At 73.2% G+C, this 56805-nt stretch carries 55 protein-coding genes and 3 pseudogenes (1 of these 58 only partly in view); 23 read left to right on the top strand and 35 right to left on the bottom strand.

Annotation, left to right across the window (positions count from 1 at the left end; genetic code table 11):
* Positions 1-533, bottom strand: the 5' portion of a protein-coding gene (locus tag HF526_RS09060; protein WP_169380897.1) for a threo-3-hydroxy-L-aspartate ammonia-lyase. 442 nt of this gene lie to the left of the window's left edge; the window shows 533 of its 975 coding nt (coding positions 1-533); its start codon is at positions 531-533; its stop codon lies beyond the left edge, outside the window.
* 59 nt (positions 534-592) lie between these two features.
* Here HF526_RS09060 and nthA point away from each other — a divergent pair, with 59 nt between their 5' ends.
* Complete coding sequence (gene nthA, locus HF526_RS09055; RefSeq protein ID WP_338051374.1) at positions 593-1186, top strand: nitrile hydratase subunit alpha; 594 nt, start codon at positions 593-595, stop codon at positions 1184-1186.
* Positions 1183-1857, top strand: a complete 675-nt coding sequence (nthB, locus tag HF526_RS09050) for a nitrile hydratase subunit beta (RefSeq protein ID WP_169380896.1) — start codon at positions 1183-1185, stop codon at positions 1855-1857. The genes nthA and nthB overlap by 4 nt, the downstream gene beginning before the upstream one ends.
* Positions 1858-1988: 131 nt before the next feature.
* Here nthB and HF526_RS09045 read toward each other — a convergent pair whose 3' ends face one another.
* The 8 genes from HF526_RS09045 to HF526_RS09010 are packed head-to-tail and all read right to left on the bottom strand — an operon-like array spanning position 1989 to position 9873.
* Complete coding sequence (locus tag HF526_RS09045; protein WP_169380895.1) at positions 1989-3173, bottom strand: MFS transporter; 1185 nt, start codon at positions 3171-3173, stop codon at positions 1989-1991.
* A complete protein-coding gene (locus HF526_RS09040) occupies positions 3170-4135 on the bottom strand; it encodes a PDR/VanB family oxidoreductase (protein WP_420821604.1) in 966 nt (321 codons plus the stop codon). The genes HF526_RS09045 and HF526_RS09040 overlap by 4 nt, the downstream gene beginning before the upstream one ends.
* 1 nt (position 4136) lies before the next feature.
* Positions 4137-4565 carry a hypothetical protein gene (locus HF526_RS09035; protein WP_169380894.1) on the bottom strand — a complete coding sequence of 143 codons (429 nt, stop codon included), beginning with the start codon at positions 4563-4565 and terminating at the stop codon, positions 4137-4139.
* Positions 4562-5671, bottom strand: a complete 1110-nt coding sequence (locus tag HF526_RS09030; protein WP_169380893.1) for an alcohol dehydrogenase catalytic domain-containing protein — start codon at positions 5669-5671, stop codon at positions 4562-4564. The genes HF526_RS09035 and HF526_RS09030 overlap by 4 nt, the downstream gene beginning before the upstream one ends.
* The gene (locus HF526_RS09025; RefSeq protein ID WP_169380892.1) at positions 5668-6531 is read right to left on the bottom strand and encodes an ATP-binding cassette domain-containing protein; all 864 of its coding nucleotides are present in this window, start codon (positions 6529-6531) and stop codon (positions 5668-5670) included. The genes HF526_RS09030 and HF526_RS09025 overlap by 4 nt, the downstream gene beginning before the upstream one ends.
* 44 nt (positions 6532-6575) lie before the next feature.
* The gene (locus tag HF526_RS09020; RefSeq protein WP_211176975.1) at positions 6576-7418 is read right to left on the bottom strand and encodes an ABC transporter permease; all 843 of its coding nucleotides are present in this window, start codon (positions 7416-7418) and stop codon (positions 6576-6578) included.
* 30 nt (positions 7419-7448) lie between these two features.
* Positions 7449-8534 carry an ABC transporter substrate-binding protein gene (locus tag HF526_RS09015; RefSeq protein WP_169380891.1) on the bottom strand — a complete coding sequence of 362 codons (1086 nt, stop codon included), beginning with the start codon at positions 8532-8534 and terminating at the stop codon, positions 7449-7451.
* A 52-nt stretch (positions 8535-8586) separates the two neighbouring features.
* Positions 8587-9873, bottom strand: coding sequence for a Rieske 2Fe-2S domain-containing protein (locus HF526_RS09010; protein ID WP_169380890.1), 1287 nt, complete (start codon positions 9871-9873; stop codon positions 8587-8589).
* 105 nt (positions 9874-9978) lie between these two features.
* Between HF526_RS09010 and HF526_RS09005 the strand changes: the two genes are divergently transcribed.
* Positions 9979-10752, top strand: coding sequence for an IclR family transcriptional regulator (locus tag HF526_RS09005; protein ID WP_169380889.1), 774 nt, complete (start codon positions 9979-9981; stop codon positions 10750-10752).
* A gap of 17 nt (positions 10753-10769) precedes the next feature.
* Here HF526_RS09005 and HF526_RS09000 read toward each other — a convergent pair whose 3' ends face one another.
* Positions 10770-11414, bottom strand: coding sequence for a class I SAM-dependent methyltransferase (locus HF526_RS09000; RefSeq protein WP_169380888.1), 645 nt, complete (start codon positions 11412-11414; stop codon positions 10770-10772).
* Between the two features lie 96 nt (positions 11415-11510).
* Here HF526_RS09000 and panE point away from each other — a divergent pair, with 96 nt between their 5' ends.
* Positions 11511-12431: a 2-dehydropantoate 2-reductase gene (panE, locus tag HF526_RS08995; protein WP_169380887.1), complete on the top strand. Its 921-nt coding sequence runs from the start codon at positions 11511-11513 to the stop codon at positions 12429-12431.
* A 158-nt stretch (positions 12432-12589) separates the two neighbouring features.
* Here the strand turns inward: panE and HF526_RS08990 are convergent, their stop codons facing one another.
* The 3 genes from HF526_RS08990 to HF526_RS36855 are packed head-to-tail and all read right to left on the bottom strand — an operon-like array spanning position 12590 to position 15794.
* Positions 12590-12970, bottom strand: coding sequence for an anti-sigma factor antagonist (locus HF526_RS08990; RefSeq protein WP_169380886.1), 381 nt, complete (start codon positions 12968-12970; stop codon positions 12590-12592).
* Complete coding sequence (locus tag HF526_RS08985; protein WP_211176974.1) at positions 12967-14040, bottom strand: cobalamin B12-binding domain-containing protein; 1074 nt, start codon at positions 14038-14040, stop codon at positions 12967-12969. The genes HF526_RS08990 and HF526_RS08985 overlap by 4 nt, the downstream gene beginning before the upstream one ends.
* The gene (locus HF526_RS36855; RefSeq protein WP_169380885.1) at positions 14037-15794 is read right to left on the bottom strand and encodes a SpoIIE family protein phosphatase; all 1758 of its coding nucleotides are present in this window, start codon (positions 15792-15794) and stop codon (positions 14037-14039) included. Before HF526_RS36855 ends, HF526_RS08985 begins: the two co-directional genes overlap by 4 nt.
* 172 nt (positions 15795-15966) lie before the next feature.
* Here HF526_RS36855 and HF526_RS08975 point away from each other — a divergent pair, with 172 nt between their 5' ends.
* On the top strand, positions 15967-16797 hold the full coding sequence (locus HF526_RS08975) for a TIGR03619 family F420-dependent LLM class oxidoreductase (protein ID WP_169380884.1): 831 nt from the start codon (positions 15967-15969) through the stop codon (positions 16795-16797).
* Here the strand turns inward: HF526_RS08975 and HF526_RS08970 are convergent.
* Genes HF526_RS08970 through HF526_RS08960 form a run of 3 tightly spaced genes read right to left on the bottom strand, consistent with a single transcriptional unit; the run spans position 16788 to position 18879 of the window.
* Positions 16788-17435: a TetR family transcriptional regulator gene (locus HF526_RS08970; RefSeq protein WP_169380883.1), complete on the bottom strand. Its 648-nt coding sequence runs from the start codon at positions 17433-17435 to the stop codon at positions 16788-16790. The genes HF526_RS08975 and HF526_RS08970 overlap by 10 nt on opposite strands.
* Before the next feature lie 37 nt (positions 17436-17472).
* Positions 17473-17670: a (4Fe-4S)-binding protein gene (locus HF526_RS08965; RefSeq protein WP_169380882.1), complete on the bottom strand. Its 198-nt coding sequence runs from the start codon at positions 17668-17670 to the stop codon at positions 17473-17475.
* A gap of 18 nt (positions 17671-17688) precedes the next feature.
* Positions 17689-18879 carry a cytochrome P450 gene (locus HF526_RS08960; protein WP_338051373.1) on the bottom strand — a complete coding sequence of 397 codons (1191 nt, stop codon included), beginning with the start codon at positions 18877-18879 and terminating at the stop codon, positions 17689-17691.
* Between the two features lie 127 nt (positions 18880-19006).
* Here HF526_RS08960 and HF526_RS08955 point away from each other — a divergent pair, with 127 nt between their 5' ends.
* Complete coding sequence (locus tag HF526_RS08955) at positions 19007-19510, top strand: hypothetical protein (RefSeq protein WP_169380881.1); 504 nt, start codon at positions 19007-19009, stop codon at positions 19508-19510.
* 172 nt (positions 19511-19682) lie between these two features.
* Here HF526_RS08955 and ppk2 read toward each other — a convergent pair whose 3' ends face one another.
* The gene (gene ppk2, locus HF526_RS08950; protein WP_420821603.1) at positions 19683-20729 is read right to left on the bottom strand and encodes a polyphosphate kinase 2; all 1047 of its coding nucleotides are present in this window, start codon (positions 20727-20729) and stop codon (positions 19683-19685) included.
* A gap of 86 nt (positions 20730-20815) precedes the next feature.
* Complete coding sequence (locus HF526_RS08945; RefSeq protein WP_169380880.1) at positions 20816-21562, bottom strand: hypothetical protein; 747 nt, start codon at positions 21560-21562, stop codon at positions 20816-20818.
* 137 nt (positions 21563-21699) lie between these two features.
* Here HF526_RS08945 and HF526_RS08940 point away from each other — a divergent pair, with 137 nt between their 5' ends.
* Positions 21700-22662, top strand: coding sequence for a DUF72 domain-containing protein (locus HF526_RS08940; protein ID WP_211176972.1), 963 nt, complete (start codon positions 21700-21702; stop codon positions 22660-22662).
* Here HF526_RS08940 and HF526_RS08935 read toward each other — a convergent pair whose 3' ends face one another.
* Positions 22663-24672 carry a fatty acid desaturase gene (locus HF526_RS08935; RefSeq protein WP_420821605.1) on the bottom strand — a complete coding sequence of 670 codons (2010 nt, stop codon included), beginning with the start codon at positions 24670-24672 and terminating at the stop codon, positions 22663-22665.
* A gap of 166 nt (positions 24673-24838) precedes the next feature.
* Here HF526_RS08935 and HF526_RS08930 point away from each other — a divergent pair, with 166 nt between their 5' ends.
* Positions 24839-25456 carry a TetR family transcriptional regulator gene (locus tag HF526_RS08930; protein WP_169380879.1) on the top strand — a complete coding sequence of 206 codons (618 nt, stop codon included), beginning with the start codon at positions 24839-24841 and terminating at the stop codon, positions 25454-25456.
* Here the strand turns inward: HF526_RS08930 and HF526_RS08925 are convergent.
* Entirely contained in the window at positions 25450-26304 is an 855-nt protein-coding gene (locus tag HF526_RS08925; protein WP_169380878.1) for a DMT family transporter, read from the bottom strand. The genes HF526_RS08930 and HF526_RS08925 overlap by 7 nt on opposite strands.
* A gap of 131 nt (positions 26305-26435) precedes the next feature.
* On the opposite strand from HF526_RS08925, the gene HF526_RS08920 reads away from it, so the two are divergent.
* Positions 26436-26612 (top strand): hypothetical protein, encoded by a 177-nt coding sequence (locus HF526_RS08920; RefSeq protein WP_169380877.1) that lies wholly within the window; start codon positions 26436-26438, stop codon positions 26610-26612.
* A 3-nt stretch (positions 26613-26615) separates the two neighbouring features.
* Here HF526_RS08920 and HF526_RS08915 read toward each other — a convergent pair whose 3' ends face one another.
* Positions 26616-27704 carry a DNA topoisomerase IB gene (locus HF526_RS08915; RefSeq protein ID WP_169380876.1) on the bottom strand — a complete coding sequence of 363 codons (1089 nt, stop codon included), beginning with the start codon at positions 27702-27704 and terminating at the stop codon, positions 26616-26618.
* 87 nt (positions 27705-27791) lie between these two features.
* On the opposite strand from HF526_RS08915, the gene HF526_RS08910 reads away from it, so the two are divergent.
* From HF526_RS08910 to HF526_RS08890, 5 genes and pseudogenes are all read left to right on the top strand, one after another.
* The gene (locus tag HF526_RS08910) at positions 27792-28739 is read left to right on the top strand and encodes an RluA family pseudouridine synthase (protein WP_169380875.1); all 948 of its coding nucleotides are present in this window, start codon (positions 27792-27794) and stop codon (positions 28737-28739) included.
* 20 nt (positions 28740-28759) lie between these two features.
* Positions 28760-29131, top strand: a pseudogene (locus HF526_RS08905) (SAM hydrolase/SAM-dependent halogenase family protein); the annotation flags it as partial.
* A 211-nt stretch (positions 29132-29342) separates the two neighbouring features.
* On the top strand, positions 29343-29867 hold the full coding sequence (locus HF526_RS08900) for a mycothiol transferase (protein WP_169380873.1): 525 nt from the start codon (positions 29343-29345) through the stop codon (positions 29865-29867).
* Between the two features lie 282 nt (positions 29868-30149).
* On the top strand, positions 30150-32144 hold the full coding sequence (locus HF526_RS08895) for a primary-amine oxidase (protein WP_169380872.1): 1995 nt from the start codon (positions 30150-30152) through the stop codon (positions 32142-32144).
* Positions 32141-33559, top strand: a complete 1419-nt coding sequence (locus HF526_RS08890) for an APC family permease (RefSeq protein WP_169380871.1) — start codon at positions 32141-32143, stop codon at positions 33557-33559. The genes HF526_RS08895 and HF526_RS08890 overlap by 4 nt, the downstream gene beginning before the upstream one ends.
* A 59-nt stretch (positions 33560-33618) precedes the next feature.
* On the opposite strand, the gene HF526_RS08885 is transcribed toward HF526_RS08890, so the two are convergent.
* The 6 genes from HF526_RS08885 to HF526_RS08860 form a co-directional block, all read right to left on the bottom strand.
* Positions 33619-33954, bottom strand: coding sequence for a hypothetical protein (locus HF526_RS08885; protein WP_211176971.1), 336 nt, complete (start codon positions 33952-33954; stop codon positions 33619-33621).
* A 65-nt stretch (positions 33955-34019) separates the two neighbouring features.
* The gene (locus tag HF526_RS08880) at positions 34020-34370 is read right to left on the bottom strand and encodes a transglycosylase family protein (protein ID WP_169380870.1); all 351 of its coding nucleotides are present in this window, start codon (positions 34368-34370) and stop codon (positions 34020-34022) included.
* A gap of 529 nt (positions 34371-34899) precedes the next feature.
* Positions 34900-35082, bottom strand: coding sequence for a hypothetical protein (locus HF526_RS08875; protein ID WP_169380869.1), 183 nt, complete (start codon positions 35080-35082; stop codon positions 34900-34902).
* Between the two features lie 188 nt (positions 35083-35270).
* Positions 35271-35954, bottom strand: coding sequence for an SDR family NAD(P)-dependent oxidoreductase (locus tag HF526_RS08870; RefSeq protein WP_169380868.1), 684 nt, complete (start codon positions 35952-35954; stop codon positions 35271-35273).
* 30 nt (positions 35955-35984) lie between these two features.
* The gene (locus HF526_RS08865; RefSeq protein ID WP_169380867.1) at positions 35985-37358 is read right to left on the bottom strand and encodes a glutamine synthetase family protein; all 1374 of its coding nucleotides are present in this window, start codon (positions 37356-37358) and stop codon (positions 35985-35987) included.
* A complete protein-coding gene (locus tag HF526_RS08860) occupies positions 37355-38500 on the bottom strand; it encodes an amidohydrolase family protein (protein WP_169380866.1) in 1146 nt (381 codons plus the stop codon). Before HF526_RS08860 ends, HF526_RS08865 begins: the two co-directional genes overlap by 4 nt.
* Before the next feature lie 164 nt (positions 38501-38664).
* Between HF526_RS08860 and HF526_RS08855 the strand changes: the two genes are divergently transcribed.
* Both HF526_RS08855 and HF526_RS37350 read left to right on the top strand, forming a co-directional pair.
* Positions 38665-39000 (top strand): hypothetical protein, encoded by a 336-nt coding sequence (locus HF526_RS08855; RefSeq protein ID WP_169380865.1) that lies wholly within the window; start codon positions 38665-38667, stop codon positions 38998-39000.
* Between the two features lie 36 nt (positions 39001-39036).
* Positions 39037-39282: pseudogene (locus tag HF526_RS37350) on the top strand (N,N-dimethylformamidase beta subunit family domain-containing protein); the annotation flags it as partial.
* Positions 39283-39360: 78 nt separating this feature from the next.
* Here HF526_RS37350 and HF526_RS08850 read toward each other — a convergent pair.
* On the bottom strand, positions 39361-40584 hold the full coding sequence (locus tag HF526_RS08850; protein WP_169380864.1) for a glycosyltransferase family 4 protein: 1224 nt from the start codon (positions 40582-40584) through the stop codon (positions 39361-39363).
* Between the two features lie 125 nt (positions 40585-40709).
* Between HF526_RS08850 and HF526_RS08845 the strand changes: the two genes are divergently transcribed.
* The gene (locus tag HF526_RS08845) at positions 40710-41825 is read left to right on the top strand and encodes a glycosyltransferase family 4 protein (RefSeq protein WP_211176970.1); all 1116 of its coding nucleotides are present in this window, start codon (positions 40710-40712) and stop codon (positions 41823-41825) included.
* Between the two features lie 50 nt (positions 41826-41875).
* Here HF526_RS08845 and HF526_RS08840 read toward each other — a convergent pair whose 3' ends face one another.
* Genes HF526_RS08840 through HF526_RS08825 form a run of 4 tightly spaced genes read right to left on the bottom strand, consistent with a single transcriptional unit; the run spans position 41876 to position 46701 of the window.
* Complete coding sequence (locus HF526_RS08840) at positions 41876-43354, bottom strand: glycosyltransferase (protein ID WP_169380863.1); 1479 nt, start codon at positions 43352-43354, stop codon at positions 41876-41878.
* A 3-nt stretch (positions 43355-43357) separates the two neighbouring features.
* Positions 43358-44551 (bottom strand): glycosyltransferase family 4 protein, encoded by a 1194-nt coding sequence (locus tag HF526_RS08835; protein ID WP_169380862.1) that lies wholly within the window; start codon positions 44549-44551, stop codon positions 43358-43360.
* Entirely contained in the window at positions 44551-45732 is a 1182-nt protein-coding gene (locus tag HF526_RS08830; RefSeq protein WP_169380861.1) for a Wzt carbohydrate-binding domain-containing protein, read from the bottom strand. Before HF526_RS08830 ends, HF526_RS08835 begins: the two co-directional genes overlap by 1 nt.
* A 6-nt stretch (positions 45733-45738) precedes the next feature.
* Positions 45739-46701 carry an ABC transporter permease gene (locus HF526_RS08825; protein WP_211176969.1) on the bottom strand — a complete coding sequence of 321 codons (963 nt, stop codon included), beginning with the start codon at positions 46699-46701 and terminating at the stop codon, positions 45739-45741.
* Between the two features lie 188 nt (positions 46702-46889).
* Here HF526_RS08825 and HF526_RS08820 point away from each other — a divergent pair, with 188 nt between their 5' ends.
* From HF526_RS08820 to HF526_RS08805, 4 genes are all read left to right on the top strand, one after another.
* The gene (locus HF526_RS08820; RefSeq protein ID WP_169380860.1) at positions 46890-47870 is read left to right on the top strand and encodes a class I SAM-dependent methyltransferase; all 981 of its coding nucleotides are present in this window, start codon (positions 46890-46892) and stop codon (positions 47868-47870) included.
* 103 nt (positions 47871-47973) lie between these two features.
* The gene (locus tag HF526_RS08815; RefSeq protein WP_211176968.1) at positions 47974-48987 is read left to right on the top strand and encodes a glycosyltransferase family 4 protein; all 1014 of its coding nucleotides are present in this window, start codon (positions 47974-47976) and stop codon (positions 48985-48987) included.
* The gene (locus HF526_RS08810; protein ID WP_169380859.1) at positions 48984-49838 is read left to right on the top strand and encodes a hypothetical protein; all 855 of its coding nucleotides are present in this window, start codon (positions 48984-48986) and stop codon (positions 49836-49838) included. The genes HF526_RS08815 and HF526_RS08810 overlap by 4 nt, the downstream gene beginning before the upstream one ends.
* Positions 49835-51175: a methyltransferase domain-containing protein gene (locus HF526_RS08805; protein WP_169380858.1), complete on the top strand. Its 1341-nt coding sequence runs from the start codon at positions 49835-49837 to the stop codon at positions 51173-51175. Before HF526_RS08810 ends, HF526_RS08805 begins: the two co-directional genes overlap by 4 nt.
* On the opposite strand, the gene HF526_RS08800 is transcribed toward HF526_RS08805, so the two are convergent.
* Positions 51154-52827, bottom strand: coding sequence for a hypothetical protein (locus HF526_RS08800; RefSeq protein ID WP_169380857.1), 1674 nt, complete (start codon positions 52825-52827; stop codon positions 51154-51156). The two genes, HF526_RS08805 and HF526_RS08800, sit on opposite strands and share 22 nt — an antisense overlap.
* A 1-nt stretch (position 52828) precedes the next feature.
* On the bottom strand, positions 52829-54100 hold the full coding sequence (locus HF526_RS08795; protein ID WP_169380856.1) for an acyltransferase family protein: 1272 nt from the start codon (positions 54098-54100) through the stop codon (positions 52829-52831).
* Positions 54101-54200: 100 nt separating this feature from the next.
* On the opposite strand from HF526_RS08795, the gene HF526_RS08790 reads away from it, so the two are divergent.
* Entirely contained in the window at positions 54201-55292 is a 1092-nt protein-coding gene (locus HF526_RS08790) for a glycosyltransferase family 4 protein (RefSeq protein ID WP_169380855.1), read from the top strand.
* A gap of 259 nt (positions 55293-55551) precedes the next feature.
* Positions 55552-55932: a DUF2267 domain-containing protein gene (locus HF526_RS08785; protein WP_169380854.1), complete on the top strand. Its 381-nt coding sequence runs from the start codon at positions 55552-55554 to the stop codon at positions 55930-55932.
* 13 nt (positions 55933-55945) lie between these two features.
* On the opposite strand, the pseudogene HF526_RS08780 reads toward HF526_RS08785, so the two are convergent.
* Positions 55946-56805 (bottom strand): annotated as a pseudogene (locus tag HF526_RS08780) (NAD-glutamate dehydrogenase domain-containing protein); the annotation flags it as partial.

Here is a 56805-nt window from a genome sequence, read left to right as displayed (position 1 = left end):
GCCACCAGGGCGTCGAGCGTCCCGACCTCCTCGATCAGCTCGAGGCCGGCGGTGCCCTGCCCGGCGATCACGTGCGGATGGTCGTAGGGCGGGATGATCGCGAGCCCGCGCTCCGCGGCGATCCGCTGCCCGATAGCGACCCGGTCGCCGGTGTAGCGGTCGTAGCTGACGATCTCGGCACCGTAGCCGCCGGTCGCCGCGAGCTTGATCGGTGGCGCGTCGCCGGGCATGACGATGACCGCCCGGCTGCCGAGTTCGCGCGCCGCCAACGCGACGGCCTGGGCGTGGTTGCCCGACGAGTAGGTGACCACGCCGCGCCGCACCTGCTCGGGCGCCAACCGCGAGATCGCGTTGTAGGCACCGCGGAACTTGAACGCACCGATCCGCTGCAGGTTCTCGCACTTGAGGAAGACCTCGGCCCCGACCAGGGCGTCGATCGTTCGCGAGTGCACGACCGGCGTCCGGTGCGCCACGCCGCGGATCCGCGCGGCGGCGTCCTCGACGTCGTGGATCGTGACGGCGGTGTCGACCATCGGCGCGAGCCTCCGTTCTCCGGTGCGATCGAGATGTCGCACCGGTAGCCTCCACCATCGTGCAAGGCGACGTTGAGGTCCCCGGTCCGGACATCACGCACCGCGTGGCGGCGCTCGAGTCGATCCTCGTCGAGAAGGGCTATGTCGATCCGGCGGCGCTCGACGTCATCATCCGGACCTACGAGTCGGAGGTCGGGCCGCGCAACGGCGCGCAGGTCGTCGCGAAGTCCTGGGTGGACCCGGACTACCGCGCCTGGCTGCTCACCGACGCCACCGCGGCGATCGCCTCGCTCGGGTTCACCGGGCGGCAGGGCGAGCACATGGTCGCGGTCGAGAACACCACGGCCACGCACAACCTCGTGGTCTGCACCCTGTGCTCGTGCTACCCGTGGTCGGTCCTCGGACTGCCGCCGGTCTGGTACAAGTCGCCGGCCTACCGCTCGCGCGCCGTGATCGACCCGCGCGGCGTGCTCGCCGACTTCGGCGTCACCCTCGATCCGTCCACCCGGATCCGGGTGTGGGACTCCACCGCCGAGATCCGCTACCTCGTCGTGCCGATGCGTCCCGCGGGCACCGAGGATCTCTCCGAGGCCGAGCTCGCCGAACTGGTCACCCGCGACTCGATGATCGGCGCCGGATTGGCGGGCCGATGAACGGCGCACAGGACCTCGGCGGGGCGATGGGGTTCGGCCCGGTCGAGCCCGAGCCCGAGGACGTCCGGTTCCACGCCGACTGGGAGAAGCGGGTGCTCGCGCTGACCCTCGCCGCCGGCGCGACGGGCACCTGGTCGATCGACGCGAGCCGGTACGCGCGGGAGAGCCTGCACCCGGCCGACTACCTCGGCTCGACCTACTACGAGATCTGGACGAAGGGGCTGGAGCGCCTCCTCGTCGACCACGGCCTGGTCTCCGCCGAGGAACTGGCCGCCGGGCGCTCGCTCGGCCCGGGCCGGCCGGTGCGTCGGGTGCTCGGCGCGGCCGACACCCCGGCGCTGCTGGCCGCGGGCACGCCCTACGACCGGCCCGCGGCCGCGCCGGCCCGGTTCGCGGTCGGCGACCCGGTGCGCACCCGCAACGAGCACCCGACGGGGCACACCCGGCTGCCCCGCTACGCCCGGGACAAGCACGGCGTGATCGAGGCGGTCCGCGGCGTGTTCGTCCTGCCCGACACCAATGCCCACGGCGCGGGTGAGCACCCCCAGTGGCTCTACACGATCCGGTTCGACGCGCACGAGCTCTGGGGCCGCGGCGCCGACCCGACCCTCACCGTCTCCATCGACGCGTGGGAGAGCTACCTCGAAGCGGCGAGTGCCGCACCACGGTAGTTCGATCTTGGGCAGACCACCGTGACGTGACGCTCGGCGGGCGTCGCTCAGGCCGTCGGCGCACCGGGGAGAGCTGCCAGCCGGATGCCAGGCCCTCGACGGTGACCACGTCGGGCCCGTCGGCCGACAGCTCACGGTGTGGACCGGGCCACCCGGGCCCAGACCGCCACGACGAGCGCCGCGGCCAGGTACACGGCGGCCACCACCGCCCAGGCGGGTGCGAAGTGGACGCTGCCGTCCACCGCCTGCCCGAACACCGCCGGCCCCGTCGCGAACCCCGCGTAGAGGCCGAAGGCGAGCACGGCCGATGCCCCACCCACGGCACCCCCGCGGGCCCGTCGCACCACGGCGAGCATGACGACCGCGTTCGACCCGAGCGCCGTCGCCCCGTGCACCAGCGCCGCCGGCCACACCAGCCAGGCGAGCCCGAGTCGCTCCGCGGCGACCAGCAGCAACGCTCCCCCGGCTGCGGCACTCGCGAGGCCGATCAGCAGCGGGCGCTGGCCGTCGGACCCGCCGGCGACCCGCGACCAGCCGATACGGGCCACGACGCCCGCCCCGCCCGCGACCGCCGCGGTCGCCCCGGCGACGGCCACGCCGATCCCGAGCGAGTCGTGCGCGAACAACGGCAGGTAGACGTTGGTCGCCTGCAGCGCGGACGCAGTGAGCACGGTGTAGCCGAGCAACCACCACACGTCCGCGGGTATCCGCGCCCGGCCGCCCCGCGACGCCCCGGTGGCGGAGACGACGCGTCCGGGCACGGCGCGGCGGACCAGCAACAGCCCCGACGTCGCGACGACGGCGGTGCACGCGGTCGCGGTCCGCCACCCGGCGAGCGCGGCGAGGCCGGGGAGCGCGGCGCCGGCCGCGAGCTGTCCGAGCTGAACCCCCGACTGCTTGACCCCGACGAGCAGGCCCAGCCGCTCGGGCGGGACGTGCGCCGACACCAGCCGGTTGGTCACCGGGTTGGACAACGACTGCGCCGCGCCCGACACGACCACGGCCGCCAGCAGCCACCCCAGACCGGACGCGACGGTCACCAGCCCGAGCGCCACACCCCCGCCGACGAGCACGAACGCCGTGACCAGCCGCTCCGGCACCCGGTCGGCGAGCGAACCACCGAGCACCGCGCAGACCGCCGCGACGAGGAACGCGGCCCCGGCCAACGCCCCCAGCGACGCCCGCGAGAGCCCGAGGTCGTGCACCAGCAACGGCGACAGCGCGGTGATCGCGTAGAGCGCCAGCGGACCGGCGCCCATGGTCAGGACCAGCAGCGTGGCGAAACCCCGTGGCGGCGCCTCGGTAGGGGCGCTCACAGGTCGAGCACGAGGCGCGGGCTGCGGGAGCGGCCGACGCAGATCATCATCGTCTCGCCGCGGCCCCGCTCGGCGGCGCTGAGGATCGTGTCGTGGTGCTCCGGCTCGCCGTCGAGCACCCGGACCTCGCAGGTGCCGCAGAAGCCGTCCTCGCAGGAGGACAGCACGTCGGCGCCCGCCGCCCGGACGACGTCGAGCAGTGTCCGGTCCGGGGGCACCGCGAGCACCGTGCCGGACCTGCGCAGCTCGACCTCGAACGCGCCCCCGGCCGCCACCGCGGGCGCGGCCGTGGCGGCGAACCGCTCGGTGTGCAGGTCCAGCTCGCCGCAGGCCTGCTCGGCGGCGCGCAGCAGCCCCTCCGGCCCGCAGCAGTAGACCGCCGTGCCGGGGGCGGCGGCCGCGGTGAGCCCGGCGACGTCGAGCAGACCGCACTCGTCCTGCGGCACGATGTGCACGCCGTCCGGGTGCAGGCGGCGCAACCGGTCCACGAACGGCATCGACGCCCGGTCACGGCCGCCGTACCAGAGCTCGCAGGGCCGCCCGCGGCGGCGGATCTCGACCAGCATGGGCAGCAGTGGGGTGATCCCGATGCCGCCGGCGAGCAGCAGGTAGGCGGGAGCGTCGACGAGCTCGAACCGGTTGCGCGGGCCACGTACGCCCAGCGTGGTGCCGACGAGCGCGGTCGCATGCACCTCGGCGGAGCCGCCGCGCCCGGCCGGCTCCCGGCGGACCGCGACCAGATAGCAGGACCGGTCGGCAGGGTCGCCGCACAGCGAGTACTGGCGCACCAGCCCCGACGCCAGCACCAGGTCGACGTGCGCGCCGGGCGACCACTGCGGCAACGCGGCGCCGCCCGGGTCGACCAGCCGCAGCGCCAGCACGCCGTCGGCCTCCCAGCTCGCGCGCTGGACCAGCAGCGTCCGGGTGCCCGCTGGGGCCTCGGCGGTGAGCACTGCGGTCACCTCACGCCCCCTGCGCGCTGGGCCGGGGCGCCGAGCCGCCCCGCACCACGTCGAGGAACGACGCTGCGAGCCGCACGCTGCGCACCACCACGAGCATGTCGACGGCCTCGCGCAGCGAGGTCATCCCCGGGCCGGTCAGCGGCCCGTGCCCGTCATCCACCACGACGGCGGCGACGAGACAGCCGGCGAGGCGGGCGACGGTGCCGATCCGGTCGACGTACGCCGCGTCGACCTCGGTGAGATCGGCGGCGAGCAGTACCACGACGTCGGCCCCGGCTGCGGTCGCCTCCAGCCCGTGGCCGTTGCCGCCGGCCCCCTGGTAGGTCGCCACGCCCTCCAGTCCGAGCTCCGCAGATCCCCGCGCCACACCCGAGCCGGACGCACCGAGCGGGGCCAGCACCACCCGGGCCTCGTAGGACCTCCTGGTCACAGCGTCTCCTCTCCGTCCGGCCACGGCCGGACCACGACGTGCGGGGTGTCCGGCCCCTGCCCCGCCGCGAGCCGGTCGAGCATCTCCCCGACTCCGTCGAGCCCGACGTGCGCGGTCGGGACCGCGGCCAGCCCCGCACCGCCGGACCCGAGCACCGCGACCGCCTGAGCGACGCGCTCGGGAGCCCGGCCGCGCACGGCCCGGACGGTGAGCACCCGGCGCACCAGGTCGGCCGCGTCCAGCTCGAACGCGGCGGGGGACTTGATGCCGCCGATCACCAGCCGCCCACCCGGGCGCAGCAGCGCGAGGCCGGTGGCCACGCTGGCCGCGTCGCCGCCGGCCAGGTCGAACACCACGTCGGCGAGCCCGTCACCGGTGAGCCCGCGCAGCGTCGCGGCCTCCTGCCCGGTCTCGGCCGTGGCCGCGCCGAGGTCACGCGCGATCCGCAGCCGGGCCCGGTCGGAGGCCAGCCCGCAGGCCAGCACCGTCGCCGCGCCGCCGTGCCGGGCGGCGGCCACCGCGGCGAGGCCGTGATAGCCCGGCCCGAGCACCACGACGTCCTCCCCCGGCTGCAGCGCCCCGGCGCCGAGCGTCCAGTCCAGCGCGTTGGCCAGCGGCAGCGCCCATACCGCGAGCGCGGTCGACAGTCCCGCGGGCAGCCGGTGCAGGACCGCGTTGGCCGGCAGATGCAGGTACTGGGCGTTGCCGCCCCACAACGACGGCGCCTCGGCGACGCCGACGGTGCCGAGCCGGCGCCCGCCGCGCCACAGGTCGGTGTCCGGGCACAGCCGGTAGCGCCCGGCCCGGCACTGCGCGCAGTGCCCGCACGGCAGGTACTCCTCCAGCACCACGTGGTCGCCGGGGTGGACCCCCCAGCGCCGGGCGGCCCGGTCGCCGAGCGCGACGACCTCACCGACCGCGTGGTGGCCGAGCACGCACGCCTCGGGCACGCCCTTGGCGTACAGCGCGACGTCGGTGCCGCAGATGCCGGACGCCTCCACCCGCAGCCAGCCGGTGTCCGCGTCGCACGGCGGGATCGCGAACTCCCGCAACTCCGTGCGCCGCGACGGCAGCGCGACGCTGGCCAGGCCGGTCGCCGGGGTCACCGGCGCCACCCGCGGCGGTGCCCGGCCACGGCCGCCTCCTTGCTCGCCCGCTGGCTCGCGGTGACCTCGTCGCGCAGGTGCTGCCAGATGTCGTAGACGATCTCGCCGTACTCCGGGCGCTGGCGCAGCTCGAGCACGCTGCGGGGCCGCTCGAACGGCACGTCGACGAACGCCTTCGCCCGGCCCGGCCGCGCGGTCATGACCATGATCCGGTCCCCCAGTGATACGGCCTCGTCGACGCTGTGGGTGATGAAGACGACGGTCTTGCGGGTCTCCTCCCAGATCCGCAGCAGCTCCTCCTGCAGCAGCGTCTTGTTCTGCTCGTCGAGTGCGGAGAACGGCTCGTCCATCAGCAGCACGTCCGGATCGTTGGCGAAGGCCCGCGCGATGGACACCCGCTGGCGCATGCCGCCGGAGAGCTGGTGCGGGTAGGCGTCGGCGAACTGCGTGAGGCCGGTCTTGTCGAGGAAGTGGTCCACGACGTCGCGGATCTCGCCCGCCGGCCGGTTGCGCATCCGCAGCCCGTAGGACGCGTTCTCGCGCACCGTCATCCACGGGAAGATCGAGTCGCCCTGGAAGATCATCGAGTTGGCCGGGCGATCACCGCTCGCCCCGGACAGCGTGACCTCGCCCTCGGTGGGCTGTTCCAGTCCGGCCAGGATCCGCAGCAGGGTCGTCTTCCCGCAGCCGCTGGGGCCGACGATCATGAAGAACTGTCCGGGCTCGATCGCCAGGTCGACCGAGTCGAGCGCGACGACCTCGCGGTTGTTCACCGCGAAGCGCTTCGACACGCCCACGAGTCCGATCTTGGGCCGGGCCGGCGCGGCAGGTGCGGCGGCTGCGGGCAGGGTGGTGGGCACGGCCGGGTCCTTCCGGTCCTGGGACAGGGCGGGGCTCGCGGCGCTCACGACGACCGCTGCCAGGGCATGAGCAGGCGCCCGAGGGCGCCCAGCAGGGCGGACAGGCCGAACCCGATCAACGCGACCACCAGCAGGCCGACGTACATCGTCTCGACCGAGTAGAGCTGCCAGGCGTTCCAGATCATGAAGCCCAGGCCGGTCTGCGCGCCCACCATCTCGGCGATCGCGATGAGGATCAGGCCGAGGCCGGCTCCGAGCTCGATGCCGGTCATGATGCTCGGCATCGCGCCGGGCACGGCCACGGTGCGGAACACCTGCCACCGACCCGCCCCGAAGTTGCGGGCGACGTCGTAGTGCATCGACGACACCTGCACCACGCCGGCCATGGTGTTGATGACGACCGGGTAGAAGACGCCGATCGCCACCATCACGATCTTCGACATCTCCCCCAGCCCGAAGATCAGCAGGATCAGCGGCAGCAGCGCGCTCTTCGGGATCGGGTAGGTGCCCGACACCAGCGGGCTGATCGCCGCCCGGACCGACCGGTTCAGCCCCATCACGACACCGAGGACGATGGCCGGCACCAGCCCCAGCCAGAAGCCGAGGAAGAGCCGCTGCAAGCTGGCGCCGACGTGGATCCACAGCTCCCCCGACGCCATCAGCGCAACCATCCGGTCGAACACGCTCGACGGGGCGGGGAAGAAACGGGCGTCGATCAGGCCGGTGCGGGCGAGCACCTCCCACAGCGCCAGCAACACGATCGGGGTCAGCACCGCGATGGTGCGGTCCCGCCCGCGTGCCGTCCAGCGCCGCCGGGGGGTCCGCTTCACCGGGGACATGGTCGCGGTCGCCGTGGTGCCCGCGTCGGTGGCGAGTGTCGGGGACATCCGAGCTCCTCTTTCGTGCGATCGGGCCGGTCAGGAACCGCCGGTGGCGGCGGCCGGGCCGAGCTTCCGGACCGCCTTCTGGGCGAATGAGCCGTCCACGAGGGCATCGACGGAGGTCTCGGCCTCGAGCACGCCCTGCTGGCGGAAGAACTCGTAGTCGGTCTTCAGGCTCGCGACGTTCACGTGACCGTCCGGGTCCGCGTAGTTCGGGGTCGACCGGCGGTAGAGCTCGGGATCGATCTTGATGGCCTTCGACACGATCGAGACGATCTCGTCGGCGCCCGGCCCGGTGAGCTTCCCGCCCTTGCTCGCCGCCGCGAAGTCGCGGGCCGCGTGCAGGTAGGCGTTCATGAAGCATTGCGCCGTCGCCGCCCGGTCCTTGCTGAACGCCCCGCTGTAGAGCAGCACCGCGAGCTGCTGGCGGTCGTAGTACTGCGCCGGGTCCGCGAAACGCACCGCGACCCCGCGCTGCTCCGCGATCGTCGCGGACGGCTCGGTGGTCAGGCTCGCGTCGACGGCGCCGTTCTCCAGGCCCGTGACGTGCTCGGGGAATCCGACGTAGGTGTGCTGGACGTCGTTGTAGCCCAGGCCGCCGGCGCGCAGGATCGCCGCGAGTGTGGACGAGGTGGCGGTGGCCTGCGCGGGTTCGGCGACCCGCATCCCCCGCAGGTCGGCGATCGTCCTCACCTTCCCGCTGTCCACCAGGTTCTTTCGCACCAGCAGCGGCATGTACCCGAAGCCGGGCGGCATCGAGCCCTTGTCCGCGACGATGCGCAGCGTGACGCCCCGCGCGACGGCGTTGTAGAAGCCCGCCGACGGGGCGCCGGCACCGACGTCGAGCTGGCCGCTGCCGAGCGGAGCGATCATCTTCGCGGCGGAGTCGAACGGTGCGAACTCGACCGTCAGCCCCTCGCCGGAGAAGTAACCCTTGTCCCGGGCGATGAAGAGCAGGGCGTCGCTGGTGCTGTTGGTGATGCCGGCCCGGACGGTCTGACCGGCGCAGTCGGTGCCCCCGCCGGACTGCGCGGCCCCGCCGCAGCCGGCGACCGCCAGCGCCACCGCGACGGCGGCCCCGATGGCCGACGACCGGGCGGTGATCGATCGTGTTCTTCTCATGAGCTGCGTCCTCCTTGACGCGGCCGCAAGGCCAGTGGTGGGAGCGAGCGGGTCAGATGGACACGAAGTTCTCGCCGGGCGCGGAGACCAGGGCGTCGCGCGCCCCCTCCTGGAAGGCCACCGCCTTCGGCAGGATCACCGACGTGGACCGGACCCGCTGGTCCCCGGGATCGGCGCCGGGCGGCAGCTCACCGTCGGTCCGGGCGTCGAGTGCGGCCAGCAGCCGGCGGCGGGCCAGGATGATCGCGGCGTCGCTGGTGCCGAGCCGCTCCTTGGTGCGGTCGCAGATCGCGCCCATGCTCTCCTGCAGGGACGCGTCCTGCATGGAGATGCCCTCGACGCCGGAGAAGGTCCGCTTCTCGCGCTGGGCGACCCGGTCGATGAGGTAGTCGTTGTCCTTGCTCGCGAGGGGCCGGTAGGTGCCGGGCAGATACTTCACGTGGATGCCCTCGCCGCGGCGCATCGAGTCCAGCTCGCTGTCCGTCAGCGGGCGCGCCGGGTGGTAGTTGATGCTCCAGGCCCAGCAGTTCTCGTCGTCGATCGGCACCCAGGCGTGCCCGCCCAGCGGGTTGTGCGTGCCGAACGGCGGGATGATCGTGTACCACGGCATGATCCACTGGGTGATCCGCCAGTAGTAGTTGTCCTCGTCCACGGTGCGCCGGGCCCCGATGACCAGGCCGCCGTCGGACTCCGCGACCTCGAACTTGGGCCGGGTGTCGGCCTTGAGGTACGTGAGCCCCTCGGTGCCGGCGTGCATGGGGTCGTCGTCGATGTTGAACCGGTGCGCGAACGACACGTGGCTCGAGTCGATCCCGCCCTCCATCGCCTGCAGGTAGTTCGACTCCTGCCAGCGCTTGGAGACGAACCGGTGGCGCTCCGGCAGCACCGCCCACTCCAGCTCGGGCAGCGGCGGCTCGGTCCCCTTCGGTCCCATGTAGGTCCAGATGACCCCGCCGAGCTCGACGCCCGGGTACGCGGTCTGCTTGATCTTCTCCGCGAACGTGCTGCCCTCCGGCTCGGAGGGCATGTCGACGCAGTTGCCCTCGACGTCGTACTTCCAGCCGTGGTAGGCGCAGCGCAGGCCGCACTCCTCGTTGCGGCCGAAGAACAGCGACGCGGTGCGGTGGCTGCAGAACTCGTCGAGCAGGCCGATCCGGCCCTGGGTGTCCTTGATCGCGACGAGCTTCTCCCCGAGCAGCTGGACACGGACCGGGTCGCAGTCCGGGCCGGGCAGCTCCTCCGCGAGCAGGGCCGGGATCCAGTACCGGCGGAACAGTTCTCCCATGGGGGTGCCGGGCCCGGTGCGGACGAGCCGCTCGTTGTTCTGCTCGGTGAGCACGATCCCTCAGCCTCCAGCTCGCGTTCATTATCGCTCTGTGATAACATCACATCGTTCTGTGAGATGAGTATTGGCGATCACACCAGAGGGGTCAAGGGTTGCCGCATGGCTGAACGCAGCGTGACCGGCCGCAGCACGGGGCCCGAGAGCGCGCACCGGGCTCTCGACGTGCTCTTCTTCTTCCGGCCGAACCGACCGTTCGGGAGCGTCAAGGAGATCGCCGCGGAGCTCGGCATCCCGCTGCCGACCGCACACCGCTACGTCGCCCTGCTGCGCGAGCGGGACCTGCTCACCGAGGCCGAGCGCGGCCGCTACCACCTGACCCTGCGCACGCTCTCCCTCGGCGAGGCGGCCCAGGCGGCCACCGGCCTCATCGAGGTCGCCGATCCGTTCGTGCGCGACCTGGTGGCGACCATCGACGAGACGGTGCTCATCGCGCAGCTGGTCGGCGGCCGGCCGGTGTGCATGCACCGGTGGGAGGCGTCGCGGCGGGTGCGGCTGTCGTTCGAGCCGGGGCAGTCACTGCCCCCGCTGCACGGGGCGAGCGTCAAGGTGCTGGTCGGCGGGCTGGCCACCCCGGAGCGGCGGTCCTACGTGCAGCAGGTGATCGGGCACGAGCCGGCACTGGCGGAGCGCCGCGCCGAGTTCGAGAAGGAGGTCCGGCTGGCCGCCGAGCACGGCTGGGCGACGAGCGTCGAGGAGATCGACGAGGGCGTCTGGGCCGCGGCGGCGCGCATCGCGGAGGGCGGCCGCGGAATCGCCGCGCTGTCGGCCCCGTGCCCGATCTTCCGGACCGACGAGGCCCGGCAGCAGGAGGTGCTGGCGCACGTCCGGGCGACCGCCGAGCAGATCAGCCGGGCACTGTCCGGGACGCTCTGACCGCGCTGCGCACCGCCTCAGGGCAGCCGCCACACCGTGCAGCGGCGGATGTCCACGCCCTCCATCTCCGGTACCGGCACGTCGTAGGCCGCCAGCGCCTCGAACCGGCCCTTCGGCATGTAGGTCCGGCCGGGATCTCCGACGAGCACCTCGGATCCGCGGGCCCGGGCCTTCTCCAGGAACGGCAGCACCCGGTCGGCCATCTTCTTGTCGTAACAGACGTCGCCGGCCAGTACGACCTCCGCATCCGGGGGATCCTGGTCCAGCACGTCAGCGGGCAGGCAGGTCACGTCGATCCCGTTGATCGCGGTGTTCAGGGCGATGGCGACGGCCGCGTACTCGTCGATCTCGTTGGCGGTGACGGCGGCGGCTCCGGCCTTCGCCGCCGCGATCGCGACCAGCCCGCAGCCCGACGCGAAGTCGAGGACGGTCCGGCCTGCGACCAGACCGGGGGCGTCGAGCAGGTAGCGGGCGAGCGCCTGACCACCGGCCCAGGCCGCACCCCAGAACGGCGGCGGCAGCCCGGTCCGGCCCAGCTCGGCCTCCATCTGCTCCCACAGCGCGAACACGTCGTCGGCGAGGTGCAGCGTGATCTCCGGGACGTGCGGCGCCGCGGCGAGCCGGGTGTGCGCGCGGATGAAGTCCGCCGGTGCTGCGGCCATGTCTTCCGCGCCCCCCGTAGCCCGTCCGCTGATCGGACGACCCTGCCATGCCGACGGCGCAGTGACTACCGTCGTGGCCGGCACAGGAGGCATGCGATGAGGATCCTCGTCGTCGGGGCCGGCGCGACCGGCGGCTACTTCGGTGGGCGGCTGGCCGCCGCCGGGCGGGACGTCACCTTCCTGGTCCGCCCGGCCCGGGCCAAACAACTCGACGCCGACGGGCTGCGCATCGTCAGCCCGTACGGCGACCTCACGCTGGCGCCGCAACTGGTCACCTCGTCCGAGCTGAGCTCGCCGTTCGACCTGGTGCTCCTCGCGGTCAAGGCCTACGGGCTCGAGCAGGCCGTCACCGATCTGGCGCCCGCGGTCGGACCGGGCACGATGATCCTGCCCGTGCTGAACGGGATGCGTCACCTCGAGGTGCTCGACGACCGGTTCGGCCCGGACGCGGTGCTCGGCGGGGTGTGCTTCATCGCGGCGACGGTCGATCCCGACGGCCACATCGTCCAGCTCAGCGGCCTGCAGGAGCTGTGCTACGGCGACCGGCGCGATCCCTGGTCGACCCGCATCGACGCGCTCGACGAGGACCTGCGGGGAGCCGGGTTCCCCGCCCGGCGGTCGGCCGACATCGTCTCGGCGATGTGGCAGAAGTGGGTGTTCCTCGCCGGCCTCGCCGCCACGACCTGCCTGATGCGCGGCACCGTCGGGGAGATCGAGGCCGCGCCGGGCGGGCGGGAGTTCGCCGGACGGGTCCTGGCCGAGTGCGCCGCGGTCGCAGCCGCCTCCGGCCACTCGGTTCGCGACGGCGCGCTGGAGCGGATCCGGGCGACCCTCACCGAACCCGGATCCGCATTGGCCTCGTCGATGTTCCGGGACCTGCAGCAGGACAAGAGCGTCGAGGTCGACCACATCCTGGGCGACCTGATCGACCGCGCCCGGCGTCTCGGCGTCGCGGTGCCGCTGCTCGAGGTCGCGTTCACCCACCTCACCGTGTACCAGCATCGCCTCGCGCACTGACCCCGGCCGCGGTGGGTCACGAGCCGAAGGGAGCCCCTCCCCTCCCCTCCCCTCCCTTCCCCCGAGTTCTCACGAACGGCACTTTCGTTCCATAGGTGTGAACGAAAGTGCCGTTCGTGGCAGGGGGCGCGGCTGGGGCGGCGAGGGGGTGCTGCTGGTCAGGCGGGCTCGCCGTGTCCCCCGAGGGCGTCGAGCACCTCATCCGACTCGCGAGTCGGGTGGATCGTGAACAGCGCCTCCACTCCGGTGAGCCGCAGCACCCGCTGCAGCGAAGGGTGCAGCCCGCGCAGGACCACCGTCCCGCCGTGCCGGGTGGCGCGGCGGTAGGCCCCGATCAGCACGGACAACCCGGCGGAGTCGCAGAACACCAACAGCCTCACGTCGAACACCAGGTGGGGGTGCGCGGTGTCCAGGGCCCGGCGCACGTGCTCCTCGAGCACGGGCGCGGTGCGGTGGTCCAGCTCGCCGTGCAGGGTGATGCACGGCGAGCGCCCTTCGATCGACGACTCGATGCGCAGCAGGTCGGGCGGGGTGCTCACCGCGGGGACCTCCCGGTGGCGGGGCCGGGATGGGAACCGGCCAGCAGCGTGCGGCCGTCGGCCAGGCAGTCCTGCGCGAACGGGAAGTCGTGCAGCCCGGCGTGGAACACCTCCGGCACGGCGTCCAGGCCCGCGGCGGGCGCGTTCCGGGCCTCCAGGACACCGGCGAGCCAGCCCAGGTACTCGACGAACAGATCGCGGTCGGTCAGGTAGACGGCGGCGGCGAGGAAGTCCAGGACCTGCGCGATGTCGTCCTCGACGCCCGCGTCCGGCGGATGGTCGTGCGGACCGGCCAGCGGGGAGAAGCCGTGCAGGCGGGCCACAGCCGATCCGATCAGCCGGCGACGGCGCTCGGTCAGGCCGGCGTACTCCGGCCCGTTGAAACCCTCGCCCGCCGGCGCGGGAGCCGCCCAGGGTTGCCGGTCGAGCAGCGCCGCCGCCTCGGCTGCGGTGCCCGCCCACGCGTCCACCCCGAGTCGGCGGGCCCACCGACCCTGCGCGCCGAACCCGGCACCGCCGGCCAGCACCGGGGTGCCGGTGCGCTGCGCCGCGATGATCGTCTGGTGGGCGGTGGGCAGGTGCGCCGGCAGCGCACAGCTCACCGCGACGACGTCCGGACCGTGCAGATGCAGGTAGGACACCAGGTGGGCGGCCGGGACGCTGGCGCCCAGGAAGGTCACCCGCCAGCCGTGCACCCGCAGGACCTCGGCCACGATCCGCCCCGGCAGGGTATGCCACTCCCCGTCCAGGCAACCCAGCACGACGTGGCCGCGCTCGGCCGTACCCCGGGTGCGTGCTCCGACGGCGGCGACGACCCGCTCGTTGACGGCGGTCGCGGCGTGCTCCTGGGCCACGCTCCACTCCGCCGTCTGCCACAGCAGCCCCACCCGTTCCTGAGCGCCGCCGACCAGCCGCAGCAGCACCTGTTCCGTCGTCGCCCCCGCGTCCAGCAACCCCGTGGCGATGTCGACGGCGTGCTGTTCGTCGGCGCGGCCGAGAGCGTCGAAGAACTCCTCGGCGGCCTGGTCGACGAGACCGTCGGAGGTGGTCGGAGGCAGGGCGGTGGTCAAGCGGTCTCCTCCGCGCTCGGATCGGGCCGGGTCGGTTGAACGGAGTGCAGGTGCCTGCGGGTGCTGCCGGTGCGCGGCGGGCTCGCCGGCAGCGGCGCCTGGATCACCAGGACGGCGATGTCGTCATGGTGCCCACTGGCGAGCCAGCGGGTGGTGTGCAGCTCGACGCGCTCGGCGATCGCCGGCGCCGGCATGACGTGGCAGCCGGACAACAGATCGGCCACCCGCTGCTCGTCGAAGGTCTGGCGGCCGTCCGGCCCGCCGCGGGCCTCGGTGACCCCGTCGGTGTAGAGCACGCAGGCCTCACCGGGGGCCAGGTCGACGGTGCGGGACCGGAACCGGGCCGACGGCACCGCGCCGACCAGCATTCCGCCGATCTCGACCATCTCGACGCCGTCGCGGCGCACGATCAGCGGCGGCTGGTGCCCACCGCCGGCGAGTTCCAGGCGCAGCCCGCCCCCCGCCGTCGGGGTCGCCGCACCGAGCACGACCGTGGCGAAGCTCGGGTCGGCGTCCTCCGGCATCGTCTCGAGCATCGTGGCGTTGAGCAGTTCGAGCAGCCGGACCGGGTCGCGCTCCAGCCGGCGCAGCGCCTGCACCGACTGCCGCAACTGCCCGGTGCTGACCGCGGCGTCGACGCCCTTGCCGCACACGTCGCCGAGCAGGAACATCACCCTGCCGCCGGGGTCGGGGTGCACGTCGTAGAAGTCGCCGCCGATCAGCAGGCCCTGCTCGGCGGGGCGGTAGGCGGCGCCGAAGGTCATCCCGGGCAGCGTCGGCAACGACGGTTGCAGCAGGCTTCGTTTGAGCACCGCGGCGGTCCTGGCCTGCTGGGCGTACAGCGCGGCCGCGGCGAGGGCGATGCCGCCCCGCTGGGCGAACTCCTCGGCCAGGGCCGCGTCGACCTCCTCCGCCGCGGCTGCCTCGCCCTCCCGGCGCACCAGCACCAGCGCCCCCGCAGGCACCCCGTTGCCGGGCAGCGGCATCACGGCCGCCTGTAGTGGGCCGGACGGCGGAGGCGGGGTCCACGGGATCTCGGCGTGCTCGACCGGCAGCGGCCGCGGCCCGTCCTCCAGGCCGCTGAGCGCGTCCGCGACCGGCGCCGGCAGGTCGGCCACGGCGAGCCGGCCGGAGGTCGGCGGCCCGGCGCGCTCGCACCGGACCCACTCGACCACGCCGGTCTGCACCGGCCGCACGACGACCGCGGCGTCGGCCAGTTCCACAACGGCCAGTTCCGCCACGGTGCGTGCCGTGCGGCCCGGGTGCAGAGACAGTCCGAGGCGACGACTGGCGGCCGCCAGGAAGCGGGAGCGCGCCCGCTCGGCGAGCAGGCTGTCCATCCGGGTGTGCTGTTCGGTGACGTCCTGGATGTGCCAGGCGGTCCAGCCGTCCGGCAGTGGCTGCCGCCGCGCGGCCAGGAACCGGCCGTCGAGGTCGAGGTCGACCTGCGCGGCGCCGGCCCCGGAGTCCGCGGTGAGCGCGGCCGGCCCGGCCGCGGCGAGCAGCTCACCGACCCGAAGACCGGGCACCAGCCGGGTCGCCGCGGCATTGACCACCCGCACCACACCGCGCTCGTCGCAGGCCAGCACACCGCTGTCGGAGCCGTCGAGCAACAGATCGGCCAGGCTCCGCTGCGGGGGGTCGACCGGATCCGGTGGGATGACAGGTGCGATCGGAACGCCGACCGACGTGGCCGGGTCACCGCCGGCCTCCTCGACGGCCCCGCCGCCGAGCCCGGCGGTGACCCGGTCCACATCGGTGTCCTTACCCCGACAGATCAATCGCGATCCCTCCGCTTGATGGCACCCACCCCGGCCATCGAGCGGATCCTCGGGGCCGAGGCTAGACGCCGCACCCGAAAGGTTCAGGATGTGGCTCGCTGCACCGGTTCGGAATAAGGGGATCGGCCCCGGGGTACCACGGGGTGTGAAATACGGTGTCGCCACATTCGTGACCGATGAAGGCATCCGGCCCGACGTCCTGGGGAAGGCGCTGGAGGAACGCGGGTTCGACTCGATGTTCCTCGCCGAACACTCGCACATCCCCGCCAGCCGGGAGACGCCCTATCCCGGCGGCGGAGAGCTTCCGCGGCCCTACTACCGCACGCTCGACCCGTTCGTGGCGTTGACCGCGGCGGGGGCGGCGACGACGAACCTCCTGCTGGCCACCGGCATCGCGCTGCTCCCGCAGCGGGACCTGATCCACACGGCCAAGGAGGTCGCCAGCGTCGACCTGCTGTCCGGCGGGCGCTTCGTGTTCGGCGTCGGCGTCGGCTGGAACCGCGAGGAGATGCGCAACCACGGCACCGAACCGCGGACCCGCGGCGCCCTGATGGACGAGGAACTCGAAGCCCTCAACCTCATCTGGACCCAGGACGTCGCCGAGTACCACGGACGGTTCATCAACTTCGACCCGATCTACGCGTGGCCGAAGCCGGTGCAGAAGCCGCATCCGCCGATCTACATCGGCGGGGAGAGCGAGGCCGCGCTGAACCGGGTGCTGAAGTTCGGCGACGGATGGTTGCCGCGCGCGGGCACCCCGGCCGAGGAGCTGCGCCGGGTGCGGCAGTGGCTCGCCGACCACGGCCGCCCCGGCATGCCGTTCACGGTCTTCGGTGCGGGCCGGGACCCCGGCGAGCTGGACGGCTACGTCGAGGCCGAGGTGGAACGGGCGGCGTTCATGCTCGACACCCTCCCGGAGGCGGAGACTCTGACCGAGCTCGACAAGCTCGCCGAGCTGGGGCGCCGCTACAGCTGAGGCGAGGTCAGCCCGGCAGAGGATCGCGCGCCCGACGGGGGCCGCAGCCCGTCGAGCACCAGGCCCAGGTAGCGCCGCCGCCGCGCGGCCAGCTCGGCGGGGCTCCCCGGGCCGGCCGCGCACGGGTCGGCCAGCCCGGGCGGGCCGAGCGTCGAGACCACCATGAGCACGACGGCCGACAGGTCGCGCAGTTCCAGGTCGGCTCGCACCACACCGGTGGCCTGCGCGCGGTCGAGGACATCGGCGAGCGGGCCGAGGAACCGGCCGACGGTCCCCGCGGTGATCGCGCCCGCGTCCTTGGCCGCACCGAGGATCGCGCGGTGCGCGGCGACCGTGGCGACGGCCGCGTCGAGCATCTCGACCAGGCCGGCCCACGGATCCGCCGCCCGGGCGGCGCGCTCCGCCAGCGGCTCGATCTCCTCGGCGAAGTACTGCTCGAAGACGGCCGCGACCAGCTCGTCACGGCCGGCGAACCGGCGGTAGAGGGTGGCCACCCCGACGCCGGCACGGCGCGCGACCTCCTCGAGCGGTGCGGCGGCGGTACCCGACTCCTGGAACACCGCCCGCGCCGCCCGGACGAGCCGCTCGTGGTTGCGCGCCGCGTCGGCGCGCAACGGGCGCGGGGCCGGAGCCGTCACGGGGCGCACGCTGACACCGGGGCCCACCGGCCCGGCGTCAGCCCTCCGACCGCAGCCGCAGCGCGCCGGACGGGCAGCGGTCGACGGCGTCGCGCACCCCGTCCGGGTCGACGGCCGCCGGGTCGTCGACGAGCGGCACGACGATGCCGTCGTCGTCCTGGTCGAACAGGTCCGGTGCGGTCAGCACGCAGTTGCCCGCCCCGATGCAGACCTCGCGGTCGATCTCCAGGTGCACGTCGCCCCTCCTCTGCGCTCACCACTCCACCGGGAGCGCATTCAGACCGTAGACCAGATGCGAGGACCGGAAATCGATGTCCTCGTCGGGCACGGCGAGTCGCAGTCCGGGGAACCGGCGCAGCAGCGCGGGGAACCCGATCCGCATCTCCATCCGGGCCAGCGGCGCGCCCAGGCAGTGGTGCACGCCGTGCCCGAACGCCAGGTGCGAGGCGGCCCGGCGGGTGACGTCGAGCCGATCGGCGTCCTCGCCGAGCTCGGGGTCGCGGTCGGCCACGGTGATCGAGCAGACGACAAGGTCACCGGCGCGCACCCGGTGCCCGCCGACGGTGGTGTCCACGGTCGCCATCCGCGGCACGCTGGCGTGCACGACGCTGAGCCAGCGCAGCAGCTCCTCGATCGCGGTGTCCACCGCGGCGGGGTCGTCGCGGACCACAGCGAGCTGGTCGGGGTGCTCCAGCAGCGCGAGCGTGCCCAGCCCCAGCATGTTCGAGGTGGTCTCGTGGCCGCCGATGAGCAGCAGCGTGGCCACCCCGACCAGCTCGGCATGGGTGATGTCGTCACCGTGCTCGCGGACGAGCATGCCGATCATGTCCTCCCCCGGCTCCCGGCGGGCGCGGGTGACCAGCTCGGACATGTACACCCGCGAGGCCGCGGCGGCCGCCGTGCGGGCCTGCTCGCCGCGCCCCACGTCGAGCATCGTGCCGGTCCGCTCCTGGAACGCGGCCCGGTCGCCGGAGGGCACCCCGAGCAGTTCGCAGATCACCAGCGAGGGGACGGGCAACGCGAACTCCGTCACCAGGTCGGCGGGTGGGCCGGCCTCCTGCATCGCGTCGAGGTGCTCGTCGACGAGCTCGTGGATCCGCGGCTCGAGCCGGCGCATCCGCTTCGCGGTGAACTCCCGGGTGAGGACGCGCCGCAGCCGGGTGTGCTCGGGTGGGTCGTAGGAGAGCAGGAAACCGGGCATCAGGGGCAGCCCGCCCGGGGCTTCACCGGGGGTGCCGTCCGGCCTGCGCACCTGGTTGCTGAAGTGCTCGGTGTCACCGAGGACCTCACGGACGTCGGCGTGACGCGTGACCAGCCACGCCGTTGAGCCGAACGGGGTACGGACCGACTCCACGCCCTCCCGGTCGCGCATCCTCTCCAGCTCGGGCAGCGGGGCGAACCGCAGGCGCTGCATGTACGCGGGCATCACCGGGGCTCGGCTCACGGGACCGCCTCCTCTGCCTTCGGTGGGGTCCGTCGCGGCCGACGCTACCACCGAATCGAGAGTTGACTCTCACTTTACCGGCTCGCCGGGAATGTGCCCGCGGTCACCGGCGTTGAGGATGAACGGAGTGAGCATCGCGAGAAGTACCGAGACGAACGTGACATGCGCGGAGTGCGGGGACACCCTGCTCGACGAGCGTGCCGAACTGGGATACGACTACTGCACGAAGCCGGACTGCCAGGCCAAACGCCACCGCGGGTTGACGATCACGGCGATCGGGGTGAACAAGAGCGCCGACAGCTTCATCGTGGCCGACGAGGACGAGATCCGCAGACGCGCCGAGACCGGGGAGTTCGCGAAGAAGGACACGAACCTCGGCATCGGCTACCGCGCCATCGGGCCACGGCCGGCGGCACAGCCGACGCCGCAGCCCCGCCGACCGGTCGCATCCGTCCGGCGGCCACCGGCCCGCCGGACGTGGAGCCCCGAGCAGGAGAAGATCGTGCGGCTGTACCACGACATGGGGCTGCGCCCGGCCCAGATCGTCGAGCGCGCGGGGCGGAACACGCCGCGGCTGGGCATCACCGCCGCGCTGGTCACCAAGATCCTCTCGTCGAACCCGGCCCGGTGATCCGGGCCCGAGGCCTGCGCCCTCTCCCGTGATCGGGAGGGGGCGCAGTCATGTGTGCCGTCAGCGCCCCCACCGGCGCGCATGTCCTCCTCGACGCCCGTGTGGCCGCCCGGGATGTCGCCGTTCGGCTCGGGCGGGCGCTCCAGAAGGGGCAGACCACGCCTGGATCGCTTCAGACGAGCGGCGGGAAGGGCACGGGTTCGCGCCGCTCGCCCTGCTCGAACAGGGCCATCGCGGAGCCCACGATCCGCGGATCGGGGGTTCCGACGACCTCGGGGTCCTTGTCGGGGTAGTCGAAGAGGCTCAGCACGTAGCGCATCGCCTCGATCCGGGCGCGCTTCTTGTCGTTGCTCTTGACGATGGTCCAGGGCGCGTCGGCGGTGTCGGTGTAGAACAGCATCGCCTCCTTGGCCTCGGTGTACTCGTCCCACTTCTCGAGTGAGGCGAGGTCGGTCGGGCTGAGCTTCCACTGCCGCACCGGATCGATCTGGCGGATGACGAAGCGGGTGCGCTGTTCGCCGCGGGACACCGAGAACCACAGTTTGATCAGGTGGATGTGGCTGCGGACGAGCATGCGTTCCAGCTCGGGCACCTCCCGGAGGAACTCCATGTAGTCACGCGGGTCGGTGAACCCCATGACCCGCTCGACGCCGGCGCGGTTGTACCAGCTGCGGTCGAACAGCACGATCTCGCCGGCCGCGGGCAGGTGCGCGATGTAGCGCTGGAAGTACCACTGCGTCTGTTCCCGTTCGCTGGGCTTGGCCAGCGCGACGACCCGGGCGCCGCGGGGGTTGAGGTGCTCCATGAACCGCTTGATCGTGCTGCCCTTCCCGGCCGCGTCGCGGCCCTCGAACAGCACGACGATCTTCTGCCCGGTGTCCTTGACCCAGTACTGCAGCTTGAGCAACTCGATCTGCAGCAGCCGCTTGACCCGGTCGTACTCCTCCCGGGACATCCGTTCCTCGTAGGGGTAGCCCTCGCGCCACGTCTCCACCGGCTTGCCGTCGGGACCGATGAGGACGGGGTCGCCGTCGTCGCTGTCGTCCACCCGCAGGTCGCCGAGGTGTTCGAACACGTCCAGCCCGCTGGGGAGCGGGCCCGGTGCGCCGGGCCGGGCCGGCTCCTGGCCGTTCGACTCCCCCCGGACCGCCAGCGGGTTCGGCGAGCCGTCCGAGCCATCGCGGTGCGCCGCGGGCGTCTTCTTCCGGGCTGAGCCCACCGCCGCCTCCTCGCGCCTCCTCGTCCGCTCCGGACGACGCTGCGGTTACCCATCCACGCGGGTGCGTGCACCTCACACCGGATGCGTCACGCCCAGTCCCCGGTGAGCAGCGGCGCGAGCGGGTGCACGTCACGCTCCAGACCCAGCTCGCTGAAGAAGGCGGCGGACTCCGGGGTCTCGTGCTCGGGGTCGAACGTGATGCCCAGTTCCCGGCCGACGTCGAGGGCGGCCCCGACGAGAACGATCTCCGCGCCGGGGTGGTCGAGGAGCTCCGGCGGGTCCAGCTCGATGAAACGCCGGCCGGAGAACTCCGCGCGCAGCCGGGGCGGGTAGGCGGGCTTCCTGGATCCGCGCGGGCCCAGCCCGGTCGGCGGGCCGACGTCGGGGTTCTTGACCATGACGACGAAGCTCGCCTCGCGGGCGATGTCCAGGTCGCGTTGCACCGGCCCCGGCGACGCCGGCAGCTCCAGCCCGTAGGCCAGGTGGGTGTGGTTGACGTGCCGGACGATCGCGTAGATGCCCTCACCGGCGGGCCGGCCCGGCGGCTCCGTGCGCGGCCCCCGGGTCTTCGTCCGGTACTGGCGGGGGTCCAGTTCGTCCTCGAGGCGCTCCGGATCGCCGGTCACGAGGTCGACGAGGCCCCAGGTGCGCTCGTGGGCCCTGGGGTCCGGGAGGCGTTTGCGGCCGATGATGATCCGCCGGAACACCGCCCGCCGGTCCGGTCTGACGATCATGTAGAAGCGCTGGACGTCCGCCGGGCCCCTGGCGCGTCCCACATCCACCCGGGGCCGGTAGCAGAAGAAGACGTGGCCCCGCTCGAGTTCCTCCGCCATCCGTCGACCTCACCTCGCCGGTGCCGACGAGCGGCCCCGCCGCAGTACCGGCGGGCCCGGCTCGACCTCCCACCACCAGCATCCACGACACCGCGGCTCCCCGTGACAGACGCCGCCGGCGGCCGGATCGTGGGGAGGTGGCAGCGAACGCCCGGGCGGCGGCCGACGATCCCCTGCTGCGGTCGCTGGCCGACCGCGGGCTCTACATCGGGGTCACGGCGTGGACCGACCGCACGCTCGTCGAGTCCGGTGAGCTGTACCCCCCGACGGTCACCTCACCCGAGCAGCGGCTGCGGTTCTACGCGGCGCACTTCCCGGTGACCGAGGTCGACTCGACCTTCTACCACCCGCCCGCGGAACGCACGTCGGAGGTGTGGGCGGAGCGCACCCCACCCGATTTCCGGTTCGACGTGAAGGCGTTCCGCCTGCTCACCTGGCACCCGACCCCGCCGTCGGAGCTGTGGCGCGACCTGCGGGAAGCGCTGCCGCCCGAGCAGGCCCGCAAGGAGCGGGTGTACGCGCGCGACCTGCCGCCCGACCTCGTGGCGGAGGCGTTACGGCGGTTCGCCTCGGCGCTGGATCCGCTGCAGGACTCCGGTCGCCTCGGGCTGATCCTGTTCCAGCTGCCGGCGTACCTGTACCCGTCGCCGGTGGCGTTCGAGTACCTGGCGTGGGTCGCCGCCGCGCTGCAGGACCGGCGGGTCGGCGTGGAGTTCCGGCAGGGCCGGTGGATGGACGCCGCGCACCGCGCGAGGACCCTCGCCTTCCTCGCCGAGCACGATCTCGTCTACGTGTGCGTCGACGAGCCGCAGGGGGTCCGCAACTCCGTCCCACCGATCGCCGCGGCCACGGCCGACCTCGCCGCGGTGCGCTTCCACGGCCGCAACGACGAGGCCTGGGATGCGCCCGGGCTGACCCCGGCGCAGCGGCACGCCTACGACTACCGCGACGACGAGCTGGCTGAGTGGGTGCCGCGGATCGCGTCCCTGCACGAGGGCGACCGGCCGGTGCACCTGCTGTTCAACAACACCTACCGGGGATACGCGGTGCGCAGCGCCCGGGCGCTCGCGCGGCTGCTGGCCGAGCGCCCGGAGGTGTGATCAGGCGTCGTAGTCCAGCTCGACCCGCTCGGTCGTCGGCCGGGCCTGGCAGGTCAGGACGTATCCGGCTGCGCGCTCGTCGTGGCTGAGCGCGTAGTCGACCTCCATCTCGGCGCTGCCGCGGACCAGCTTGGCGCGGCACGTCCCGCACGCGCCACCCATGCACGCGTAGGGCGCGTCCAGCCCACCGCGCAGTAGGGCCTCGAGCACCGACTCGTGCCCGTCGCTGTCCACCGCCGACGTCCGCCCGCCGACGGTCGCGCTGATGGTGCTGGCCACCCCGTGCTCGCCCGCGTGCGCCGGTGCGGCGTGGAACAGCTCGACGTGGATCTCGCGCCGGGGCACCGCCTGGTCGACGAGCAACGCCCGGGTGTCGTCGACCAGCTCCTGCGGTCCGCACAGGAACCAGCCGTCGACGTCACGCGGCGACAGGTTCGCGTCGAACAACGCGGTGAGCTGCTCGGCGTCGATCCGGCCGGACACGACGCGCTCGTAGGGGCCGGCGGGCTCGGGGCCGGGGTCGGCGGAGCGGAAATGGACGATCCGCAGCCGGCCCTCGAAGTGCCGGGCGAGCATCTCCAGCTCGTCGCGGAACATCGTCGACTCCGCGGTGCGGTTGCCGTAGAGCAGGGTGAACCGGCTGTCCTCGTGTACCGACAGCGTGGTGGACAGCATGGAGATGACCGGCGTGATGCCGCTTCCGGCCACGATGCCGACGTGGTGGCGCCCCTTCGCCGCGGCGGGGTCGAGGACGAACCGGCCCGTCGGCGCCAGCACCTCCAGCACGTCTCCGGCGGCGAGCCGCTGCGTCAGGTACGTCGACACGGCACCGCCCTCGATCCGCTTCACGGCGATGCGGACCAGGTCCGAGGTGGCCGAGGTGCACAGCGAGTAGGTGCGGCGCCGCTCCGCGCCGTCCACGGTGGTGCGCAGCGTGAGGTGCTGGCCCGGGGTGAAGCGGAAGCGGTCGCGCAGGTGCTCGGGGACCTCGAAGCTGATCGAGACGCTGTCCGCGGTGAGCGGCCGGACCTCGGCCACCGCCAGCGGGTGGAACTCGTCGTGGCCCGCACCCGCGGTGTCGGCGGCCGCGTCGCTGTGGAAGGACTCGGTGAGCCGGCGCCAGGCGCGGTACTCCGACGCGGTGAGCTCACGCCCCCACGCGGTCATGATCGGGACGTCACGGGTGAGGTAGGCGGCCTCGTTGTTCCGCCAGGCCTGGACATAACGGTAGAACGGGATCGCCGGGTGGAGGTGATGCACCAGGTGGTAGTTCTGGTAGAGCATCACCGGCGTCAGCAGCCACTCCATGCCCACCCGCACCCGGGTGGCACCGAAGCGGTTCTTCTGCGCCGTGTCGGTCAGCCCGTGGTGGGGCATCCAGTCGAACCACCAGGCCAGCACGGCCACCCCGATGCGCTGCGGGATCAGGTAGATCAGCGCCAGCTCCCACCCGTGCCCGGTGGCGATCAAGCCGCCGAACACGAGCACGCTCAGACCCACGGTGGCCGTGGTCTCGATGCGCTCAGCGCGCGGCCGGGTCCGCAGCCGCGGGATGTAGAACACCGCATAGCGTCCGTCGATCGTTAACCAGCGCAGCGGCAGCTGCCACCACGGCCCGTGCGTGGTCCACGCGTCCGGGTCGGTGTCGATGTCCTCGTTGGTGTTCCGGTGGTGCTCGATGTGGATGAACCGGAACATGCCGAAGCTCGCGTAGCAGGCCACGAACGGCACCGAGAGCCGCCCGAACAGCTCGTTGACCCAGTTCGACCGCCCTGCGGCGTGGTGGATCGCGTCGTGCAACACCGTGAACATGGTGAAGGTGACCAGCGCGTGCAGCGGGATGGTCACCCAGAACGGAGCGTTCCCGCCCAGGGCCAGCCAGGTCGCCACGACCCAGACCGCGAGCGAGCCGAAGAACAGCGCGATCGTCGGCGCCGCCGCTCGCGGCAGCGGGATGCCGGGATCCGGTACTCCGCGGCGCACCGCCCGGGACTCGGCCTCGCTCAGCACCGGGCCGTCGCCGGCCGGGGGGCTGACCCGCTCACCGATGGGGCTGGTGGTCACGGGCCCCTCCTCGTCGTCGTAGACGTTACGCCGGGAGCTGTTCCCGACTTTGACATGTGAGGCCGCACTGTAAACCGCGCATACGATCTTGCGCTAGAAGTACGGTGCGGTCGTGGGTACGCAGCCGGGGTTCCATGCGCGGGTCCGCTCGCTGCTGCGCGACCAGTTGCTCGACGCCGCCGCCGAGATCACCTCCGAGCGGGGCTGGGACGGGGTGACGATGTCCCGGGTGGCCGCTCGGGTCGGTGTGAGCAGGCAGAGCGTCTACAACGAGATCGGTTCCAAGGACGCGCTGGCCGAAGCGATGATCACGCGCGAGACCGACCGCTTCCTCGCCGGCGTGTCCGAGCGGCTCGCGGCGCATCCCGGCGACCTCGGCGCGGGCCTGGGCGCCGCGGTGGACTTCACCCTGCGGGCGGCCGCCGACAACCCGCTGATCAAGGCCGTCGTCTCGGCCGCGCACGGCGCCGCCGACGATCTGCTGCCGTTGGTCACCATCCGCCCCGAGCCGGTCCTCGAACGCGCGGTCGCGGCCGTCGTGAAGCAGGTGCGCACGGTCCACCCGGACCTCACCCTCGCCGGGCCCGGCGCCGACACCCTCACCTCACTCGTCGAGGTCGTCGCCCGGTTGACGCTCAGTCATCTCGTCCAGCCCACCGCGGCGATCGAGCAGGCCGTGCGGCAGGTGCGCTGGATCGTCGACTCGGTGCTCGCGGGGCGCGGTCACTGATCGCGGCGCGCCGGGGCGGGAGCGGTCTCCACCTCCCCGAACCGGGCCAGCGCGAGCGCCGCTCCCACTGCCGCCAGGAACCCGAGCAGTGCGACCGGACCGAAACCCGGCCGGGTGCCGTCGCCGAGCAGCACCACCCCGATCACGGCGGGCGGCACGGTCTCACCCACCACCATCGCCGCGGTCACCGCGGTGACCGAGCCGCGCTGCAGCGCGGTCGTCAGGCAGAGGAAGGCGAGCGATCCGGCCACCACGATCACGTAGGCCGCCGGATCGCGCAGCAACTCCCCCGGCCGGAAACCGACGAGGGCACGGCTGGCGAGCGCCACGGCACCGAAGCCCAGGCCCGACACGAGACCGAGCAGTGGCGCGGCCGGCCGGGCCGGTAGCCGCGCGGCCAGCGCACCGGCGGCGGCGAGCAGCCCGACGGACACGACCAGCCCGATGCGGAACGCGTCGCCGGCTCGCCCCGGCCCCTCCGCGCCGGCGGAGAGCCCCAGCAGGGCGAGCCCCAGGCAGACCACGACGACCGCGGTCCACTCCCGCCTGCGCAGTGTGGTGCCGAAGAACCGGGTCGCGGCGATCGCGGTGACCGCCAGGCTGGCGGCCACCGCGGCCTGCACCACGAAGACGGGCAGCACCCGCAGCGCCGCGACCATCGCGACATAACCCAGCCCGTCCAGGCCGAGCCCGAGGACGAACCGCCAGTGCCCGAGCAGACGCAGCAGCAGGCGCGGGTCGAGACGCTCCGCGCGCTGCTCGTCGGCGCGGGCCGCCACCGCCTGCAGCACCGAAGCCAACCCGAAGCACACGGCCGCGGCCAGCGCGCTCAGCAGACCCAGACTCACCCGTCGACGGTACGAGGCCGTGCCCGGCCACCGACCGGCGGTACGGCGTCACCGTCGGCGGAAGACCCTGGAGCCAGGACGGCACGGGCGGGAGGGTCGACACCCGCGTTCCGCGGAGGGAGGTCGCCGTCATGGTGGACATCGAACGATGGCGCAGCGCACGGGCGTTGCCGCCGCTGCTGCTCGGGCTGACCGTCGTGACCGCCGCGCTGGCCCTGGCCTGCGTGCTCCAGGCCGCCGTGGCGGGCAGCGTGCGGGCGCTGTCGGCGGGGACGGCCGAGGACCGGTGGGCGGCCCCGGCGACGTGACGGTCAGCTCAGGTGCTCCGCGAACTCCGGTTCCTCCGCCACGAGCATCAGCATCGCCGCCTCCGAGTGCCGCAGCCGGTCGCGCTCGGCGGCCACCCGGAACGCGTCGTCGAGGGTGCCGTCGACATAGGACTCCGGAACCCGCGGGTTGACGTAGCTCTTGCGGCACACCGCCCGGGTGTTGTTCAACCGCGCCGCCGCGGCGTCGATCGCGGCCACGATCTTGGTCTTGGCGTCGGCAGCCGACCGCGGCGGCCCGAGCTCGACGAGGGTCTCCGCGGCCGTCACCGAGCCGCCCCACGTCCGGAAGTCCTTGGCGGTGACGATCGCCCGGGTGATCGCCCGCAGATAGTCGTTCACGTCGGCCGACCCGACATGCACGACCCGGCCGTCGTCGTCGATGTAGTGGAACAGCTCCTGGCCGGGCAGCTCGTGACAGGCGTGCACGACGCTCGCGAGCCGGGGGTCGCTCAGCCGGACCCGCTGCTGCTTGCCCGATTTCGCACGGAACTCGAACTGGATCGTCGTCCAGCCCTCGATCCGGACGTGCTCGTGGTGCAGCGTGGTGAGGCCGTAGGAATGGTTCTGCCGGGCGTATTCCTCGTTGCCGATCCGGATCAGCGTCTCGTCCATCAACCGGATCACGGCACCGAGCACCTTCTCCCGGGGTAGCCCCGGCAGATCCAGGTCGGCGTCGATGTGCCGGCGCAGGCCGGGCAGCGAGCGCCCGAAATCGGCCATCCGGTGGTATTTCGTGACGTCCCGGACCTCCCGCCACCGCGGGTGGTAGCGGTACTGCTTGCGGCCGCGGGAGTCCCGGCCGGTGGCCTGGATGTGCCCGTCGGGCAGCGGGCTGATCCACACGTGCGTCCACGCAGGCGGGATGCCGATGGCGTCGATCCGGGCGCGCTCGCCCGGGTCGGCGATCTCGGCGCCGTCGGGCCTGCGGTAGACCCAGCAGCCTCCCCGGCGCTCGCGGGTGATGCCCGGGATGGCGTCGTTGACGTAGTGGAGGCCGGCCGCGGCCGCCGCCGCGACGGGGTCGGCCGCGATCAGGTCTGCGAACCCGCCGTTGTCGTTGCTGCTGCCCATGGGTCCTCCCGGTCGGACAGGCGCTCGGATTCCCCCGCCCGCCGGGACCAAACGGGCACACCGCGCCGGGCGTTAGGCTCGACCGCGATGAGGCGCAAGCTGAGGTCGCCGCTCCCCCAACGCCACGGCCTCGACCCGGTCCGGCTGCGGACGCCGGCCGAGGGGCCATGGGCGACCATCCGGGACCACCTGGTCGACCGGTTGCCCCGGGTGGCGCCCGGGCGCATCGACATGATGCTGCGGGAGCAACGGATCGTGGACCGCGACGGCCCGGTCGCCCCGGACGCCCCGTTCGTGCCCGAGCACTTCCTCTGGTTCCACCGGGACCTGCCCGACGAGGTCCCGGTCCCGTTCGAGATCGGCGTCGTGCACCGCGACGACGACCTGCTCGTCGTCGACAAGCCGCACTTCCTGTCGACCATCCCGCGCGGCAAGCACATCGTCGAGACCGCACTGGTGCGGCTGCGCCGCGACCTGGACCTGCCCACGCTCAGCCCGGCGCACCGGTTGGACCGGGTCACCGCCGGGCTGATCATGTTCGTCATCCGGCCCGACCGCCGCGGGGCATACCAGACGCTGTTCCGGGACCGGCTGGTGCGCAAGACCTACGAGGCGATCGCCCGGTACGACCCGGCGCTCGGCCTGCCGCGCACGGTACGCAGCCGGATCATCAAGGAGCGGGGCGTCATCACGGCCCAGGAGGTGCCCGGCCCACCGAACGCCGAGACCCTCGTCGAACTCGTGGAGCACCGCGACGGCCTCGGCCGATACCGGCTGACCCCGACCACCGGCCGCACCCACCAGATCCGGCTGCACATGAGCGGTCTGGGCATACCGATCCTGGGCGACGACTTCTATCCGGTGCTCACCGAGACCCCACTCGACGACTTCACCCGCCCCCTGCAACTGCTGGCCACGACCCTCGAGTTCGGCGACCCGATCACCGGCGAGCAGCGCCGTTTCGAGAGCAGAGCGAGCCTGCAGGCCTGGACCGCCTACGACGAGTGGGCGGGGACCGGCGAGCCGGCGCGCTGACGCCGGGGCAGACTGCGCGGATGAGGTTCGGCTGGATCTCCTTCACCACCGACTACGGGCTCGACGACGGGTTCGTCGCCGCCTGCACCGGGATCATCGCGCGGATCGCGCCGCAAGCGCGGGTGATCGACGTCAGCCACGGCGTCCCGCCGCAGGACGTCCGCCGCGGCGCGACGGTGCTGGCCCAGACGGCGCCCTATCTACCGGCGGCCGTGCACCTGGCGGTGGTCGACCCCGGGGTCGGCACCGCGCGCCGCGGCGTCGCCGTCGTCGCGCCGGGCGGCGTCCTGGTCGGCCCGGACAACGGGCTGCTGATCCCGGCGGCGGAGGCGCTCGGCGGCGTGCAGGCGGCCCATGAGCTGGCGAGCCCCCACCGGCGCGGCGGTCGTGTTCGTGGACTCGGCCGGGTTCGTCGCCGTCGCGGTGAACGGCGGCTCCGCGGCACGCCGGCTGGGGATCGGGCCCGGCGTCCGGGTCGAGCTGCAGCCGGCGGGCTCCGTTCCGCGGGGTGACCCCGGCGAAGGTCCGCCGCGTCCTGCGGCTCGCACCTCGGCTCCGAGCAGAGCCCGGCGTGACGGCGCCGACCTGCGTAGCGTGCCCGGCATGAACACCGCCGATCTCCTCACCGATGCGTTCGGCCGGGTCCGCGACGTGGTCCACACCGTGGTCGAGGACCTCACCCCGGCCGAGTTGGCGTACCGCATCGACGGCCACGCGAACTCGATCGCGTGGCTGGTCTGGCACTTGACCCGTGTCCAGGACGACCACATCGCCGGCGTCGCCGGGACGGAGCAGGTCTGGATCTCGCAGGGCTGGGTGGACCGCTTCGGGCTGCCGCTCGATCCGCGGGACACCGGCTACGGACACAACGACGATCAGGTCGCGGCGGTCCGGGTGGACTCCCCGGACCTGCTGACCGGCTACTACGACGCGGTGCACGAACAGACCGTCCGGTTCGTGCGGGGCCTCTCCGACGCCGACCTGGACCGTGTCGTGGACACCCGGTGGGATCCGCCGGTGACACTCGGCGTGCGGCTGGTGAGCGTGCTCTCCGACGATCTCCAGCACGGCGGGCAGGCGGCGTTCGTCCGCGGCATCGTGGAGCGGCGGAAGGCCGGCAAGGACTAGATCGGCCGCGCCCACCAGCGCCGATGAACGGCGCCGGCACACCGTTCCGACCCACCCTCACCGCCGTCAACTCACGTTGACACAATTGAGAATTCCGACGGCGTCTTTCGCGTTACACGGGAACCGCCCGCGCATTTTCCTCCTGTTGTGGGACGTTCTCGTCGTCCTTTTCGCGACAGGAGGGGCGCCCTTGACGGACGGTCGCTGCGCGGCGACCGTCCGAACACGGCCTTCCCGCAGTCCGACGACGCAGGGGCAACGGCGCCCCGAGTGGAGGAACGAATGCGAACCGACGTCCGGCATGCCGAAACCACCCCGGCCACCCACGCACTGGACCCCCTGTACGCCACCGAGATCACCTCGGTCGCGGCGATTCTCCGCAAGGACCGCGAGCTCGCGGAGTCGACGCGCTTCGTGTCGGTATCGCTGCTCGAACCGCCGAAGGCCGAACTGCTCGGATCCGTCGCCGGGGCGGGTCTCGACCGGCGGGCGTTCGTCGTGCTCTACGACCGCGCCACCAGCCGGACCATCGAGGCCGTCGTCTCGCTGACCCGGTCGACGGTCGAATCCTGGCGCGAACTGCGGGGTGTGCAGCCCAGCATCATGCTCGAGGAGTTCTTCGCCGCCGAGGACCTCACGCGGGCCGACCCGCGCTGGCAGGAGGCAGTCCGCAAACGGGGCGTCACCGACTTCAGCCTGGCGATGCTGGACCCGTGGGCCACCGGCTACAGCGCCGAGACCGAGCCCGGCCGCCGCCTGATCCGTCCGCTCACCTTCATCCGCTCGGGTCCGGACGACAACGGCTACGCCCGCCCGGTCGAGGGGCTGCTCGTCGTGGTCGACCTCGACCGGATGGAGGTCGTCGACGTCCAGGACCACGGAGTCGTCCCGCTGCCCCCACAGGCCGGCAACTACATGCCCGAACTGATGACCCGCCCCGGCAACCGGCCCGGGTTCACCGGCCTGCGCACCGACGTCCGTCCGCTGGAGATCACCCAGCCCGAGGGCCCGAGCTTCACCGTCGACGGCCGCGAGGTGAGCTGGCAGAAGTGGCGGTTGCGGGTGGGCTTCAGCCCGCGCGAGGGGCTGGTGCTGCACACCGTCGGCTACTTCGACCGCGGCCGGCTCCGCCCGGTGATCCACCGGGCGTCGATGTCGGAGATGTACATCCCCTACGGCGACCCGGCCCCCACGCACCGGTTCAAGAACGTCTTCGACGAGGGCGAGTACGGCGTCGGCTTCCTGCTCAACCCGCTCGAACGCGGCTGCGACTGCCTCGGCGAGATCTTCTACTTCGACGCCGTCGTGAACGACGCCGACGGCGACCCCGTCACCATCCCGAACGCCATCTGCATGCACGAGGAGGACACCGGGGTCAGCTGGAAGCACACCGACTTCCGCACCGAGAAGACCGAGGTCCGCCGCTCGCGGCGGCTCGTCATCTCCTGCTACGCCACGGTCGGGAACTACGAGTACGGCTTCTTCTGGTACCTCTACACCGACGGCAACATCGAGTTCGAGGTGAAGCTGACCGGCGTCATCTCGACCGGCGCCGTGGCCGACGGGCAACGTCCCGGGCACGGCACCCTCGTCGCCCCCGGGCTCTACGGCCCGCACCACCAGCACTTCTTCAACGTGCGCCTGGACATGGCCGTCGACGGCCATCGCAACTCCGTCTACGAGGTCGACTCCGAGCCGCTGCCCGCCGGCCCGGGCAACGAGACCGGGAACGCCTGGCACACCCGCAAGACCCTGCTGGCCCGGGAGAGCGACTCCGGCCGGCTGATCGACCCGTTCAAGGCCCGGTACTGGAGCATCGCCAACCCCGACGTGCTGAACGAGACGGGCGAACCGGTCGCCTACAAGCTGATGCCCGGAGAGAACACCGTGCCGATGGCAGGCGAGGGCACCCAGACCTGGAACCGCGCCGGGTTCGCCTACAAGCACCTGTGGGTGACCGCGTACGACGAGGCCCAGCGCTATGCCGCGGGTGACTACCCGAACCAGAACAAGGGCGGTACCGACGGGCTGCCGGCCTTCGTCGCGGCCGACCGTCCGCTCGAATCCACCGACGTCGTCGTCTGGTACACGTTCTGCGCCCACCACGTCGTCCGCCCGGAGGACTGGCCGGTGATGCCGACGTCGCGGGTCGGCTTCCACCTCAAGCCGGTCGGCTTCTTCGACGGCAACCCCGCGCTCGACCTCCCGCCCACCGCCCCGGCCTGCCACTCCACGCCGGAGGCAGGCGAGGCGACGAACGGGCAGGTCACTCGATGAGCGCCCCGCCCACCGGCCCGGTGAGCACCGAACTGGCGCACAAGACCATGGGCCCGATCGAGGTGCTGGCCCAGTCGGTCGCGGCCATCGCCCCGAGCGCGGTCATGGCGACCGGCCCCGCGCTCATCGTGCTCTCCGCCGGCGGCGGCTCGTGGCTGTCCTACCTACTGGCGCTGGTGACGGTCGTGCTGATCGGACTGTGCGTCGCCCAGTTCGGCACCAGGATCGCCTCGGCCGGGTCGCTCTACAGCTACGTCGGGAAGAGTCTGGGGCCCGGTGGCGCCTTCGCCGCCGGCTGGGCGCTGGTCATCGGTTACGCGTTCATCGCGATGATCGGCGTGGTCGGCTTCGCGATCTACGGCGGCCAACTGCTCGACCTGGTCGGCCTGGCGTCGGCTTCGCAGGTCGCCCAGATCGTGATCTTCATCGTGGCGGGTGTCGCCGCCGTGGCGTTCGCCTGGGCCGGCATCAAGATCTCCACACGGGTGGGCCTGGTGCTCGAGGTCGCCTCGATCGCCGCCATCCTGGTGCTCCTGGTGGTGGTGCTCGCGAAGCACGGCCTGCTCCCCGATCCGGCCCAGACCCGGCTCGGCGGCTCGTCCTCGAACGGCATCACGTTCGGTGTCGTGCTCGCCGTGCTCGGGTTCGTCGGCTTCGAGAGCGCGGCAGCCCTCGGCGCGGAGGCCAGGGATCCGCACCGGGCGATCCCGCGCGCGGTGCTGACGTCCGCCGTGGTGGTGGGAGTGCTGTACGTCTTCGCTGCGTACGTGTCGATCCTCGGGCTCGGAGTCGCCGGCCTCGGCGGCAGCACGGCGCCGATGGCCGATCTGGCCAAGACCGTCGGGCTCGCCGGGTTCAGCTACGTGATCGACCTCGGGGTGGCCGCGTCCTTCTTCGCCGTCACGATCGCGAGCATCAACGCAGCGTCCAGGGTGCTCTACACGATCGCGCACGAGGGCGCGCTGCACAGCGCGCTGCGCCGGACGCACGCGCGGCACCGCACGCCGCACGTGGCGATTCTCGTGCTGTTGCCCGCCATCGTGCTCGTTCCGGCGATCATGGTCCTGGCCGGGGTCGCGCCGCTGGACGTATACGCCTACACGGGCACGATCGGCACGTTCGGCTACCTCACGGCCTATCTCCTGATGGCCATCGGTATGCCGATCTTCCTGCGCCGGCACCACACGGTCCGGGCCTACCACTGGCTGCTCGCCGCGGCTGCGGCCGCCGCGATCGTCGTCGTGACCTACAAGAACCTCATCCCGGTCCCCGCGTGGCCGTTCAACGTGCTGCCGTACCTCTACCTCGGCCTGCTGGCGATCGGGGTCGGCTGGTACGCCGCTACCCGGCGCCGTCGGGCCCGCGTCATCACCGGCGAGGGCGCCGCGGCGATGGGCGCCGAGCTCGGTCCGTAGCGCGCGGCCGGCAACGGTCGGGGGCCTCCCACCTCATGGCGAGAGGCCCCCGACCGCGGCTAGCGCGAGATCCGGACGACGACCTCGGTATCCGTCACGCGCTCCACCCTCACGGTGAAGCCGTCGGCGGCGGTCTCACCGCCGACCGGCACGGCCACCGTCTGTCCGGCCACCTCGATCCGGGCGGTGCCCGCGTCGACGCCGACCAGCCGGGCCGTGACGCCCAGGATCGAGGCCTCGGCGGCACCGGACCGCGGGAAGGTCACCGTGCAGCCGTCCAGTGAGCAGTTCGTGTCCGAGCCGCCTCCCGCTCCACACGCGGTGACCCCACCGAGAGCGAGAGCCAGAGCGGCGAGCGGCGCGGCAGTCGCGCGACGAAGGACGGGACGGATCACGGGAAGAGTCTAGTTCGTGCCGATCCGTCGCTTTCGTCCCGGGATCTCGGCGGGCCCGGTGGACCTCAGGCCACGCCGATCTTCTTCGAGCACACCGGCCAGGCGTTCCAGCCCTGCGCGGCCAGCACCTTCTCGGCGACGGCGATCTGCTGCTCGCGGGTCGCATTCTGCGGGGCACCCTGGCCACCGAAGGCCGCCCACGTCGAGGGAGTGAACTGCAGGCCGCCGGCGAATCCGTTGCCGGTGTCGGCGGCCCAGTTGCCGCTGCTCTCGCACTGGGCCAGCGCGTCCCAGGTCGAGGCGGGGGTGGCGTTGGCGGTACCGGCGGCAGCGAGCGGAGCGCCGACCGCAATGGCACCGGCCACGGCCATGCGCAGCAAGTTCTTACGCGAAAGGATCGAGCGTCGAGAAGCCATGTGAATTGTACTCCATCTGCGCCGTCGAGAAGACTCCTGCACAGATCGGAATGCATGCCAGCTTGGGGAGCTGAAGCCGAACTCTGCCCTGGCGACGTTTGGGGATGACGCCGCCAGGTACTTCTTCGTCCCTGTTCCGAATTTCTCTTATTTACGGACCGGAACCCGCAGAACAGGGTCTGGCGCAACGGGTCCGGATGCTTTTCCGGTCGACCAGCGGGGGGCCGACCACTGAGTGAGGTTACGTAATCGAATGCGGTGGATGTCAACGCAGCAGAGCGTGACCGCAGTCACTGTTGCGGGGAACTCGCCACAGCAGAGTCGTCATCCCTGCAGGTCAACCACAGATAATCAATAATCGATCACCGTCCAGAAAATCACGGGAATCCGCCAGGATTGCGACCCGGGCCACACCGATTTGATCGATCGATCATCCGGAAAGGTGACGAAGACAACGGCGCCGATCGCCTGCCTCTGCGCCGGTCTGAGCCATGTGCCCGACGGGCCGATACGCCGAGCGGAAGAGCCCTCACAGCTGCAGTTCGGCCAGTACCGGCGGCACCTCGTCGAGCAGTTCGCGGGCCAGGAAACCCAGCGGCCCGATGCGTGCCGCCAGCCGTTCGCCCGCGGTGGCGTGCACATGGGCGCCCCAGCAGGCCGCCTGTTCCGGCGACGCGCCGCGCGCCAGCAGCCCGACCGCCAGAGGCGGCAAGCACGTCGCCGCTGCCCGACGTGCCGAGCCCGACGTGTCCGCTCTCGGCGACCCACAGCCGCCCGTCCGGGTCGGCGATGTGGCCGGCGACCGAGGCCACGGTGCGTGGCGGCGGGATCGTTCGGTCCCGTGCCCGCTACCTACCTGCTGGGGCGTGCAGAACCGTCACCGCTGCGCCGACGGGTCCGTCACGCGTTGCCGTAGACCGGGATCCGGGCGCCGCTGATCGGCCAGGCGTCGTCGCTGCACAGGAATGCGATCACCTTCGCGATCGCCGCCGGCGGTACCGCGCGGGCGGCCAGGTCCTCCGACATCCACGTCCGGTTCGCCGGGGTGTCGATCACCGACGGCAGCACGGTGTTGACCCGGATCCCCGAGCCCCGCAGCTCGTCGGCGAGCAGCTCCGTGACGCGGACGACGGCCGCCTTGGTCGTCGCGTGCGCGACCGGCGCCCGCCCGCCCACCGCGGTCTTGGACCCCACCGTGACGATCGACCCCCCACCGGACGCCACCATCCGCGCCGCCGCCGCCTGGCAGCTCCACAGCAGCGAGGCCACGTTGGTGCGCCACAGGCTGTCCACCGTCTCCTCGTCCAGCTCCGCCAGCGATCCCGGCGCGAACCCACCGGCCAGGGCGACCAGCGCATCCGGCCGGGCAATGGCGTCGACCCGCTCCCACGCGGCCTGCACCGCCGCCCGGTCGGCGAGATCGACCCCGACGGGATGGACCCCGGCGGATCGCCCCACCTCGTCCAGCGCCGCGCCGGGCAGGTCGAGCGCGACGACGGTCTTCACCCCCTGCGACCGCAACTCGGCCAACACCGCCCGGCCCAACGCGCCCGCCGCTCCGGTCACCACCACAGCTTCAGCCATGCGCCTCATGATGGCGGCTGACGCCACGGGCTAGAAGATCGCGAACGTCGCCGCGCGCACCGCGTCGTCGCCCATCCGGACGCAGCGGTCGTACTCGGCGCGCCGGGTGGCGAGGATGCAGCGGGTCATCAGGTCGCCGAGGCCGTCGGTGAGCACCGCGTCGGCCGCCAGGTGGTCGAGCGCGTCGGCCTGCGTCGCCGGCAGGGGCCGGATCGCGCTGCGGCGAGCCTGCGCCACGGTCAGCTTCGCGGGATCGTGCGCGGCCGGTTCGGGCAGGTCGAGGCCGCGCTCGACCCCGTCCAGGCCGGCCAGGACGAGACCGCCCAGGGCCAGATGCGGGTTGCTGCTCGCGTCGCAGGCCTTGAGCTCGGCGTTGGCGCTGTCGTGCTCCCGCCCGCGGAACGGTGACGCCACCCGCAGCGCGGCCTCCCGGTTGTCGTAGCCCCAGGACACCGTGGACCCGGCCCACGCCCCGGGACGCAGCCGGTCGTAGGACAGGTAGGACGGGCAGGTGAGCGCGACCAGCGCGGGCAGGTGGTCGAGCACCCCGGCGAGGAACGCCCGGCCCACCTCGGACACCGCGAACGGGTCGGCGGGGCCGGGCATCAGGTTGGCCCCGCCGTCGGTGCTCCACAGGCTGAAGTGCACGTGGGTGCCGCTGCCGATCGCGTCGGGGAACGGCCGGGGTGCGAAGGACGCGAGCAGACCGTGCCGTCCCTCGACGACGCCGCGCACGGTGTCGCGCAGCCGCAACTGGTTGTCGGCCGCGGCGAGGGCGTCGTCGTAGCGGATCGAGATCTCCTGCTGCCCCGGCCCGTACTCGTTGATGGCCTGCTCGACGTCGAGTCCCTGCTCGATGAGCGCGTCGACGATGTCGTTCACGACCCGCGCGCTGCGGTCCAGGCCCGCCGAGGAGTAGACCGGCCCGTCACCCCACGGCACCGGTCCCTGCTCGGTCGGCTCGGCGAGGTAGAACTCGTTCTCGAAGGAGGCCCGGACCCGCAGCCCGGCCTCGGCCGCCCGGTCCACGGTCCGGCGCAGGAACGCCCGCGGGCAGCAGCCCCAGTCCCGGCCGTCGTGACCGACCTGGTCGCACAGCACGCTCCCCACTCCGTCGAGCCACGGCAGCCGTACGTAGGTGGCGGGGTCGGGAACGATGCGCACCTCCCCGACGGGTTCCATGTCGGGGATCGGTACCAGATCGTCGAGCACGTTGACGGCGTTCTGCGCCCGGGTCAGGCCCAGGCCGGAGTGCACCGGGCCGGCCAGGCGCGCGGCGTGCACCTGCTTGCCGCGGATGACGCCACTGGGGTCGCAGTAGAGGAACCGCAGCAGGCGCAGGCGATCGTCGGCCACCCGCCGCAGCAGCGCCGCCTCGCCCTGCGGGGACGGTTGCGCGGTCATGGCGGCTCCTCCAACCCGTAGACCCGTCGTGCGTTGCCCGAGCCCACCATCTGCGCGACACGCACCGCGTCGGCGCCCGACCACTCCCCCCACTCCACCCACTCGCCGAGGACGGCGGTGACGGCCCGCCGCCACAGCACCGCACCGAGGTGGTGCAGTTCCGCCGGGCCCCACCCGTCGGAGGAGAACAGCAGCTTGCCGAACGGCGCCACCTCCAGCGTCTCCGCCACGACCGCGCGCGACCGCGCGCCCGTGTAGGTCACCGCGAGGCCGACGTCGCAGTAGACGTGCGGGAACACATGGGCGAGGTAGCCGGCGGTGCGGTGGTAGGGGTAGCAGTGCAGCAGCATCACCGGGACCCGCCGGTCCTGCACCCGGCGCAGGAACCCCGTCATCAGCGACGGGTCGTTGCGGTACAGGGTCAGGTCGGCGTCCCCGAACCCGACGTGGAACTGCAGCGGCAGGCCGTGCTCGACGCCGGTCCACAACAGATGACGCAGCAGCACCGGATCGGCCAGCCGTTCCTCGCCGGTCTGCCGGCGGCGCAACCACCGCCCCGCCGCGGCGCGCACCTGCCCCGGGCCGGGCGGATCCGGATCGAAGTCCAGCCCGTGCCGGTAGGCGATGACCGACTTCAGCCCCACGGCGCGACGGGCCCGCTCGTCCAGGACGGCGGCGAACCGGTCGGCGAACCCGGCCGCGTCCACCCCGTCCGCGGCCACGTCCTCGGCGACCGTCTCCAGGCGCACCACCTCGGCGGCGGTCGCGCCGCAGGTCTGCGCCATCTGCTCGGGGGTGAGGATCTGCTGCGCCCGGTAGCCGGTCTCGACCAGGAAGCATCCGACGCCGGCGGCCGTGAGCAGCCGCCGGGTGACCTCCGTCCAGCCGAGCTCCTTGCGGCGGGCGAGGTAGGCATCGGGCTCGGTGTGCGGGGGCAGGTCGAGCACCGGGGCGCACCAGCGGCGCACCGCGAAGCCGAGCTGCGAGTCCAGGTGCGTGGTCCCCTCCGGCGCCGGCCAGGCGGACTCGGTGAGACCGTCGTCGAATCCCGCTCGGTCGAGTTCACCCGTCGCCGCTCCGTGGACGTGGTGGTCGACCAGGCGCAGTGCCTCGACGACCGCCCGCAGTTCCTCGGCAGCCATGCCGGCCACGATCGCATGGATCAGTCCGGAGCGGACCACCCCGCGATGCGAGCACGGCGGGCAGAAGCGGGACTTTCCGTCCTGGTGCTCCCGGGCGGCGGGAGAACGATGGGCGTTCACCACACCCGCCGGGCCGCCCCGGGCCCATCGATGGAGGCTCCGACATGACTCTCCGGCGTATCACGGTCTCGTTGTTGCTCGCCGGTCTGGCGCTGTTCGCCACGGTGACGCCGGCGTCGGCCCACACCGGGCTGCAGAGCGTCCCGCTCCGGGCCGGCCCGATCCAGGTCACCGGCCGGCACGGCGCCGGCTGGGCAGCCGGCCCGGCCCCGGGCCGGCCGGCTGCCGGACCCGTTCAGGTGGCGCCGCAGGCCGAGGCCACGGGCGGCGGCATACCCCGGTGGGTGTGGATCGTGGTCATCCTCCCGATCGTCGGCCTCCTCCTGATCGGCGCGATCGTCACGGTGCGCCGCCGATCCTCGGGCGGCGGCGATCGCTGACCGGCCGGCCCGCTCGAGCAGCATCCCGACGCCGCCCTGGCACATCGGGCGCTGCTGTCGCCGGGGCACGACGAGTGCTGGTCCCCACGGGAACGGCAGGCCGCCGTCGCCGCCCACGACCAGGGCGTCGACATCGTCTTCTTCGGGGCCGGCCCGGTGCTCCGCCACGTACGGTTGCAGGACTCGCCGCTGGGCCCCGGCCACGAGGAGGTCGACCACCGCGACTCCGCCGAGGATCCCCTCGACGGTCGGGGCGACCCGCGGGAGGTCACCGGCAACACCTGGAGTGCTCCCGCCCACCACATCCGCGACCGAGCAGGCGCAGGCCGACGCCGCGGGGCACCGGGTCCGGCGGGCCGATCAGCGACCGGCGGGGTTCCGCCCGCCGAACGCCCTCAGCCGGAAGAACGCGTGAAACACCGGACGCGCCGCGCCCGTCCGGACACCGCCCGTAGCCGAACCGGCGCGGGACGCGGCGCGCTCGTAGACGGCCAGATGGGTTCGGGCACAGGCCTGCCAGGTGAAGCCACGGGCCCGCTCGCGGGCTGCCGCCGCCAGCGCGGCCCGTCGGCCGGGATCGGCGAGCAGCGCACACAGCGCGGCGGCGATCTCCTCGGGCCTGGTACCGCAGTAGGCCACCGCATCACCGCCGACCTCGGGCAACGCCAGCCTCCGCGTGGTCAGGACGGTGCCGCCGCAGGCCATCGCCTCCAGGACCGGCAGGCCGAAACCCTCCCCGTGGCTCGGGTAGACGACCAGTGCCGCTCCACCGAGCAGCGCGCGCAGCTGCTGTGCCGGCAGATAGCCGACGCGGATCAGCTGGAGGGGCGCCGGCACCAGCGCTTGCGCGGCGGCCACCTCGCGGTCCCAGCCGGCGCCGCCGGCCAGCGCGAGAGGTGGCGGATCAGCGAGTCCGCGGCAGGCCTGCACCCATCCCCGGATCAGAGCCGGGACGTTCTTGCGGGGTTCGAAGGCTCCGAGGAACGCCAGGTAGTGCCCGTCGCGTACACCGAGCCGGCGAGCCGACGCCGCCCGCTCGGCAGCCGTCGGCGGGTGGAAGACGGACCCGTCCACCCCGTGCGGGACGACCTCCAGCGGGCACCGGACCGGACCGGCCCAGCGCGTCACCTCGCTGCGCGTCACCTCGGACGGAACGATGCACACGGCGGCCGACCGGACCGCGTGCCGGGTGGCCGCGCGGAAGAAGACCGCCTTGTGGGCCAGATGCCTGCCCGGGTCGGAGAAGAAGGTGACGTCGTGCAGGGTCACCACCACCGGTCGGCCCGGGACCAGAGGCATCGTGTAGTGCGGACAGTGCACCACGTCGGCCCGCACCGAGTGCGCCAGCAGCGGCAGGCCCGACTGTTCCCACGCCAAGCGCACCGGTCGCCGCTCCCCCACCGGGTGCAGCGGGTGCACCGTGGCTCCGGCCGCGTCGAACGCCGCGGCGTCCCGCCGCTGGCAGGCGACGACGACGTCGGCGCCCTCCGCGGCCAGCGCGACGACGAGATTGTCGACATAGCGGCCGACACCTCCCCGCTCGGCCGGAATCGCGGTGGCGTCGAGCAGGAGACGGATCCCCATCAGTTGCCGCCCCCTCTTCTGGAGAGACCGCGCTACCGGAGAGACCGCGGACACTAATCCGCTCGTCCGCCCGCCGGAACGGCCGTTCGCCACCACATCGGCGGTACCCGGCATAGGGTCGGGCCGTGCGGGCCGCTCTGGTGGTGGAGCAGGCGTGGCATCGCGTGCCGGGAGGCGTCGCGCGCTCGATCCTGGAGACCTTGCGCGCGCTGCGTGAACGAACCGACGTCGACGTCGTGCCGGTGGCGGCGTGGCACCGCACCCCGCCCGACGAGCCCTGGACGATCCCGCCTCCCGTGCGGCACCTACCGCTGCCCCGGGTCGCGCTGTACGAGGCGTGGCAGCGGATCCGGCGGCCGGCGGTCCAGCGGGTGACGGGGCCGGTCGATCTCGTGCACGCCACCACGATGGCCGTGCCCCCGTCCGGCGGCGCCGCGCTCGTGGTCACCGTTCACGACCTGGCCTTCCGCAGCAACCCGGGTCACTTCACCCGGCGCGGCCTGCGGTTCTTCGAGCGTGGGCTCGCACTCGTGCGGGCCGAGGCCGACCTCGTGCTGTGCCCGTCCCGGGCCACCGCGCACAGCTGCGTGGCGGCCGGCATCCCGCAGCAGCGGGTACGCATCGTCGCGCAGGGTGTCCGCGTGCCCGCGGTCGACGCCGACCAGGTCCGCCGCCTCCGCGAAGCCCACGGGCTGCGCCGCGACTACGTCATGTGGTGTGGCACGCTGGAGCCACGCAAGAACGTCCCGGCGCTCCTGGCGGCCTTCCGGCAGCTCGTCGAGGACGGGCTGGACCTGGACCTGGTCCTGGTCGGGCCCGCGGGATGGGGCTCAGTGGACACCGCCGTCGCGGGCCCGGCCGCCGAACGGGTACGCCGCCTCGGCTTCCTGAGCTCGGCCGACCTGCACGCCGCCTACGGCGGCGCGCGGGTCTTCTGTTACCCCTCGCTCACCGAGGGGTTCGGCCTGCCGGTGCTGGAGGCGATGGCGCACGCGGTCCCCGTCGTGACCTCGCGGGGCACGGCGGCCGAGGAGGCGGCCGGCGGGGCGGCCCTGTTGGTGGAGCCCACCGACGTGCAGGGCCTCGCGTCAGCGCTGGCCGCGGCCGCCGGCGACCGGCACGACGAGCTCGCCGCGGCCGGCGCGGCCCGGGCCGCGCAGGCGAGCTGGACCGCGACGGCGGCCGCCACCGTCGAGGCGTACCGCGAGGCGGTGCGGCGCAGGCAGGCGCGCGGGCGGTGATCCGGAAACCGTGTCCGCGACGGCCGCGGGCGGTGCGGCCGCGGCGGCGATCACGCGCTGCGGGTCCCACGGCGTTCAGCGCCGCGCCCGGTGCACCCTCCGGACCCGGCAGGCCCTGCAGGTGGCGGGTGCCGGCCGGCTGCGGCGTCGCCGGAGCGCTCGGCGGCGATCCTGCCGGCCAGCCGCTCCACCGCCTCGAGCGTCGCCGCGCGCAGCACGTTGAGCTGCTGGGCCACCGGCTCGACCTCCCAGGCGCTCACCCGGCGCACCGCGCGCTTGACCAGCGCCCGCGGGCCGGGTGACGCGGGCACGGCCGGCACGCTCACGTTCCCCATCCGGCGCAGCGGGGCGGAGGCCAGGGACAGCTCGGACAGCTCCGCCCCGCCGTCGGACTCCGGAGGCGGCCCTGGCGACGCGGGTCCGGCGAGCACCGACCCACGCTGCACCGCGGCCCGGCGGACGATCTCGTCCTGTACCGCCGCGCGCAGGTCGGCGGCCTCGACCGGCCACGGCTCCCGGACCACCGCGGCGGGGCGGCCCGCCGCCGCCCACATCGCCGCCCGCAACTCCTCGTCGTTCGCCACCAGGGTCACCTCGGGGCGGCCGGCGGCCTGCTCGGCCAGGCCGCCGACCCGGGTCGCGATGACCTGCCGGTCGTACAACGCGGCCCGCTCGAGCACCCCGGAGGACCAGATCTCGCGGTAGGGCAGCACCAGGGCGTCGGCCGCGACGATCCAGCGGTCGAACAGCTCGTCGCTGAGGAAGCCCTCGTGCAGGTGGGTGCCCGGGGTGGCCTCGACGAGGCGTCCGAGCTCGTCGAGGTGGGCGAGGTAGGCGGGCACGTCGACGCGCACCGAGCCCACGATGTCCAGGCGCGCACCGTCGTGCAGGCCGGCGAACGCCCGGGCGGCCCGATCGAAGCCCTTGTGCGGCTGGATGAAACCGATGGCGAGGAAGAGCACCACGTCCTGCGGGATCCCCAGCGACCGGCGGGCGGGCTCGCGGCCGAGCCGGGTCCGGCGCCGGAAGGAGGCGCCGTGCCGGCTCACCACGACCCGCTGGGGGCCGACACCGAACGCCGCCACGAAATCCGCCCGCTCGCGCTCGGTGTGCACCACGACGCGGTCCACCCGGCTCCACATCAGCCGGGCCGCGAGGGCCTCCGCCGTGTGTCCCCGCCCCTGCGTGTAGTCGATCTCGTGCACGACGACCTCCACCCGCGCGGCCCGCGCGAAGGCGGCGGCGTAGGCCAGGCTGATCTGCGCGCGCTCGGACCGGGTCGTACCGAGCGGGTAGAAGACGTCGGGGTGGAACTGCACGATCACGCGGTCGTACCCGGGCACCCGCTTCGCCACGGCGAGCCCACCCCGGGGCCCCCTCAGGTCGAGATGCTGGTGCGCCGCCGACGGCCCCGGGGAGAGCACCTCCACGTCGTGCCCCTCGGCGCGCAGGGCCGCGACGGACTGCACCGCGTAGCTCGCGATGCCGTCACGCATGGGCGGGTACGGGGTGATCACGAGAATGCGCACGCCTCAGCTCTTCCCGGTCGTCCACTCGTCGAGGCACGCCTCGACGCGATCGAGCACCGCATCCCACCGGTAGTCCGCCAGTACGTACTCGCGGCCGCCCTCCGCCAGCCGTGCCGCGGCCTCCGGGGCGTCGGCGAGGAACTGCAGGCACTGCCCGAACTCGTGCACGTCGGAGTACAGCAGGCCGGCACCGGAGCGTCGGCAGTGCCAGGCCGTCACCGCGCTGCCGGCGTCGGCGACCACCGGGGTACCGGCCAGCCACGCCTCCATCATCGTGCGGGAGAAGGCCTCGTAACGGCTGGGCTGCAGGTAGGCGTCGGCCGCGGCGAACGCGTTGTCCCGCTCCCGGTCCGGCAGGAAGCCGAGATCGACGACCCGGTCGGATATCGCGGCGGGTGGCCGGACCTCCCCGACGCCCATCGTGACGAGGGAGAAGGGCAGGTCGAGGTGGCCGGTCGTGGCGGCGAAGGCGTCGAGCAGTCCGTCCCAGCCCTTGGCGCCCTCGCGGCGGCCCGCGTAGAGCAGGAACCGGCCCCGGATGCCGTAGCGCTCGCGGAAGCCCTCCGGGTCGTAGCGCTCCGGCACCTCGACCCCGCACCCGACTTCGGCGTGCGGCGCCAGGTCGGGCACCAGCCGGTGGGCCAGGTCGTGCTCCGGACGGCTCTGGAAGAACAGGCCGCCGACCCCGCTCAGCACCGGCCGGAACAGCTCCAGGTGGGCGTAGGGCTCGTCGTGCAGGCAGGTCCACAGCACGCTGCGCTCCGGGGCCACCTGTGAGCAGGCGAAGGTCACCCAGAACGGGTACGGCGTGAACACCAGCGCGCGGTAGTCCTCCGCCACGTCGAGGATGTGATGGAACAGCTCGGGCACGCGCATGCCGGCGTTCATCCACCGCTGCTGCTCGGCCACGGTGAGCGGCTCGCCGCCGAGGATGCGCCGCTCCAGATCCTGCCGCTCCGGGATGTGGTCGTCGACGACCGGGAACCGCCGTACCCGCAGGCCGCCCTCGTGCGACGCCCCGGCCGGCAGCACGTTGCGCCACGAGTGGTGGTCGGTCGCGCAGGTCGTCAGGATCTCGACGTCCCAGCCGCGCACCTGCAGCAGGTGGGCCATCCTGCGGAGCACGATCTCGGCGCCGCCGGCGATCTCCGGGCCGAAGCGGGCGGGGCAGAAGGCCAGCAGGCCGGTGCGGTCCATCACTGCTCCACCACCTCGAACTTCGGGTCGACGTGCAGCACGCCGTCCTCGACGCCCTCGCTGTCGACGCGGAACACCGCCGTCCGGTCCAGCCGGTGCCACTCCGGCCCGACGGGCGGGTGCACGGCCGCGGTCACGTAGTACCGGCCGTCCACCAGCGGGACCGACGGCAGCACGAAACGCGCGGTGGCCCGGCCGTGCAACGGGGGCAACCGGTGCCCGAGCAGGCGGGAGTTCGTGCCGTAGATCAGCAGGTCCATGTGGTTCTGCAGGGCGATCCCGACGACCCAGTCCGCACACCGGCTCCGGGACTCGACGTCGATCTCCAGGACGACGGTGCCGCCCGAGTCGACCGCCTGCAGCGGAGCACCGGACGCGTCGAGCACCCGGACGCCGGTGATGCTCACCGGCGGGACCACACCGGCGTGGGCGTCGGCGAGCTCCTCCGCCTCGGCGTAGCGGTCCCGCAGGACGCGCACCGCCTGCACCGGGGCGCCGTCGATCACCATCCGGCCGTGGTCGAGCACGATGGCCCGGTCGCAGAGCTGGTGCACCTGGTCCAACCCGTGCGTGACCAGCACGATCGTGCGGCCTTCCTGCTGGAAGCGTTTGATCCGCTCGAGGCATTTGCGCTGGAAGGGCTCGTCACCGACGGCCAGCACCTCGTCGATGAGCATGATCTCCGGGTCGACGTGCACCGCGACGGCGAAGGCCAGCCGTACGTACATCCCGCTGGAGTAGAACTTCACCTGGGTGTCGATGAAGTCCTCGACGCCGGAGAAGTCGACGATCTCGTCGAAGTAGTGGTCGGTCTGCGCGCGGGTCAGGCCCAGGATCGAGGCGTTGAGGTAGACGTTCTCCCGGCCGGTGAGGTCGCCGTGGAAACCGGCGCCCAGTTCGAGCAACGCGGCCAGCCTGCCGCGCCGTTCGACCGTGCCACTCGTCGGGGCGAGGATGCCCCCGATGAGCCCCAGCAGGGTGGACTTGCCGGACCCGTTGTGTCCGATCAGCGCCAGGGTGGTCGCCGGTTCCAGCTCGAAGCTCACGTCGCGCAGCGCCCAGAAGGACTCGGCGTGCGCCGCCGAGCGGCGGAAGTTGACCAACCGCTCCTTGAGCGACTTCTCCCTGCGGATCGTGAAGCGCTTCGAGACGCCGGTGACCCTGATGACGGGGGTGCGCACGGGCGATCAGAGCTCCTGCGCGAAGTTGCCCTGCGTCCGGGCGAAGATCCGCTGGGCACACCACAGCAGGGCGCCGCACGCCAGCAGGAGCACGCCGAGACGCAGGTAGAGATCACCGTCGTAGACGAAGGGCTGCCCCCGCTCGGTGTCACCACCGGGCCACAGCGCCTTCTGGAACGCCAGCACGACGTTGGCCATCGGGTTGGCCAGGTAGATCTGGAAGAGCCAGGTCAGCCCGGCGCCGGAGACCAGGTTGTCCTTCACCTTGGTCCAGTCGTAGACGATGGGGGTCATCCAGAACCACAACAGCAGGCCGACCTCGACCAGGTACTGCACGTCGCGCAGGTAGACGAAGGCCGCGGCAAGGACCAGCCCCAGCGCAGTCCCGAACACGATGAGGACGACCAGCGCGAGCGGCACGAGCAGCAGGTCCCCCGGCTGTGGCCAGGACCCGGTGGCGGCATAGGCGGCCGCCAGGACCAGCAGCTGCAGCGCGAAGTTGACGACGGCGGCCCCGACCACGGACAGCGGGAAGAGCTCGCGCGGGAAGTACACCTTCTTCACCAGGCCGGCATTCGAGACGATGGTGCCCGTGCACCCGCCGATGACGTCGGTGAACAGCGTCCACGCCACCAGGCCGGTGAACAGGTACACGCCGAAGTCCGGGATGGTGCGCCCGGCGCCGAGGAACACGCCGATCGCGACCGCGTAGACGAACAGCTGCAGCAGGGGCCGCACCAGGGTCCACAGGAAGCCCAGCATCGAGTCCTTGTAGCGGACCTTGAGCTCCTTGCGGACGAGGTTGCCGAGCAACTCGCGGTACGCCCAGATGTCGGCGGCGTCGCGGACGAAACCGCGGGCGAACGTCCGTGGGGCATGGACCAGCTCCAGCGGGGCCTCCGCCGCTCCGGCGAGGTGGCCGGGCTCCCGCTGGTGGCGCGTCTTTGCCGTCGGACGATCGGGCAGCACAGCCACCTCTGGCTCGGGGCGCCGGCCGCGTCGCCGGCTGCCCGAGTTTCCGGGTCGGGCGCGATGGTACGTCGCGCGACCCGCCGCGCGCGCCACCCGCGCGGGGCGAGGAGAGCCGGCGGCGAGCCGGACGAGAACAGGTCGCAGGACCGTGTCCGCCGGGCGGCTGATCCGCGCAGCCTGTGGCGGTGACCCGGCACCACAACCGCAACCGCCTCTACGACCTGGCCGCCCTGCTTCCTCCGTTGCGGCGGCTGCGCCGGCAGCGCGACAGCTTCGCCGCCCGGGTGCTGGCGCTCGAAGCCGCGTTGCGGGCGGCCGGCGGGCAGACCCACCTCTATCCGCCCGGCCACTTCCACTCGCCGCAGCCGGATGTCGACGAGGTGTGTTCCGAGGCCGGCCGGTTGTTCGACCGGTCCAGGGACGTGGCGGGGATCGACCTCGACCTGCCGGGCCAGCTCGCGCTGCTCGAGGAGCTGCGGGCCCTCATCGCCCGGTGGCCGTATGCGCCCGGGGGATCCGCGGACGCGGAGACCGGACCGGACCTGCGGTACCGGCCCGGCAACGACTTCTTCGGCTGGACGGACAGTCAGCTGTGGTACGCGCTGCTGCGGAGGTGGCGGCCCCGGCAGGTGATCGAGGTCGGCAGCGGCTGGAGCTCCGCGCTGCTGCTCGACACCGTCGACCGTCATGACCTGGAGACCGCGATCACCTGCATCGAGCCCTACCCGGAGCGGCTGCACGCCCTCATGAGGCCGACCGACCACGCCCGGGTCACCCTGCTGGCACAGCGGGCCCAGGACGTGGACCCGGCGGTGTTGACCGCGCTGCGGCCCGGCGACGTCCTGTTCATCGACTCCTCGCACGTGTCGAAGGTGGGCAGCGACGTCAACCACCTGTTCTTCGAGGTGCTGCCCCGTCTCGCCCGAGGCGTCCACGTGCACGTGCACGACATCGCCTACCCGTTCGAGTACCCGCAGGAATGGATCGTCGAGGGCCGCGCATGGAACGAGGCCTACCTGTTGCGCGCGTTCTTGATCCAGAACGACCGGTGGCGCATCACGCTGTGGCCGTCGCTGCTCCACCTCCGCCACCCCGATCTGATGACCGCCGCGCTGCACCCGGCCACCCCGGTGGACGGCGGCAGCCTCTGGCTCGAGAGCTGCTGACGCCGGCTCCGGCCCGTGGGGCCACATTTCTTGACCCGGCCGCGGCCTGTGCTTGGTAAGGTCCGGCCACCTCAGCCCTCCACCTGCCGAGGAGTTGCACGAGGTGGATGTCGTCGTCTGCGGGGCCCAGGTGCCGTTCACCACGGGGGGCGCCGAGCTCCACATGCACAACCTGGTGGCCGCACTGGGGTCCGCGGGCCATCGTGCCGACCTGGTGCGGCTGCCGGTGGCCTGGGAGAAGGGCCGGCTGTTCGACAGCGCGCTGGCGTGGCGGATGCTGCCGGTGGATGCCGATCTCGTGGTGGCGACGAACTTCCCCTCCTACTACGTGCGGCACCCGCGGAAGGTGGTGTGGCTGTTCCATCAGCACCGCGGCGCCTACGACGCCGTGGACGCCGGCTGGTCCGACATCGGGCTGGACGACACCTCGCTGGAGGTCCAGCGTCAGCTGACCGAGTGGGATGCCCGCGCCCTCGGCGAGGCGCACCGCGTCTTCACCACCTCCGGCGTCGTGGCCGATCGGCTCGCCCGGTTCAACGGGCTGCGGGGCGAGCCGCTGTACCACCCGCCGCCGCTGCACGACTCGCTGCACCCCGGTCCGTTCGGGGACTACGTGTTCGTCCCCACCCGGCTGGAGGCCAACAAGCGCCCCGAACTCGTCGTCGAGGCGGTGGCCGCGGCCCGCGGCGGCGTCCGCGCGGTGATCGCCGGGCGGGGCGGCATGCGGGGTGACCTCGAGGCCCGGGCGGCGGCAGCCGGTGTCGCCGAACGCGTCGAGCTGCCCGGTTTCGTCTCCGACGACCGGCTCGTCGAGCTCTACGCCGGCGCGCTGGCTGTCGTCTACGCCCCGTTCGACGAGGACTACGGCTACGTCACGTTGCAGGCCTTCTACGCCGGCAAGCCGGTCATCACGGCGTGCGACGCGGGCGGCGTGCTCGAGTGGGTGGAGGACGGGGTGAACGGCATCATCACCGACGGATCCCGCGAACAGCTCGGTCGTGCGGTGGACCGGTTCGCCGAGGACCCCGCGCTGGCCGAGCGGATGGGCGCCGCCGGGCTGGCCCGGGTGGCCGACCTGAGCTGGGACCACGTCGTCACCACCCTGCTACCCCGGTGAGCGCGGACGTGGCGCGGCGTGTGCTGGGCACATCGCTCAGCGCTCCGGTCGACGCGCGGCTGCAGGCCGCGCTGCGCCGGCTCGCCCGCGTCTGTGACCTCGCCGCCACCACCGACGAGACCGCCCCCTCCTGGGATGCGGTGGTGTGGCACCACGGTGCCCAGCCGCCGCCCGGTGTCCCGCTGGTGGTCTGGGTCGCCGCCCTGCGGCCCGATCGGGAGCCGGCGCGGTCGGCGGCGGCGCTGCTCGCCCCGGAGATCATCCCCGACGAGCGCTGCGTCGTCCTCGGGCGCTACCCGGAGTACCCGCAGGCTCGTCCGGTGCTCCCGTTCACCCGGCGGCGGATCCGGCTCGCCCGCCGGCTGGCCGGTCCCGCGTGCGCCGGGGTCGTCGCCGGCAGCTGGCGGTGGGACGGTGCGGAGGTGCCGGCCGGGGTCGAGGACGCCGCCGCCGGGCTGGCCTGCTCGGTCATCGCGACCGATCCGGTCGGTGCGCTGCGGGCGCTGGCCTGGGCCGCCCCGACGGTGACCGACCCGGCCACCGCGGCAGCCCTGGGGGCGGTGGACGGCGAGCAGGTACGGGTCGCCGGCGACGCGCAGGGCCGTCGGGCGGCCGCCGCGCAGCTCGCCGGCGACGAACGCACCGCCGCCGCGTTGTCCTGGGCGGGACGCCGGCTCTACGAGCGCCGGTGGAGCGCCGAGGGCGTCATCGAGCGACTCCCCCGCTCCCGCGGCCCGGCCGATGCGGCCGACGGGCTCGCCCGGGCGCTGGACGCGTTGCACACCCCGGCGGACTCCGCCGTCCGATCCCGGGCCCGGGATGCCGTCGCGGCCCTGCGAGGTCTCCCGTGAACCTGCCCGCCGAACTGCAGGAGGACACCGCCGGCCGGCTCCCGGGACGCCGCGGGGAGCCGCCCGTCACGGGGCCGGTCGCACGGCTGCGCACCGCGGCGCGCCGCCCGGGGCGGGTCGGGCCACGCATCGTGGCGCTCGCCAGGCGGACGGCGAAGCGGGCGGCGGTCGCGACCTGGCGGCGCGTCGCCGACGCCGACGGCCGGTTGGCGGAGCTGCAGCGGGGCCTCGCCGACGCCGACGGCCGGTTCGGGGAGCTGCAGCGCCGGCTCGACGAGTTTGCCGGCCGGCAGGTTCGGGCCGTCGTCGCCTCCGCCCAGATCGAGGCCAACCGGATCAACCTGGAGCTGCTCAAGGCCGAGGTCCGCGCGCTGCAGGCGGAGCTGGAGGAGCTCGGCATGGCCTTCGCCCCCGCGACCGGTCTGGCCGGGGCAGGGACGCGGTTCGCCGAGCAGCGTGAGCAGGTGAACGCGATCGAACGGCGAGTCCGGCAGCTCGACCGCACCGTGCTCGACCTGGGCCGCGCTCTCGCCTCGCCCGGCGGCCCGGCCGCCCCTGCGCGGCAGCCTGCCGCCGCACCGGAACCAGGCCGCGACCACCCGGCACCGGTCTCCGCCTCCTTCAACTACGTGGCCTTCGAGCGGCGCTTCCGCGGCGCCCCGGAGGACGTGCTGCGGGCGCAGTCCGAGCGGTACGCCGACCTGTTGCTGGCGGGCCTGCCACCGGGCATGCCTGTGGTGGACATCGGGTGCGGTCGCGGCGAACTGCTTGCCGAGCTGCAGCAGCGGGGCGCCACGGTGCTCGGCGTCGACAGCGCCGCCGCCATGGTGGCCGAGGCGTCCGAGCGGGGCGTTCCGGTCGAGCAGACGGACGCGGTGAGCTTCCTGCACCGCACCCCACCGGCATCGGTCGGCGCGGTGTTCTCGGCGCACCTGGCCGAGCATCTCGAACTGGACGACCTTCTGGAGTTCGTGGCGCTGTCGGTGTCGCGCCTGCGCCCTGGGGGGCTCTTCGTCGCCGAGACACCCAATCCGGAGTCGCTGATCGTGTTGGGCAACAGCTACGTCCTCGACCCCACGCACGTCCGCCCGCTGCACCCGGCGTTGTTCTCGTTCCTCTGCGAATCGGCCGGGTTCCGGGACGTCCGGCTGCGGTTCTTCAGCCCGGCGGAGGCCTACCACCTGCCACTGCTCGCCGATGAGGACGCACTGCCGGGCGCGAACACCGTGAACGACGCGCTCCGCCGGCTCAACCACGTGCTCTTCGGCCCGCAGGAGTACGCCGTCGTGGCCCGGACGGCGGCCGCCGGGAACGATCAGCCGGGCGGGCGCAGGTAGAGCTCGGCGGCCGTGATCTCGGTGCCGAACGTGCCCAGCAGCCGGCCACCCCCGTCGGGTGCCCCGGCCGCGGCGAGCACGACGACGGGGCCCACCGGGTGGCGCATGACCCGGTGCGGGCCGAACAGATCTCCGATCGAGGGCCCGGCCAGCACCCGGTAACCCTTCCCGGTGAGGTCGTATGCGACGCCCGCGGCGATGGGCCACAGCTCGTGGTCGTCCAGTTCGAGGGTGACGGCCGGCGCGCCACCCGGATCGCCGAGGGCCACGTTCACCAGGGGCATCGCTGCGTGCACCCCGGCCGAGTCGGGCACGGCGGGCGTCGCGCGGCCCAGGGACACCGACGCCCCGGCCACGAGCACCGCCACGACGCCTCCGGCGACCGCGGGGGCGACCGACCGGCGCAGCGGTGCGCTCGCCGATGACCCGACGAGACACCAGCGGCGGGCGAGGAGACCGGCGGTCAGGTCCGCGTAGCCGATAGCGGTGCACAGCGGCAGGACGCCGGCCCAGACGATCAGGTACCAGTAGAGCGGGCCGGTGGCCGTTCGCGCCGCGGCCACCGCCGCGACCAGCGCCACCAGTACCAGCAGGCCGGTCCACTGCACCCGCGACTGCCCGAGCCGCCGCCCGGCCGCCACCAGCACGACCGCTGCGCCGGCCTGGGCGAGCAGCGCCACGATCACCGACCCGGGCAGCACGGAGACGTCCATCTCCAGGGGTCCGGGCCCCCGGCCGTACGGGGCCGTCGCCAGCATCCGGCCCACCGCGGTCACCGCCTCACGCGGTGTGTGGCCCACCGCTCCCGCACCGGGGTGGAGGAAGAATGCCGCCAACCGCCGCAGGTTGCCCTGCCCGGGGGCCGCCGTGAGCTGCTGCACGACGGGGGGCAGCCAGATCAGCACCAGGAGCCCACCCAGCACGGCTGCGCGCCGCGGATGCACGGGCCGGTTCTCCTCCCGGCCACGGCGCCGCGCGCCGTGCCACGTACCGAGCGCGGCGGCGAGGGTGACGAGCCCGACCAGCGGCAGCGTCCCGACGTGGGTCTGGAGCAGGTAGCTGCCCACCACCGCCGTCGCGAGCAGGTGACACAGGCCGGCGCGGGCGACGGCCTCGGCGCCCAGGGCCACCAGGAGCGCCGCGGGGAGCAGCACGGCGAAGGGGTTCCACACCTGCACGAAGAACGCCGCGGGCATGCGCAGGACGAAGCCCAGCACGAGCGCGGCCACCACCAGGGTCGGTACCGGGGATCCCCGCCGGTGGACGACGGCGACGAGCAGGCCCGCGAAGACCGCGTTCACCACGGCCGTCGCCGCGACGAGCCCAGCACTGCCCGCCCCGGAGAGCTGGTGCACCGGCGCCAGGAGGTAGAACCACGCCGGGCCGGGATGGGCCCAGAGATACCGGGAGTAGGCGCCGACGGTCTGGTCGAGACGGGCGGCGTCGTCCACATCGAGCCCGATCAGGGCCTGGTCGCCGGCGAACAGCACGTGCCGGTTCGCTGTCAGGCTGCGCACCGCGACCACGATGAACGGCACCGCGACCAGCAGCGTTGCAGCAGCCGGCAGGAACCGGGCATGCGTCTCCGGTCCCGGCCGCGTCCGGCCGGCGGTAGCGGGCCGCTCCCGCCCCTCGGGCCGCGTGGCGTGCACCTCAGGCCGTCCGCCGGGCCGCGGCGATACGCCGGCCGAAGGCGATCGCCGGCTGTTCCAGGAGGTGGTGGGTCAGCACGGAGCCGACCAGCGTGATCGCCGACAGCGTCACGAAGTTCACCCACGGTCGGCCCGGCAGCTCGGGGACGACGATGAGGACCAGGGCGTGCAGCAGGTAGACGGAGTAGCTGATGGCCCCCAGGTAGGTCAGCGGGCGGGGCCACCGGCGATGCCGCAGCAGGAACGCGGCGCCGAAGACCAGGACGGCTGCCAGGAAGGTGGCGGCCTCGGTCCACCACCGAGGGGTCTCGCCGCTGAGCGGTTCGGTGTAGCCGTGATGCCACGTGTGCTGGGCCGCCACGATCACGACCAGGGCCAGACCGAACACCGCGGCGGCGTTGCGCCCGCTCGTCTGGGCGGCGGTCCACCGGTAGAGCACCGTGCCGACGAACATGCACGAGAACACCAGCAGGGTGAAGTAGGCCGGGTGCGGGCGGTTGGCCAGCGCGGCGATCACCACCAGGGCCATCCCGACGGTCGCGGCCCGCAGCCGCCAGCTGGGCAGCCGGGAGGCGGCGAGCCCGACCAGGAGCAGGGCCGCAGCGGGCTGGGTCCACCAGTGTTCGGGCCGCAGCTGGAGCATGTAGGTCGTGGTCGCGCCGCCGAGCCCGAGCGCGCAGATCAGGAGCACCGTCGCCGACGCCGTGCTCCGCCGGTGCCAGCCGAGGAGGAAGAGCACGGAGACGAGCAGGTAGAAGACGAGCTCGTAACCCAGGGTCCAGGAGGCACCGATCAGCAGGGGGCGGGTCGAGAAGACCTGCAGCATCGTGAGGTTGACCACGCTGTCCTCGACGGGCCGGTATCCCGCCGGCCGCGGCACCCGCTCCCAGGCCGCCAGGAGCACCCCGGTCACCGTCAGGTAGAGCGGCCAGAGCCGGAACGCCCGCCCGATCCAGAACTCGACGAGGTCGTTGCGGCGCTCCAGCGACGCCGGGATGATGAAGCCGCTGCAGCAGAAGAAGAGCAGCACGCCGAACTCGCCCAGCCGGAACCAGTGTTCCGACCAGCCGAGCAGCCCGATCCACTGGTAGTCCCCGATGTGCTGCACGACGACGGTGAGCACAGCGATGCCACGGAGTGCGTCGAGGAACTCCAACCGGCCCCGCCGGGTGGCCGCGGCGGCGGACCCTTCGCCGTCACGCGCGGGCGCTGCCGCGTCCACCGGGGGACCGGGCGGATGGGCGACGCGGCGGACGCGCTGGTCGACCCTCACACCTGCTCCCCTTAACCGGGTTCGCACCCATGCTCCCGGCAACCGCTCCCGACCGCCAGCGGCGACGCGGAGCGCGACGGCCCCGGATAGCCTGCGGGACATGCGGGTCGGGCTCGACGGGACCCCGCTGATCGGGGAACTCACCGGCATCGGTTGGTACACCTACTGGCTGGCCGCCGCGCTCGCGAAGCAGCCCGGCGTCGACCAGGTCCGCCTGCTGCCCTTCAGCTGGCACGCGGCGGCGGCCGCAGTCCCCCCGTCACCGCGGATCGGGCTCGTCCGTCGCCCGCTGCCGGCCCGCCCGTTGTGGTGGTGCTGGCGGCACACCGGTCTGCCGCCGCTGGACGCCCTCCTGCGCGCCGACGTGTTCCACGGCACCAACTTCGTGGCCCCGCCGTCGTGGCGCGTCCCCGTCGTGGTGACGGTGCACGACCTGTGGTTCGTCCGGCATCCCGAGGACGTGAGCGCGGCGCAGCGCGCGCTGGCCCAGGCCCTGCCGTCGCTGCTGCGCCGGGCCGGCGCGGTGATCACGGTGTCCGAGCACTCCCGTGGGGAGCTTCTCGACTGGTTGCCCGAGCTAGAGGGCCGCACCACCACCGTGGCCCTCGCGCCGCGGCCCCGAACCGCCGCGGCCGCCGTCCCGGCCGGGCTCCCGGACGCGGGAGCACCGTTTCTGCTGATGCTGGGCAGCGTGAACGCCCGCAAGAACCTCCCCGGTGCGCTGAAGGCGCTGCGCGAGGTGCGCCGGCGCACCGGTTCCGGTCGCCTGGTCATCGCCGGCCACGTGGATCGGACGATCGATCTCGACGGCCGGCTCCGGGCCCACGGGCTGAGCTCCGCCGACGTGATCGGCCTCGGTTACGTCCGGGACGGCGAGGCGCGCTGGCTGCTGGAGAACGCCCGCCTGCTGCTCTCCTCCTCCGCACACGAGGGCTTCGGCATGCCCATCGTCGAGGCCATGGCCGCCGGGCTGCCCGTCGTGGCCGTCGCGGGAGGGGCGGTTCCGGAGGTGGCCGGCGACGCGGCCGTGCTGGTCGGCTCCGCCGCCGAGCTGGGCGAGGCCGCGAGCCGGCTGCTGCTGGACGAGGAGGCGCGCGCCGAGCTGGCCCGCCGCGGGCGCATCCGCGCCCGGCGCTTCTCCTGGGAGGCCACCGCAGCCGCCACTCTCGCCGTCTACGCGACACTGGGGTGATGACGTCGTCTCCCGCACCGGCGGAGAAGTTCGCCGGCGGACCTGTCGATGTGGGCGGGTGCCGATCGTCGTCTGTGCGTCGGGCTCGCAACGGCTCGACGGGGACCGAGGAGGAACGACGACGACGACGTTCGTGCTCACCTACCGGGGCGGCCGCGGGGGGAGATCGGTGTAACCGCGGCGCTCGGGGTTATACCGATCTGTCCGGCCGTACGCGGACCCGTGTCGGCCCTGGCCCCGGCGGAAGCGAGAGACAGCCATGACGTACGAGGAGTTCATCGCAAAGGTGTCCGAACGCGCGGGGATGTCCCGCGAGCAGGCGGAGGTCATCAGCCGCGCCGTCCTGGAGACGCTGGCGGAACGCATCAGCGGCGGCGAGGCCGACGATCTGGCCTCGCTGGTCCCTGAGCCGCTGCGGCCCTCCCTGCAGAGGTCGGTCCGGAAACCCGCCCTGAGCTTCGGGTTGTCCGCCTTCGTCGACCGGGCACGAGTCCGGGCCGGCGACCCCGGCTGGTTCACCCTCGACGCCGTGCGCGCGGTCCTGATGACGCTGCGTGACGCTGTCGGGGACAAGGAGTTCCGCGATGCGCTCGCGCAACTGCCGCAGGAGTTCGAGGAGATCCTGAGGGTGACGGCCTGAGGCCGGCTTCGGGCTACGACGCCGGCAAGGGCCTGGTCTCCGCGGCCGCTCCCTGTCGCTCCGACAGGGCGAAGTACAGCTCGGCCACCTCCTCGACGGGCAGCCGCGCGCGGGCCCGGTCGGCCGGTTCGGCCACCTCGACCACGTCGAGCAGCCCGAGGCCGTGCGGCAGCGCCGCTGATCGCAGCGCCGGCGCGGGCGGTACGCCGCGCCCGGTCAGCGCCTCGGCCCGCCTGCCGACCGCTTCGGCCTCGCGCCCGCGCAGCAACTCCGGCAGCCGGGGCGCCAGCATGCGCACCGGCGGACCGAAGCGCGCGGTCTCCGCGCCCACCGCGAGCGGCTGCGGCCGGTTGGTGAGGAACCAGCGCGACGCCCGGTCGAGCAGCCGCCGGGAGTCCAGCACGATGCGGTCGGCCACCGCGACCGGCACGTCGGGGTGGCGGGCCTGCGCCCACAACCCGGGCAGGTCGAACACCGCGGTGCTCACCGCAAAGGCGCGGACCGCGTCGGCGACCCCGGCGGCCAGTTCCTCGCCGAGCCGGAACGCGTAGCTGATCCCGGCGTGGTCGACCATCTCGTTGACCAGCAGCGTGGCGACGATCTCCCGGCGCAGCGGGTGGGCGGCGATCGCGGCCGGGAAACGCTCGCGCAGCGGGTGCGGGAAGTACCCGGCCAGCCGGGCGGCGAACGCGGGAACCTCCGGCAGGTCGGTGTCGACCAGCCGCCGGGTGAGATCGAGCTTGGCATGCGCCAGCACGGTGGCCAACTCCGGGCTGGTCAGCCCCAGGCCCGCGGCCTCCAGCGCGGCGAACCCGTCGGGGCCGGGCAACACCTCCAGCCCGCGGTCCAGCCCGGTGCGGGCGACCAGGTCGG

Source organism: Pseudonocardia acidicola (assembly GCF_012911935.1).
GTDB lineage: Bacteria > Actinomycetota > Actinomycetes > Mycobacteriales > Pseudonocardiaceae > Pseudonocardia > Pseudonocardia acidicola.
This window is presented reverse-complemented; position numbering and strand designations above follow the sequence as displayed.

Excerpts from the sequence above, each read along its gene's own strand:
- nthB (WP_169380896.1), top strand. The coding sequence starts at position 1,183 with ATGAACGGCGCACAGGACCTCGGCGGGGCGATGGGGTTCGGCCCGGTC.
- HF526_RS09020 (WP_211176975.1), bottom strand. The coding sequence starts at position 7,418 with ATGTCCCCGACACTCGCCACCGACGCGGGCACCACGGCGACCGCGACC.
- HF526_RS09015 (WP_169380891.1), bottom strand. The coding sequence starts at position 8,534 with ATGAGAAGAACACGATCGATCACCGCCCGGTCGTCGGCCATCGGGGCC.
- HF526_RS09005 (WP_169380889.1), top strand. The coding sequence starts at position 9,979 with ATGGCTGAACGCAGCGTGACCGGCCGCAGCACGGGGCCCGAGAGCGCG.
- HF526_RS09000 (WP_169380888.1), bottom strand. The coding sequence starts at position 11,414 with ATGGCCGCAGCACCGGCGGACTTCATCCGCGCGCACACCCGGCTCGCC.
- panE (WP_169380887.1), top strand. The coding sequence starts at position 11,511 with ATGAGGATCCTCGTCGTCGGGGCCGGCGCGACCGGCGGCTACTTCGGT.
- HF526_RS08945 (WP_169380880.1), bottom strand. The coding sequence starts at position 21,562 with ATGGCGGAGGAACTCGAGCGGGGCCACGTCTTCTTCTGCTACCGGCCC.
- HF526_RS08920 (WP_169380877.1), top strand. The coding sequence starts at position 26,436 with ATGGTGGACATCGAACGATGGCGCAGCGCACGGGCGTTGCCGCCGCTG.
- HF526_RS08915 (WP_169380876.1), bottom strand. The coding sequence starts at position 27,704 with ATGGGCAGCAGCAACGACAACGGCGGGTTCGCAGACCTGATCGCGGCC.
- HF526_RS08910 (WP_169380875.1), top strand. The coding sequence starts at position 27,792 with ATGAGGCGCAAGCTGAGGTCGCCGCTCCCCCAACGCCACGGCCTCGAC.
- HF526_RS08900 (WP_169380873.1), top strand. The coding sequence starts at position 29,343 with ATGAACACCGCCGATCTCCTCACCGATGCGTTCGGCCGGGTCCGCGAC.
- HF526_RS08895 (WP_169380872.1), top strand. The coding sequence starts at position 30,150 with ATGCGAACCGACGTCCGGCATGCCGAAACCACCCCGGCCACCCACGCA.
- HF526_RS08890 (WP_169380871.1), top strand. The coding sequence starts at position 32,141 with ATGAGCGCCCCGCCCACCGGCCCGGTGAGCACCGAACTGGCGCACAAG.
- HF526_RS08880 (WP_169380870.1), bottom strand. The coding sequence starts at position 34,370 with ATGGCTTCTCGACGCTCGATCCTTTCGCGTAAGAACTTGCTGCGCATG.
- HF526_RS08870 (WP_169380868.1), bottom strand. The coding sequence starts at position 35,954 with ATGGCTGAAGCTGTGGTGGTGACCGGAGCGGCGGGCGCGTTGGGCCGG.
- HF526_RS08865 (WP_169380867.1), bottom strand. The coding sequence starts at position 37,358 with ATGACCGCGCAACCGTCCCCGCAGGGCGAGGCGGCGCTGCTGCGGCGG.
- HF526_RS08860 (WP_169380866.1), bottom strand. The coding sequence starts at position 38,500 with ATGGCTGCCGAGGAACTGCGGGCGGTCGTCGAGGCACTGCGCCTGGTC.
- HF526_RS08855 (WP_169380865.1), top strand. The coding sequence starts at position 38,665 with ATGACTCTCCGGCGTATCACGGTCTCGTTGTTGCTCGCCGGTCTGGCG.
- HF526_RS08850 (WP_169380864.1), bottom strand. The coding sequence starts at position 40,584 with ATGGGGATCCGTCTCCTGCTCGACGCCACCGCGATTCCGGCCGAGCGG.
- HF526_RS08835 (WP_169380862.1), bottom strand. The coding sequence starts at position 44,551 with ATGGACCGCACCGGCCTGCTGGCCTTCTGCCCCGCCCGCTTCGGCCCG.
- HF526_RS08790 (WP_169380855.1), top strand. The coding sequence starts at position 54,201 with ATGCGGGTCGGGCTCGACGGGACCCCGCTGATCGGGGAACTCACCGGC.
- HF526_RS08785 (WP_169380854.1), top strand. The coding sequence starts at position 55,552 with ATGACGTACGAGGAGTTCATCGCAAAGGTGTCCGAACGCGCGGGGATG.